Annotated in this window: 58 protein-coding genes and 1 tRNA gene (1 of these 59 only partly in view); 20 read left to right on the plus strand and 39 right to left on the minus strand. The window is 71.3% G+C overall.

Annotated elements, in window-relative coordinates; translation table 11 throughout:
* Both ACI3KY_RS09470 and ACI3KY_RS09475 read right to left on the minus strand, forming a co-directional pair.
* On the minus strand, positions 1-222 hold a 222-nt coding region (locus ACI3KY_RS09470; RefSeq protein WP_404929922.1), incomplete at its 3' end, for a DUF6264 family protein.
* Positions 219-1,259, minus strand: coding sequence for a 4-hydroxy-3-methylbut-2-enyl diphosphate reductase (locus ACI3KY_RS09475; protein ID WP_404929976.1), 1,041 nt, complete (start codon positions 1,257-1,259; stop codon positions 219-221). The genes ACI3KY_RS09475 and ACI3KY_RS09470, both read right to left, overlap by 4 nt.
* 157 nt (positions 1,260-1,416) lie before the next feature.
* On the opposite strand from ACI3KY_RS09475, the gene xseA reads away from it, so the two are divergent.
* From xseA to ACI3KY_RS09510, 7 genes are read left to right on the plus strand one after another with little or no spacing between them, the layout of a single operon-like run.
* Entirely contained in the window at positions 1,417-2,772 is a 1,356-nt protein-coding gene (xseA, locus tag ACI3KY_RS09480; RefSeq protein ID WP_404929923.1) for an exodeoxyribonuclease VII large subunit, read from the plus strand.
* Between the two features lie 10 nt (positions 2,773-2,782).
* Positions 2,783-3,028: an exodeoxyribonuclease VII small subunit gene (locus tag ACI3KY_RS09485; protein WP_404929924.1), complete on the plus strand. Its 246-nt coding sequence runs from the start codon at positions 2,783-2,785 to the stop codon at positions 3,026-3,028.
* Positions 3,025-3,672 (plus strand): DUF4245 family protein, encoded by a 648-nt coding sequence (locus ACI3KY_RS09490; RefSeq protein ID WP_404929925.1) that lies wholly within the window; start codon positions 3,025-3,027, stop codon positions 3,670-3,672. The genes ACI3KY_RS09485 and ACI3KY_RS09490 overlap by 4 nt, the downstream gene beginning before the upstream one ends.
* A 35-nt stretch (positions 3,673-3,707) precedes the next feature.
* Positions 3,708-4,319, plus strand: coding sequence for a carbonic anhydrase (locus ACI3KY_RS09495; RefSeq protein ID WP_404929977.1), 612 nt, complete (start codon positions 3,708-3,710; stop codon positions 4,317-4,319).
* A gap of 43 nt (positions 4,320-4,362) precedes the next feature.
* A complete protein-coding gene (locus ACI3KY_RS09500) occupies positions 4,363-5,757 on the plus strand; it encodes a class II fumarate hydratase (RefSeq protein ID WP_404929926.1) in 1,395 nt (464 codons plus the stop codon).
* 48 nt (positions 5,758-5,805) lie between these two features.
* Positions 5,806-7,311 (plus strand): ATP-binding protein, encoded by a 1,506-nt coding sequence (locus ACI3KY_RS09505; protein ID WP_404929927.1) that lies wholly within the window; start codon positions 5,806-5,808, stop codon positions 7,309-7,311.
* Positions 7,308-7,964, plus strand: a complete 657-nt coding sequence (locus tag ACI3KY_RS09510) for a response regulator transcription factor (RefSeq protein WP_404929929.1) — start codon at positions 7,308-7,310, stop codon at positions 7,962-7,964. The genes ACI3KY_RS09505 and ACI3KY_RS09510 overlap by 4 nt, the downstream gene beginning before the upstream one ends.
* 111 nt (positions 7,965-8,075) lie before the next feature.
* On the opposite strand, the gene ACI3KY_RS09515 is transcribed toward ACI3KY_RS09510, so the two are convergent.
* The 4 genes from ACI3KY_RS09515 to ACI3KY_RS09530 form a co-directional block, all read right to left on the minus strand.
* Entirely contained in the window at positions 8,076-8,807 is a 732-nt protein-coding gene (locus tag ACI3KY_RS09515; protein ID WP_404929930.1) for a hypothetical protein, read from the minus strand.
* Positions 8,808-8,996: 189 nt separating this feature from the next.
* Positions 8,997-10,352, minus strand: coding sequence for a PhoH family protein (locus ACI3KY_RS09520; protein ID WP_404929978.1), 1,356 nt, complete (start codon positions 10,350-10,352; stop codon positions 8,997-8,999).
* Between the two features lie 258 nt (positions 10,353-10,610).
* Entirely contained in the window at positions 10,611-11,741 is a 1,131-nt protein-coding gene (locus ACI3KY_RS09525) for an aminotransferase class V-fold PLP-dependent enzyme (protein WP_404929931.1), read from the minus strand.
* A gap of 36 nt (positions 11,742-11,777) precedes the next feature.
* Entirely contained in the window at positions 11,778-12,563 is a 786-nt protein-coding gene (locus tag ACI3KY_RS09530) for an isoprenyl transferase (protein WP_194413599.1), read from the minus strand.
* A gap of 110 nt (positions 12,564-12,673) precedes the next feature.
* On the opposite strand from ACI3KY_RS09530, the gene ACI3KY_RS09535 reads away from it, so the two are divergent.
* Positions 12,674-13,417 (plus strand): hemolysin III family protein, encoded by a 744-nt coding sequence (locus ACI3KY_RS09535; protein WP_404929932.1) that lies wholly within the window; start codon positions 12,674-12,676, stop codon positions 13,415-13,417.
* Between the two features lie 101 nt (positions 13,418-13,518).
* Here ACI3KY_RS09535 and ACI3KY_RS09540 read toward each other — a convergent pair whose 3' ends face one another.
* The gene (locus tag ACI3KY_RS09540) at positions 13,519-13,827 is read right to left on the minus strand and encodes a hypothetical protein (RefSeq protein WP_404929933.1); all 309 of its coding nucleotides are present in this window, start codon (positions 13,825-13,827) and stop codon (positions 13,519-13,521) included.
* 115 nt (positions 13,828-13,942) lie between these two features.
* On the opposite strand from ACI3KY_RS09540, the gene ACI3KY_RS09545 reads away from it, so the two are divergent.
* Together ACI3KY_RS09545 and greA are read left to right on the plus strand one after the other, a co-directional pair.
* On the plus strand, positions 13,943-14,350 hold the full coding sequence (locus ACI3KY_RS09545; protein ID WP_404929934.1) for a DUF4307 domain-containing protein: 408 nt from the start codon (positions 13,943-13,945) through the stop codon (positions 14,348-14,350).
* A 105-nt stretch (positions 14,351-14,455) separates the two neighbouring features.
* Positions 14,456-14,947 carry a transcription elongation factor GreA gene (gene greA, locus ACI3KY_RS09550; protein WP_404929935.1) on the plus strand — a complete coding sequence of 164 codons (492 nt, stop codon included), beginning with the start codon at positions 14,456-14,458 and terminating at the stop codon, positions 14,945-14,947.
* Positions 14,948-14,977: 30 nt separating this feature from the next.
* On the opposite strand, the gene ilvA is transcribed toward greA, so the two are convergent.
* Both ilvA and ACI3KY_RS09560 read right to left on the minus strand, forming a co-directional pair.
* Positions 14,978-16,261 carry a threonine ammonia-lyase gene (ilvA, locus tag ACI3KY_RS09555; RefSeq protein ID WP_404929979.1) on the minus strand — a complete coding sequence of 428 codons (1,284 nt, stop codon included), beginning with the start codon at positions 16,259-16,261 and terminating at the stop codon, positions 14,978-14,980.
* Positions 16,262-16,269: 8 nt separating this feature from the next.
* On the minus strand, positions 16,270-17,475 hold the full coding sequence (locus tag ACI3KY_RS09560; RefSeq protein ID WP_404929936.1) for an AI-2E family transporter: 1,206 nt from the start codon (positions 17,473-17,475) through the stop codon (positions 16,270-16,272).
* A gap of 122 nt (positions 17,476-17,597) precedes the next feature.
* Between ACI3KY_RS09560 and ACI3KY_RS09565 the strand changes: the two genes are divergently transcribed.
* On the plus strand, positions 17,598-18,896 hold the full coding sequence (locus ACI3KY_RS09565) for a winged helix-turn-helix domain-containing protein (RefSeq protein WP_404929937.1): 1,299 nt from the start codon (positions 17,598-17,600) through the stop codon (positions 18,894-18,896).
* Between the two features lie 44 nt (positions 18,897-18,940).
* On the opposite strand, the gene ACI3KY_RS09570 is transcribed toward ACI3KY_RS09565, so the two are convergent.
* The 14 genes from ACI3KY_RS09570 to ACI3KY_RS09635 form a co-directional block, all read right to left on the minus strand.
* Positions 18,941-20,038, minus strand: coding sequence for a DNA glycosylase AlkZ-like family protein (locus ACI3KY_RS09570; RefSeq protein WP_404929938.1), 1,098 nt, complete (start codon positions 20,036-20,038; stop codon positions 18,941-18,943).
* A 43-nt stretch (positions 20,039-20,081) separates the two neighbouring features.
* Positions 20,082-20,648 (minus strand): LemA family protein, encoded by a 567-nt coding sequence (locus ACI3KY_RS09575; protein WP_404929939.1) that lies wholly within the window; start codon positions 20,646-20,648, stop codon positions 20,082-20,084.
* Between the two features lie 82 nt (positions 20,649-20,730).
* A complete protein-coding gene (locus ACI3KY_RS09580) occupies positions 20,731-22,044 on the minus strand; it encodes a D-arabinono-1,4-lactone oxidase (RefSeq protein ID WP_404929940.1) in 1,314 nt (437 codons plus the stop codon).
* Positions 22,041-23,270: an alanine racemase gene (locus ACI3KY_RS09585; protein WP_404929941.1), complete on the minus strand. Its 1,230-nt coding sequence runs from the start codon at positions 23,268-23,270 to the stop codon at positions 22,041-22,043. The genes ACI3KY_RS09580 and ACI3KY_RS09585 overlap by 4 nt, the downstream gene beginning before the upstream one ends.
* A 109-nt stretch (positions 23,271-23,379) precedes the next feature.
* Entirely contained in the window at positions 23,380-23,574 is a 195-nt protein-coding gene (locus ACI3KY_RS09590) for a hypothetical protein (protein WP_404929942.1), read from the minus strand.
* Between the two features lie 69 nt (positions 23,575-23,643).
* Positions 23,644-23,716: transfer RNA gene (locus ACI3KY_RS09595), tRNA-Leu, on the minus strand.
* Between the two features lie 72 nt (positions 23,717-23,788).
* Complete coding sequence (locus tag ACI3KY_RS09600) at positions 23,789-25,225, minus strand: NAD(P)/FAD-dependent oxidoreductase (RefSeq protein WP_404929980.1); 1,437 nt, start codon at positions 25,223-25,225, stop codon at positions 23,789-23,791.
* A 34-nt stretch (positions 25,226-25,259) separates the two neighbouring features.
* Positions 25,260-26,537, minus strand: coding sequence for a S8 family serine peptidase (locus ACI3KY_RS09605; RefSeq protein WP_404929943.1), 1,278 nt, complete (start codon positions 26,535-26,537; stop codon positions 25,260-25,262).
* A complete protein-coding gene (locus ACI3KY_RS09610) occupies positions 26,534-27,052 on the minus strand; it encodes a DUF501 domain-containing protein (protein ID WP_404929944.1) in 519 nt (172 codons plus the stop codon). Before ACI3KY_RS09610 ends, ACI3KY_RS09605 begins: the two co-directional genes overlap by 4 nt.
* 94 nt (positions 27,053-27,146) lie before the next feature.
* Positions 27,147-27,641 (minus strand): septum formation initiator family protein, encoded by a 495-nt coding sequence (locus ACI3KY_RS09615; protein WP_404929945.1) that lies wholly within the window; start codon positions 27,639-27,641, stop codon positions 27,147-27,149.
* Between the two features lie 141 nt (positions 27,642-27,782).
* Positions 27,783-29,063: a phosphopyruvate hydratase gene (eno, locus tag ACI3KY_RS09620; RefSeq protein WP_404929946.1), complete on the minus strand. Its 1,281-nt coding sequence runs from the start codon at positions 29,061-29,063 to the stop codon at positions 27,783-27,785.
* Between the two features lie 86 nt (positions 29,064-29,149).
* Positions 29,150-29,836: an O-methyltransferase gene (locus tag ACI3KY_RS09625; protein ID WP_404929947.1), complete on the minus strand. Its 687-nt coding sequence runs from the start codon at positions 29,834-29,836 to the stop codon at positions 29,150-29,152.
* A 31-nt stretch (positions 29,837-29,867) separates the two neighbouring features.
* Complete coding sequence (locus ACI3KY_RS09630) at positions 29,868-30,902, minus strand: DUF1648 domain-containing protein (protein WP_404929948.1); 1,035 nt, start codon at positions 30,900-30,902, stop codon at positions 29,868-29,870.
* Positions 30,880-31,251, minus strand: coding sequence for a GntR family transcriptional regulator (locus tag ACI3KY_RS09635; RefSeq protein WP_404929949.1), 372 nt, complete (start codon positions 31,249-31,251; stop codon positions 30,880-30,882). Before ACI3KY_RS09635 ends, ACI3KY_RS09630 begins: the two co-directional genes overlap by 23 nt.
* Before the next feature lie 86 nt (positions 31,252-31,337).
* Here ACI3KY_RS09635 and ACI3KY_RS09640 point away from each other — a divergent pair, with 86 nt between their 5' ends.
* Complete coding sequence (locus ACI3KY_RS09640; RefSeq protein WP_404929950.1) at positions 31,338-31,850, plus strand: PaaI family thioesterase; 513 nt, start codon at positions 31,338-31,340, stop codon at positions 31,848-31,850.
* Here ACI3KY_RS09640 and ACI3KY_RS09645 read toward each other — a convergent pair.
* The gene (locus ACI3KY_RS09645) at positions 31,835-32,593 is read right to left on the minus strand and encodes a helix-turn-helix domain-containing protein (RefSeq protein WP_404929951.1); all 759 of its coding nucleotides are present in this window, start codon (positions 32,591-32,593) and stop codon (positions 31,835-31,837) included. The two genes, ACI3KY_RS09640 and ACI3KY_RS09645, sit on opposite strands and share 16 nt — an antisense overlap.
* A 93-nt stretch (positions 32,594-32,686) precedes the next feature.
* Here ACI3KY_RS09645 and ACI3KY_RS09650 point away from each other — a divergent pair, with 93 nt between their 5' ends.
* Positions 32,687-33,190: a VOC family protein gene (locus ACI3KY_RS09650; RefSeq protein WP_404929952.1), complete on the plus strand. Its 504-nt coding sequence runs from the start codon at positions 32,687-32,689 to the stop codon at positions 33,188-33,190.
* A 12-nt stretch (positions 33,191-33,202) separates the two neighbouring features.
* Here ACI3KY_RS09650 and ACI3KY_RS09655 read toward each other — a convergent pair whose 3' ends face one another.
* Positions 33,203-33,643, minus strand: coding sequence for a YdeI/OmpD-associated family protein (locus tag ACI3KY_RS09655; protein ID WP_404929953.1), 441 nt, complete (start codon positions 33,641-33,643; stop codon positions 33,203-33,205).
* Positions 33,644-33,720: 77 nt separating this feature from the next.
* Between ACI3KY_RS09655 and ACI3KY_RS09660 the strand changes: the two genes are divergently transcribed.
* Positions 33,721-34,968 (plus strand): APC family permease, encoded by a 1,248-nt coding sequence (locus ACI3KY_RS09660; RefSeq protein WP_404929954.1) that lies wholly within the window; start codon positions 33,721-33,723, stop codon positions 34,966-34,968.
* 1 nt (position 34,969) lies between these two features.
* On the opposite strand, the gene ACI3KY_RS09665 is transcribed toward ACI3KY_RS09660, so the two are convergent.
* From ACI3KY_RS09665 to nhaA, 5 genes are all read right to left on the minus strand, one after another.
* Positions 34,970-35,500 (minus strand): hypothetical protein, encoded by a 531-nt coding sequence (locus ACI3KY_RS09665; protein WP_404929955.1) that lies wholly within the window; start codon positions 35,498-35,500, stop codon positions 34,970-34,972.
* Positions 35,497-35,757, minus strand: coding sequence for a hypothetical protein (locus tag ACI3KY_RS09670; protein WP_404929956.1), 261 nt, complete (start codon positions 35,755-35,757; stop codon positions 35,497-35,499). The genes ACI3KY_RS09665 and ACI3KY_RS09670 overlap by 4 nt, the downstream gene beginning before the upstream one ends.
* A gap of 104 nt (positions 35,758-35,861) precedes the next feature.
* A complete protein-coding gene (hisS, locus tag ACI3KY_RS09675) occupies positions 35,862-37,151 on the minus strand; it encodes a histidine--tRNA ligase (protein ID WP_404929981.1) in 1,290 nt (429 codons plus the stop codon).
* A 113-nt stretch (positions 37,152-37,264) separates the two neighbouring features.
* Positions 37,265-38,005, minus strand: coding sequence for a MazG family protein (locus ACI3KY_RS09680; protein WP_404929957.1), 741 nt, complete (start codon positions 38,003-38,005; stop codon positions 37,265-37,267).
* Entirely contained in the window at positions 37,960-39,120 is a 1,161-nt protein-coding gene (gene nhaA, locus ACI3KY_RS09685; RefSeq protein WP_404929958.1) for a Na+/H+ antiporter NhaA, read from the minus strand. Before nhaA ends, ACI3KY_RS09680 begins: the two co-directional genes overlap by 46 nt.
* 188 nt (positions 39,121-39,308) lie before the next feature.
* Here nhaA and ACI3KY_RS09690 point away from each other — a divergent pair, with 188 nt between their 5' ends.
* Together ACI3KY_RS09690 and ACI3KY_RS09695 are read left to right on the plus strand one after the other, a co-directional pair.
* On the plus strand, positions 39,309-42,023 hold the full coding sequence (locus ACI3KY_RS09690) for a phosphoenolpyruvate carboxylase (RefSeq protein ID WP_404929959.1): 2,715 nt from the start codon (positions 39,309-39,311) through the stop codon (positions 42,021-42,023).
* 70 nt (positions 42,024-42,093) lie between these two features.
* Positions 42,094-42,264, plus strand: coding sequence for a hypothetical protein (locus ACI3KY_RS09695; RefSeq protein ID WP_404929960.1), 171 nt, complete (start codon positions 42,094-42,096; stop codon positions 42,262-42,264).
* A gap of 192 nt (positions 42,265-42,456) precedes the next feature.
* On the opposite strand, the gene ACI3KY_RS09700 is transcribed toward ACI3KY_RS09695, so the two are convergent.
* The 3 genes from ACI3KY_RS09700 to mfd form a co-directional block, all read right to left on the minus strand.
* Positions 42,457-43,056, minus strand: a complete 600-nt coding sequence (locus tag ACI3KY_RS09700) for a gamma carbonic anhydrase family protein (protein ID WP_404929961.1) — start codon at positions 43,054-43,056, stop codon at positions 42,457-42,459.
* Between the two features lie 81 nt (positions 43,057-43,137).
* Positions 43,138-43,509 (minus strand): VOC family protein, encoded by a 372-nt coding sequence (locus tag ACI3KY_RS09705; protein WP_404929962.1) that lies wholly within the window; start codon positions 43,507-43,509, stop codon positions 43,138-43,140.
* A 27-nt stretch (positions 43,510-43,536) separates the two neighbouring features.
* Complete coding sequence (gene mfd / locus ACI3KY_RS09710; protein WP_404929963.1) at positions 43,537-47,169, minus strand: transcription-repair coupling factor; 3,633 nt, start codon at positions 47,167-47,169, stop codon at positions 43,537-43,539.
* A gap of 192 nt (positions 47,170-47,361) precedes the next feature.
* Between mfd and ACI3KY_RS09715 the strand changes: the two genes are divergently transcribed.
* A complete protein-coding gene (locus tag ACI3KY_RS09715; protein ID WP_404929964.1) occupies positions 47,362-48,027 on the plus strand; it encodes a hypothetical protein in 666 nt (221 codons plus the stop codon).
* Positions 48,028-48,312: 285 nt separating this feature from the next.
* Here ACI3KY_RS09715 and pth read toward each other — a convergent pair whose 3' ends face one another.
* Positions 48,313-48,897: an aminoacyl-tRNA hydrolase gene (pth, locus tag ACI3KY_RS09720; RefSeq protein WP_404929965.1), complete on the minus strand. Its 585-nt coding sequence runs from the start codon at positions 48,895-48,897 to the stop codon at positions 48,313-48,315.
* An 88-nt stretch (positions 48,898-48,985) separates the two neighbouring features.
* Positions 48,986-49,621 carry a 50S ribosomal protein L25/general stress protein Ctc gene (locus tag ACI3KY_RS09725; protein ID WP_404929966.1) on the minus strand — a complete coding sequence of 212 codons (636 nt, stop codon included), beginning with the start codon at positions 49,619-49,621 and terminating at the stop codon, positions 48,986-48,988.
* A gap of 282 nt (positions 49,622-49,903) precedes the next feature.
* Here ACI3KY_RS09725 and ACI3KY_RS09730 point away from each other — a divergent pair, with 282 nt between their 5' ends.
* Positions 49,904-50,026, plus strand: a complete 123-nt coding sequence (locus ACI3KY_RS09730) for a hypothetical protein (RefSeq protein ID WP_404929967.1) — start codon at positions 49,904-49,906, stop codon at positions 50,024-50,026.
* On the opposite strand, the gene ACI3KY_RS09735 is transcribed toward ACI3KY_RS09730, so the two are convergent.
* Positions 50,011-50,493, minus strand: coding sequence for a gluconokinase (locus ACI3KY_RS09735; protein WP_404929982.1), 483 nt, complete (start codon positions 50,491-50,493; stop codon positions 50,011-50,013). The genes ACI3KY_RS09730 and ACI3KY_RS09735 overlap by 16 nt on opposite strands.
* A gap of 395 nt (positions 50,494-50,888) precedes the next feature.
* Here ACI3KY_RS09735 and gndA point away from each other — a divergent pair, with 395 nt between their 5' ends.
* Positions 50,889-52,331 carry an NADP-dependent phosphogluconate dehydrogenase gene (gndA, locus tag ACI3KY_RS09740; protein ID WP_404929983.1) on the plus strand — a complete coding sequence of 481 codons (1,443 nt, stop codon included), beginning with the start codon at positions 50,889-50,891 and terminating at the stop codon, positions 52,329-52,331.
* 95 nt (positions 52,332-52,426) lie between these two features.
* On the opposite strand, the gene ACI3KY_RS09745 is transcribed toward gndA, so the two are convergent.
* The gene (locus tag ACI3KY_RS09745) at positions 52,427-53,773 is read right to left on the minus strand and encodes an FAD-binding oxidoreductase (RefSeq protein WP_404929968.1); all 1,347 of its coding nucleotides are present in this window, start codon (positions 53,771-53,773) and stop codon (positions 52,427-52,429) included.
* 104 nt (positions 53,774-53,877) lie between these two features.
* On the opposite strand from ACI3KY_RS09745, the gene ACI3KY_RS09750 reads away from it, so the two are divergent.
* The gene (locus ACI3KY_RS09750; RefSeq protein WP_404929969.1) at positions 53,878-54,867 is read left to right on the plus strand and encodes an SDR family oxidoreductase; all 990 of its coding nucleotides are present in this window, start codon (positions 53,878-53,880) and stop codon (positions 54,865-54,867) included.
* A gap of 45 nt (positions 54,868-54,912) precedes the next feature.
* Here ACI3KY_RS09750 and ACI3KY_RS09755 read toward each other — a convergent pair whose 3' ends face one another.
* Together ACI3KY_RS09755 and ACI3KY_RS09760 are read right to left on the minus strand one after the other, a co-directional pair.
* Positions 54,913-55,638 carry an ABC transporter ATP-binding protein gene (locus ACI3KY_RS09755; RefSeq protein WP_404929970.1) on the minus strand — a complete coding sequence of 242 codons (726 nt, stop codon included), beginning with the start codon at positions 55,636-55,638 and terminating at the stop codon, positions 54,913-54,915.
* Between the two features lie 80 nt (positions 55,639-55,718).
* Positions 55,719-55,845, minus strand: the 3' end of a protein-coding gene (locus tag ACI3KY_RS09760) for an ABC transporter permease (protein WP_404929971.1). The gene runs 1,349 nt beyond the window's last position; only the last 127 of its 1,476 coding nucleotides appear in the window; the start codon falls outside the window, past its right edge — the gene reads right to left on this strand; its stop codon occupies positions 55,719-55,721.

Raw genomic sequence — 55,845 nt, forward strand, 5'->3', positions numbered from 1 at the left:
GGGCGCGTCGGTCATGACGGGGGCAACGGGCGTCTGCTCCAGCTGCCACGGCGCGGGCTCGCGGATCCGCGCGCGCTGCTCCTCCGGCGTGGCGTACTCGCCGAACTGCGGGCGCGGCGGCGACGGTTCAGAGTGCTGCGGCTCGGGCGCCGAGGACCCGTGTCCGGGCGCCTCGGGCGACGCGGCGCCGCCCGGCTGCGGGGGTGACGAGGGGTCGCTCATGGTCGGCTCCGGCCGCCGAGGGCGCGGTCGTCGCGCTTGCCCGCGGCATCCGTCCGAAGCTCCTTGGGAAGGGAGAACTGCAGGTCCTCCTCCGCGGTGCGCACCTCTTCGACGTCGCGGTAGCCCGCGGCGGCGAGGTCGTCGAGCACCTGCTGCACGAGCACCTCCGGCACCGAAGCGCCGCTGGTGACCCCGACGGTCTCCACGCCGTCGAGCCACGCCTGCTCGACCTCGTCGGCGTAGTCGACGCGGTACGCGGCCTTCGCGCCGTACTCGAGCGCGACCTCCACGAGGCGGACGCTGTTGGACGAGTTCGCCGACCCCACGACGATCACGAGATCGGCGTCCTTCGCGACCTTCTTGATCGCCACCTGGCGGTTCTGCGTCGCGTAGCAGATGTCGTCCGACGGCGGATCCTGCAGCTCGGGGAACCGCGCACGCAGACGCCGCACGGTCTCCATGGTCTCGTCGACCGACAGCGTCGTCTGCGAGAGCCACACGACCTTGGACGGGTCGCGCACCTCGATGGTGTCGGCCTCGTCGGGCGAGTTCACGATGGTGACGTGGTCGGGAGCCTCGCCGGCCGTCCCCTCGACCTCTTCGTGGCCGACGTGGCCGATGAGGAGGATCTCGTAGTCGTCGCGCGCGAAGCGCACGGCCTCGCGATGCACCTTCGTGACGAGGGGGCAGGTCGCGTCGATGGCCCGGAGGCCGCGATCGGCCGCCGCGTCGACGACCGCGGGCGACACCCCGTGCGCGCTGAAGACGACGTGGGCACCGGGCGGGACCTCGTCGACCTCCTCGACGAAGACCGCGCCGGCGGCCTCGAGCTCGGTGACGACGTGGATGTTGTGCACGATCTGCTTGCGTACGTACACGGGAGCGCCGAAGCGCTCCAGCGCCTTCTCGACGGCGATGACGGCGCGGTCCACGCCGGCGCAATAGCCGCGGGGCGATGCCAGGAGCACGCGCTTGTGTCCGGACCCGGCGATATCCTGAAGGGGTTCGCGCCGCCGTGGGATGCGCGGGACGGGCATGCTCACAAGGGCCGGACTCGTTCGGGTCTGCCCCACGGTGCTGATGCTCACCCCTCGAGTCTACGGGCGGGCTCCTGAGCGAGGCCTCCGTGGGACAGCCCGCGACCCCTGCACGTGCGCCGCCGGAACGCCGGGCGCCCGAGCACGAAAGGACCGCATGACGACCTTCCAGCCCGCCACCGTTCCCGGCGAGCCGCCGCCCGCGGACTCCGTGCCGCCGCGGGACTCCAGCTCGCAGGCGCCGACATCGGTGGCGCGCCTCAACGACACGATCCGCGGATTCGTCCAGACGTGGGGCTCGGTCTGGGTCGAGGGCGAGATCACGGGGTGGAACCAGCGCGGCGGCAATGTCTTCGGACGCCTGAAAGACCTCGTCACCGATGCGACGATCTCATTCCGCATCTGGTCGTCGACCCGGGATCGACTCCCCGCCGACCTGAAGGTGGGCGACCACGTGATCGCCTGTGTGAAGGCGGACTACTTCGTCAAGAACGGCGACTTCGGCTTCGGCGTCTCGGCCATGCGCCATGTCGGCCTCGGCGATCAGCTCGAACGCCTGGAGCGGCTGCGGGTGCAGCTGCGGTCGGAGGGGCTGTTCGACCCGGCACGCAAGAAGGCGCTGCCCTTCCTCCCCCATCTCATCGGTCTGATCACCGGCGAGAACTCGGATGCCGAGAAGGACGTCCACCGCAACGCGGAGCTGCGCTGGCCCCAGGTGCGCTTCCAGACGAAGTACGCCGCCGTCCAGGGCGACCGCTGCGTCCCCGAGACGATCGCGGCGCTGAAGGCGCTGGATGCCGCCCCCGACGTCGACGTCATCGTCATCGCGCGCGGCGGCGGCGACCCCCAGACGCTCCTCGGATTCAGCGACGAGCGCCTGCTGCGGGCGGTGGCCGCGGCATCCACTCCCGTCGTCAGCGCGATCGGCCACGAGAACGACCACCCGCTGCTCGACGACGTCGCCGACCTCCGGGCCTCGACGCCGACGGATGCCGCCAAACGCATCGTGCCGGATGTCGCGGAGCAGCGTGCGATCGTCGGGCAGCTGCGCTCCCGCATGAACATGCGGCTCTCGCAGCGGATCTCCCACGACATCGCGCAGCTCGAGCAGCTCAGGTCGCGACCGGTGCTGCGCGCGCCCGAGACCCTCCTCACCACGCGGGCGCACGAGGTCGAGGTGCTCGCCGCACGGGGGCGCGATCGGGTGGACCGCTCGCTCCAGCTGCACGACCGCCGCACCGCGGAGCTGCGCGCCACGCTGCGGGCGCTGTCGCCCGCGTCGACCCTCGCCCGCGGCTACGCCATCGCGCATCTGACCGACGGCGTCATCGTGCGGGACGCCGCGCAGGCCCCGGCATCCACCGCCGTCGTCGTCACCGTGGGTCGCGGATCGTTCGCGGCGCACTCGGACGGGGAGATCGCCGAACAGCGGTCGGCCGGGACGCAGCCCGCCGTCGAGGACGTGACGGAGCGCGACCCGGCAGGGCACGGCGCGCGCCCGGCCGCGAACTAAGATGGAGGCCATGACTGAGAAGAGCGGCGCCCCCGAGGACGTCGCGACCCTCTCTTTCGAGCAGGCACGCGATGAACTGGTCCGTGTCGTCGCCGAGCTGGAACAGGGCGCTCCGACTCTCGAGCACTCCCTGGCCCTGTGGGAGCGCGGCGAGGCCCTCGCCGCTCGCTGCGAGGAGTGGCTGCTGGGCGCCAAGCGCCGGCTCGAGGCCGCCCGCGCGACGGTGGAGCGCACCGACGGCGGGGAAGCCCGATGACGCGCGGGCCACGCATCGTCGCCGAGCTCGGCCGCCCGGAGACCCCGGAGGAGACGGCCGACCGCAAGGCGGAGTCGTCGCGGGTCTACCGCTCGAGTCAGAACGTGCGGAACCTCATCGCGGCGCTGCTCGCCACCCTCGCGGTGGTCGTGGTCGTGATCGTCGCCGTTCCGCGCGGCACTCCCCCCGCACGAGAGCCGATCGACGTCGCCGCGGTCGCGGCTGACATCTCGGCGTCGGAGGACCGCACCGTCATCACGCCCGAGCTGTCCGACGGGTGGGTCGTGAACAGCGCCCGCATCGAGGGCAACGGCCCGGTGCGCGCCTTCACGGTCGTCTACGCCCCCGCCGGAGAGGACGAGCGCGGGTTCCTTCGCGTGGCGCAGGGCTTCGACGCCGACGAGTCGTGGGCGGCGCGCGTGCTCTCGGGCTCCGCCCCGCAGGACACCCTGACCGTCGACGGCATCACGTGGGACCGTTACGAGCTCGACCCCCAGCGCACCGGGAACATCTCGGTCGCGCTCGCCACCGACGCCGGCACCGACGCCGTGCTCATCTACGGCGCAGCCGGCGAGAAGGCTCTGGAGGAGACCGCGCGCTCCGTCGCCGATCAGATCACCGCATTGCGCGAGGAGGCCGAGTGACCGACCAGCCCACGCCCGTGAAGGCCTGGCAGGAGATGCAGCGCGGCAACGCGCGCTTCGTCGCCGGGGAGCCGCGACACCCCCGTCAGGACGTCGACACCCGTCATGACCTCGCAGACGGGCAGCGCCCCCGCGCCGCCCTGTTCGGCTGCGCAGATTCGCGCCTGGCCGCGGAGATCATCTTCGACAAGGGCCTCGGCGACCTGTTCGTCGTGCGCAACGCGGGCCAGGTCATCTCCGACTCGGTGGTCGGCAGCCTCGAATACGCCGTCGCCGTACTGGAGGTGCCGCTCATCGTGGTGCTCGGCCACGACGCGTGCGGCGCCGTGCGGGCCGCGATCGACATCACCGATCCCGAGGCCGACCCGCTCCCGCCGCACATCTGGCGCCTGATCTCCCCCATCGTTCCGGCCGTGCGCCGGGTGCAGCGCGCCTCTGCCGTGGACGGCGTCTACCCCGCCGAGATCGACGCCGACGAGGTCGGCCGCGAGCATCTGCGCGACACGGTGGGCGAGCTGCTGCACGCCTCCGAGCTCATCAGCACCGCCGTCGCCGAGGGTCGCCTCGCGATCGTCGGCGCGAACTACCGCCTCGCCGAGGGCACGGCGGTCCCCGACGTGATGGTCGGGATCCCCGACCAGGCCTGAACCGGCTTCCCCCACCCCGTACCGACACGTGAGGAACAACGACGTGACCGACACCGAGTACCGCATCGAGCACGACACCATGGGCGAGGTGCGAGTGCCCAAGAACGCGCTCTACGCCGCCCAGACGCAGCGCGCCGTCGAGAACTTCCCGATCTCGGGCGACCGGCTCGAGCCCGCACAGATCGTCGCGCTGGCACGCATCAAGAAGGCCGCGGCCCTTGCCAACAAGGAGCTCGGCACGCTCGATGGCGCCATCGCCGACGCCATCGCCGGGGCGGCCGACCGCATCATCGCCGGCGAGTTCGCCGACCAGTTCCCGATCGACGTCTACCAGACCGGCAGCGGCACGTCGTCGAACATGAACATGAACGAGGTGCTGGCCACCCTCGCGACGCAGGCGCTCGGCGCCACCGTGCACCCGAACGACCACGTCAACGCGTCGCAGTCCTCGAACGACGTCTTCCCGACCTCCGTGCACATCGCCGTCACACAGGAGCTGATCGACGACCTGATCCCGGCCCTCGACCACCTCGCGGTCGCGCTGGAGACAAAGGCCGACCTGTGGAAGACCGTCGTCAAGTCGGGCCGCACGCACCTCATGGACGCGACGCCCGTCACCCTCGGCCAGGAGTTCGGCGGGTACGCCCGTCAGATCCGCCTCGGCATCGAGCGCGTGCAGGCGGTGCTCCCCCGCGTGGCCGAGGTGCCTCTCGGCGGCACCGCCGTGGGTACCGGCATCAACACGCCCCTCGGATTCCCGCAGCGCGTCATCGAGATCATCGTCGCCGACACCGAGCTGCCGATCACGGAGGCCAAGGACCACTTCGAGGCCCAGGCCAACCGGGACGCGCTGGTCGAGGCGTCCGGCGCCCTGCGCACCATCGCGGTGTCGCTCACGAAGATCAACAACGACCTGCGCTGGATGGGCTCGGGCCCGAACACGGGCCTCGGCGAGCTGCACATCCCCGACCTGCAGCCCGGGTCGTCGATCATGCCGGGCAAGGTCAACCCGGTGATCCCCGAGGCCACGCTCATGGTGTGCGCCCGGGTGATCGGCAACGACGCGACGGTCGCGTGGGCCGGAGCATCCGGCGCCTTCGAGCTCAACGTCGCCATCCCGATCATGGGCAGTGCCGTGCTCGAGTCCATCGAGCTCCTGGCCAACACCTCGCGTGTGCTCGCCGACAAGACCATCGACGGCCTCGAGGCGAACGTCGAGCGCGCCGCCGCCTACGCCGGGATGTCGCCCTCCATCGTCACGCCGCTCAACAAGCTCATCGGGTACGAGGCGGCCGCCAAGATCGCAAAGCACTCCGTCGCGAAGGGCATCACGGTGCGTGAGGCCGTGATCGACCTCGGCTATGTGGAGCGTGGCGAGCTCACCCTCGAGCAGCTGGACGAGAAGCTGGACCTCCTCTCGATGACGCACCCGGGCTGATCCGCCCGCCCCATGCCGCTCCCTCTGCGTCGGCGGGATAATCGGGACATGGCCCGAACTCCCCGCCCGGTCCCCGCGCGCGTCAGGATCCTTGCTGCGATCCTTGCCGTCGCGTGCGTCGGGCTGGCGATCGTGGGAAGCGTGACGTTCCTCGTCCAGCGCGAGCAGGCGCTGAACGGGGTCGACGAGCGGCTGGCGGCGCAGGTCACGTCACTAGAGGCGGTGTCAGCCGACGCGGCTGCGGGCGCGACAGAGGGTGCGCCTCCGGCGACCGACCAGCTCGACAAGGACGAATTCCGCTCCGTCGACGCGTACCTCAACGCGGTGGTCGCGCGCCTCGTGCCGGGCCAGAACGAGGCCTCGCTGGCGCTGGTCGACGGCGCCCCGCGCTGGGTGCCCGCCACACTGTCCGGTTTCGACATCTCGAAGAACCGGGAGCTCATCGACCGCGTCGTCGCCGAGACCGCGGACGGCAGCACGAGAAGAGGAACCGCGGTGACCGACCAGGGGTCGCTGCGCTACATCGCGATCCCCGTGCACATGGAAGGCGATCCGGAGCAGGGACTGTACGTGCGTGCCGTCGACCTCGGCGAGGAGCTGCGGCCGGTCACGTTCGCGATGACGACCTACGTGATCGCCGCATTGGCCGTCCTGGGCGCGATCGGCATCGTCGGCTGGTTCGTGACCGGGCGGCTGCTGTCGCCGATCCGCCACCTGCGCGAGACGGCGGACGCCATCTCGATCAGCGACCTCTCACTGCGCCTGGAACCGCACGGCAACGACGACATCTCGGATCTCTCCCGCACCGTCAACTCGATGCTCGACCGCCTGGAAGACTCCGTCGACGGGCAGCGCCAGCTCTTGGACGACGTGCGCCACGAGCTGAAGACTCCCATCACCATCGTGCGCGGCCATCTCGAGCTGATGGACCCGAAGGATGCCGCGGACGTGGCGTCCGCGCGTGACATCGGCATCGCCGAGCTCGACCGTCTGACCCGGCTCGTCGAAGACATCGATCTTCTCGCCACGGCGGAGGCCGACTCGAGCACCCTGGCCGCCGTCGACCTCGCTCTGCTGACTGCCCGCGTCGGCGAACTCGTCGCCGTGATCCCCGGGCATTCCTGGACGATCGAGGCCGTCGCCGACGGCGAGACCATCGGCGATCAGGACCGTCTGCTGCAGGCATGGCTCCAGCTCGCCGACAACGCCGCGAAGTACACACCGGCGGGAGCTCCCATCGAGATCGGCAGTGCGCGCGACATCGAGGGCGCTCGGCTCTGGGTGCGCGACCACGGGCCCGGTATCCCGCTGGACGAGCGCACCCGGATCTTCCGCCGCTTCGATCGTGCTCACGTCAAGCGCTCGGTGGGCGGGTCCGGACTGGGCCTTGCCATCGTCGACGCCATCGCCAAGGGCCACGGTGGCCACTGCGAGGTCACCGACACTCCCGGCGGCGGCGCCACATTCACCATCCACCTGCCTCCGACCGGGGCCGAGCTGCCCGTGCCGGTGCGAGCCGGGGATGTCGTACTGCAACGGGAGGCCGCCGGATGACCAGGATCCTGATCGTCGAGGATGAGCCTCGGATCGCCGCTTTCGTCAGCCGCGGGCTCGAGTCTGCAGGCTACGAGACCATCCTGGTCGAGGACGGTCCGGAGGGGCTCGAGGCTGCGCTGCGCGGCGACGCCGACCTGGTGCTGCTGGATGTGGGCCTGCCGACGATGGACGGATTCGAACTGCTGCGCCAGCTCCGCGCCCGAGGTTCGGCCGTGCCGGTCATCATGCTGACGGCGCGTTCCAGCACGCGCGATACCGTGACGGGCCTGGATGCCGGCGCGAACGACTACGTGCCGAAGCCGTTCACGTTCGAAGAGCTTCTGGCACGCGTCCGCTCCCGTCTGCGCGAGAGCGTCCCGCAGCCGGGCGTGTCGATCTCGCACGGCGACGTCGTGCTCGACATCCTGGCGCGGCGCGCGAGCGTCGCGGGACGGGAGATCGATCTGTCCGCTCGCGAGTTCGCCCTCGCCGAGCAGTTCCTCCGCAACCCCGGCCGCGTGCTCAGCCGTGAGCAGCTCCTGAGCCGGGTGTGGGGGCTCGACTTCGATCCCGGTTCGAACGTGGTCGACGTGTATGTGCGCTATCTGCGCGGAAAGCTCGGCCCGGATCACATCGTCACGGTCCGCGGCGCCGGCTACCGCTGGGAGTGAGGCCGGCGCGGCTCCACGTCGGCGGGGGCCCGCCCCGCGCGCACGAAGAAGCCCCCGGTGCTGGGGGACACCGGGGGCTGTGAAAGGCCGGACTGGGGAATCCGACCGTTGTCAGTCGCGCTTGTCTGGGGAAACGCGCGACTGGTCTTTCTTCGCGTCGTGACCGGCGCCGTTGCCGTTCCCGACGTTCGATCCCGCATGCGCGGGACGCCTATCGTTGTGCACCGGCTCGGTGTCGGCCGTGCTCTTCTGGTCTTCGGTCCCGCCGGCGACCAGGCGTCGCTGGGCATCGGAATCGGTGCGCGCGGGCGCCTTGGCGACCTCGCTCGCGCCCTCTGCGCCCGGCGCCTGCGCGGCCATCTCGCGGTCGAGTCGTGACACGAGCGCATCGATCCGCGCTGTCGTCCAGCCGTGTGCGAGCGCCCAGGTGCGGAGCCCGTCCCACGATCCGGCCGCCTTCGCAGCGGCGATGGCCGGCTCGAGGTCGGCAGGGGTGGCGGGACCCCCCGCATCGGGAGCAGGTTGTGGCGTCGGGGGCGCCGCCGGCGTCGCCGGGGTCCGTGACTCCTGGGCGCCGCTTGAGCTCTCGACGACGAGTGGAGCGGGCGCCTCAACGACTTCGGCGTCGGCCGGCGGCAGCGCCTCGGTCGTGACGGTCGGGGTCGCGCTGGGGCTGGCGGAAGGGGACGTGGCCGAGGGAACGACGACTCGATCGGACGCCAGGCTGGTGCCCTGCGAATCCGTCAGGGCCAGGGTGTTGGTCATCGCTACGGCGGTCACGACGGCGATGCTCGCGACAACGGCGGTGACGCCGCCGATCACGAGTCCCGTGCGTGCTTCCACGTCTAGCCTGCCTTCCCCGGTGCGCGGGACGTTTCCCCTCTCTCCATGGTGACAGACCGATCGCGCCGAAGGCGCCACCGGCGATGAGACTCTTCTCATGCTGCCGTAGCGCGGCGGGCCAGGATGCGGCATCCCGGCCCGCCGCCCCGCGCCGCGCCGCGCGCGACGACCCTCAGCGGAGCGTGGGACTCAAGCGAGCTCTCCCGCCTCCAGGAGGTCGGTGACGAGGGCCGCGATCGCGGACCGCTCGGAGCGTACGAGCGTGACGTGTCCGAACAGCGAATGCCCCTTCAAGGTCTCGATCACGGACGCGACACCGTCGTGCCGCCCGACGCGGAGATTGTCGCGCTGGCCCACGTCGTGCGTGAGCACGACGCGGGATCCCTGGCCGATCCGGCTCAGCACGGTGAGGAGGACGTTGCGCTCCAGCGACTGCGCCTCGTCGACGATCACGAACGCGTCGTGCAGCGATCGACCGCGGATGTGCGTCAGCGGCAGCACCTCGAGGAGTCCCCGCTCGATGACTTCGTCGAGCACGTTGCTCGACACGACGGAGCCGAGGGTGTCGAACACCGCCTGACCCCACGGGTTCATCTTCTCCTGCTGGTCACCGGGGAGGTATCCGAGCTCCTGTCCGCCGACGGCGAAGAGCGGGCGGAACACGATGATCTTCCGCTGCTGCTGCCGTTCCAGCACGGCTTCCAGCGCGGCGCACAGTGCGAGCGCCGACTTGCCCGTGCCGGCGCGGCCGCCGAGCGAGACGATGCCCACCTCGGGGTCGAGGAGGAGATCGATGGCGATGCGCTGTTCCGCGGAGCGCCCGTGCAGCCCGAAGACCTCCCGGTCGCCGCGCACCAGGCGGAACTCGCCGTCTCCGATGACCCGCCCGAGGGCGGAGCCGCGTTCGGAGTGGACGATCAGCCCGGTGTTCACCGGCAGCCCGCGTACGTCCTCGCTGACGGCGACTTCGCTCTCGTAGAGATCGCTGATGTCGTCGCCCGACACGTCGATCTCGGAGATGCCCGTCCAGCCGGAGTCGACCGCCTGCTCGGCGAGGTACTCCTCGGCGGTGATGCCGAGCGATGCGGCCTTGACGCGCATGGGGAGGTCTTTCGAGACCACCGTGACCTCCTGCCCGTCCTGGGCGAGGTGCATCGCGATGGCGAGGATGCGGCTGTCGTTGTCGCCCAGCCGCATGCCCGAGGGCAGCACCGTCGAATCGGTGTTGTTGAGCTCGACCCGCAGCGTGCCCCCCTCACCGACCGGGACCGGGAAGTCGAGCCGGCCGTGTTCGACGCGGAGCTCGTCGAGGTGGCGCAGCGCCTGACGGGCGAAATAGCCGATCTCCGGGTCGTGCCGCTTGCCTTCGAGCTCCGTGATCACCACGACGGGGATCACGACGCTGTGCTCGGCGAAACGGAAGAACGCCCGTGGATCGCTCAGCAGCACCGATGTGTCGAGGACATAGGTGCGCAGGTCCTGATCGGACGCGGCGATCTGCTCGAGATCCTGACTGCGCTGCTCGTGTGGTGCTCGTGTGGTCACAACCCACTCCCGCCCCGGGTGGTTCACCCGGCAGTCACGAGTCGACCAGGGTACCGAGTCGTAGATCGTGAAGTCGCGATCCGTGAGGCCGACTCGACCGGGCTCCTTGCCCGATGCGCTCACGCTACGTCCGCCCGCCGACATCGCGCACGCCCGACACGCGGGAATCATGTGACGATTCGATGAACGGATGCTGCGAACCGCCGCCGAGTCCTCGCCGACCTGCGCCGGCGGGCCGGCGTCATCCCGAGCGGTCGGTCACCAGACGCGTGTCGACGAGAACGCGGCGAGCGCGTCGCCGAACAGCCGCAGCGTGTCGGCACCGGTGCCGACGTGCGGCGCCACGCGGATGCGGCCGGCCCGCGTGGTGACCGTGAGGCCGTGGTTGGCGAGCGACGCGGCCAGCGGCGCGGCGTCCTGCGCCGCGGGCTCGAGCGTGACGATGCCGGCGCGACGCTCGGTCTCGCGCGGCGTGACCACCGGCACCTCGTAGCGATCGGCGTAGAACATCACGTCGGTCGCGCGTGCGGTGAGCACTGATTCGATCTGCGCCACCCCGGCGTCGACGACCTCGCGCAGGGCTGTCGCGAGCCGCGCGGCGGCGAGCGTGTCGGCGCCGGAGATCGAGAACGCCTGAGCGGAGGCGGACGGAGCCGGCACGGCGTCGACGGGCAGATCGCCGTCGACCCCCCGGAATCCTGAGAGCACCGGCGCGATGCGCTCGAGCGCGCGATCGCCGAACCAGGAGAATCCGGTGCCCCGGCCCGCGCGCAGCCACTTGTACCCGTGGCCGCACACGACATCGGCCGCGAGATAGTCGGCCTCCACCATGCCGAAGCCCTGGATGGCGTCGACGATGAGGAGGCGGTCGCCGATGACCTCGCGCAGTGCCGACAGATCGGTGCGATAGCCGGTGCGGAAGTCGACGAGGCTCACCGCGACCGCCCTGGTCTCGTCGGAGAGAGCGGACCGCACCGCGTCGGGGGTCATGAACCCGTCGGCCGGCTCCACCCACTGCAGCTGCAGCGATCCGAACGCCTCCGATGCCCGGGTCGCCGCCACCGTGAGGCTCGGGAACTCGCCCCGACCCAGCATGAGTCCGCCGGCGAGGCCGTAGATGGCGTGCATGAGCCCGTAGGTGGTGGATGGCTGCAGCACGACGTGCTCGGCATCCGATCCGATCAGCTCGGCGACGAGCTCGCGAGCCTCGCGCACGTGGTCGGCGACCAGGTCGATGCTCGTGGGCCGGCCGGAGCCCAGCAGCTCGGTGTCGCCCTGCGCCTCGCTGCGGACCGCCGGAGAGAGCGGGCCGAACGCGGCCCAATCCAGATACCCCGGTTCCCCATCGAACGACGCCAGATAAGAATCCAGATCGGTCACGCCGATCATTCTGGCAGAGCCGCGGGGCTGGGTGTGACGGACGGCTCAGCCACCGAAACGGCGCTCCCGCGACGTGAAGTCGCGGATGGCCCGCAGGAAGTCCACCTCGCGCAGATCCGGCCCGAGCGCCTCCACGAAATAGAACTCGGAGTGCGCCGACTGCCAGAGCAGGAAGTCGCTCAGCCGCTGCTCGCCGGACGTGCGGATCACGAGGTCGGGGTCCGGCTGACCGCCGGTGTAGAGGTGCTCGCCGATCTGCTCCGGGGTGAGGCTCGCGGCGAGCTCCTCCAGCGATCCGCCCTGCTCGTCGTGCTGCGCGATGATGCTGCGCACGGCGTCGACGATCTCGCCGCGCCCGCCATAACCCACCGCCAGATTCACGTGCATGCCGGTGTTGCCCTTGGTGCGGGCCTCGACATCGGCGAGCACCCTCGCGAGATCCCCGGGCAGCGCGTCGGCACGGCCGACGTGCTTCACGCGCCAGTCGCGCTCATGCGAGAGCTCATCGGCGAGCTCGGCGATGATCTCGATCAGATCCGACAGCTCTCGGGAATCGCGCTTGCGCAGGTTGTCGTTGGAGAGGAGATACAGCGACACGACGCGGATGCCGACGTCGTCGCACCAGCGCAGGAACTCCTTCATCTTGGCGGCGCCGGCGCGATGGCCGTGCGCGGCCGAGTCGTAGCCGAGCTGCTTGGCCCAACGGCGATTGCCGTCGATCATCATCGCCAGGTGCCGCGGCACCGCGGCGGGATCGAGCCGACGGCGCAGGCGGTTGATGTAGAGCCGGTAGAGGGGTCCCCTGCCCTCGTTCGTCTCGCCGCGCGCCACACGCCTACGCTACCCCGCGTGCGTCACCCTCCCTAGCGTGCGCCGGGTCCGGCATCCGCACGGCCGGCTATGTTCCCCGGCCGGCATGTCGCGCCCTCTACGCTGAGGGGATGAGCCGTCGTCGCAGTGCCCCCCGGGCCCCCGAGGTCCCCGTGCTGCCCCTGATGGACGCCGCGGCCGTCGATGCCGCGAACCCCGAGATCAAGCCCACGTGGCGCGGGTGGATCCACGCGGTCACCTTCCCGGTCGCCATCGTCGCGGGCATCGTGCTGATCGTAGTGGCGCAGGGGGCACCCGCCAAGTGGGCCTGCGCCGTCTTCATGGCGACGTCGCTGCTGCTGTTCGGCAACTCGGCGCTGTACCACCGGTTCAACTGGAAGCCGAAGACCAAGTCGATCCTCAAGCGGATCGACCACGCCAACATCCTGCTGCTGATCGCGGGCACGTACACCCCGATCGCGACTCTGGCGCTGCCGCCCCAGAAGGGCGCGCTGCTGCTGGTGCTGGTGTGGAGCGGGGCCCTGCTGGGCATCCTGTTCCGCGTCTTCTGGATCAACGCTCCGCGCTGGCTGTACGTCGCGCTGTACCTCGCGCTCGGCTGGGCGGCGGTCATGTACCTCGTCGACCTCTTCCAGGCCAACGCCGCCATGATGATCCTGGTGGCCGTCGGCGGCCTCCTCTACACCGGCGGTGCGATCGTCTACGCGCTCAAACGGCCCAATCCGTGGCCCGGCCATTTCGGCTTCCACGAAATCTTCCACGTCTGCACGGTGCTGGCATTCCTCTGCCACTGGACGGCGTGCCTGCTCATCGCGCTCGACCCGCTGTCGCCGTCGCTCGGGCTGCCCGGCTGATAGCGGTCCCCACGCCCCCTCCGGCCAGCGCTGGCGCGCTGCCCTGAGCCTCCGGGCGCGTGGGCCTAGCCGCGGACCGCGGCATCCGCTCGCAGCCGTGGTCAGCGTCCGGGGGCGTCGCCGCGCGTGTCGTCGTCGGCGGGGTCGATGCTCTCGTCGTCGACCTCCGTGGCCTCCATGGCCCGCGCCGCCTGCTCCTCGGCATCCAGCTCCTCCTGGATGTCGGCCCGCACGCGCCCGCGACGGATGCGGCGCATCATGTCCCACACCAGCAGGATCACGGCGATCGCGATCACGGCGGTGACCACGAAGCCCACCACGCCGGGGGTCACGATGTCGGGGTCGACCGTGGACGGCGTCGGCGTCGGCGTCGGCGCGGCGCTGAGGATCACGGCGATCGCGTGCTGCATGGGTTCCTCGCTCTGCCCGCGAGGCGGGCGTGTCGTCGGGGGTGCGCGCGAGCGCATAGCCTGGAGTTCCAGCCTAATCTTTCCCATCCGGGCCGATGAGACGTCAGGGAGCGGCGTGACCACGCAGGACATGCTCGACGAGCGCTACGGTCGAGGCCGATCGCCGGCACGTCGCTGGGCGATCGCGGCGGGTGTGCTCGTCGCGGTGGGCCTCATCGCCCTGTTCGGCTGGTTCACCGTGCGGAATGCGCTCAACGCGGTCGACTCCGACACCACCTCGTTCGACGTGGCGGACGAGCACTCGGTCACGCTCGGATTCCAGATCACCTCTCCCCCGGGTTCGGCCGTGGCGTGCGCGATCGAGGCGCAGGACGAACAGCACGGCGTGGTGGGCTGGCGCGTGGTCGAGCTGCCGGCATCCGAGCTGCACGCCCGCGCGTTCCGCGAGGTCATCCCCACCACCGCGCTCGCGACGACCGGTTTCGTGAACTCGTGCTGGGTTTTGTCTCCCTCCGCGCAGTGACGTAGTCTGTCGGGACATCAGTCGAATCGCGCCCTGGCCGTGAGCCAGGGCGTTCGGTTTATGCCCGTGCCGCATTTCATGCCGGGCCCAACGAAGGAGTCAGCCGTGTCCACCGACGCCCCCGTGACCTTCCTCACCCAGGACGCGTACGACCGCCTGGTCGCCGAGCTCGAGCATCTGTCGACGACCGGCCGCGAGGAGATCGCGAAGCGCATCGAGGCCGCGCGCGAAGAAGGCGACCTCAAGGAGAACGGCGGCTATCACGCCGCCAAGGACGAGCAGGGCAAGCAGGAGGCCCGCATCCGGACCCTCCAGCACCTGCTGAAGACCGCCACGGTGAGCGAGGCGCCGCAGAGCACCGGCGTGGTCGAGCCCGGCACCGTCATCACGGCGATCATCGCCGGCGGCGAAGAGGTGTTCCTGCTCGGCAACCGCGAGATCGCCGTCGGCTCCGAGCTCGACGTGTACAGCGAGGCCTCGCCGCTGGGCACGGCGATCCTCGGCCGCAAGGAGGGCGAGAAGACCTCGTACACCGCTCCGAACGGTCGCGAGATCTCCGTCGAGATCGTCAAGGTCGAGACCTACAACGGTCAGTGACGCCGGCTCTGCGGCGCCCTCGCGGACGCTTCAGTCGGCGACGACGGTCGGCGCGTAGCCCGCGCCCTCCAGCACCGAGATGACGTGTGCGCGGTGCTCCTCGCCGCGCGTCTCGACACTCAGCTGCAGGATCACCTCGCTGATCTGCAGCCCCTGACCGTGGCGAGTGTGCAGCACCTCGATGACGTTCGCCCCGGCGATGGCCAGCAGCTCCGACACCTGCGCGAGCTGACCGGGACGGTCGGGCAGCGGGATGCGCAGCGTCATGTACCGGCCGGATGCCGACAGCCCATGTGCGACGACGCGCTGCAGCAGCAGCGGGTCGATGTTGCCGCCCGACAGCACGGTCACGGTCGGCCCTGCCGCGACGATCTTGCCGGCGAGGATCGCCGCGACCCCCACCGCGCCCGCCGGCTCGACGACCTGCTTTGCCCGCTCCAGCAGCACGAGCAGGGCGCGGGCGATGTCGTCCTCGGTGACGGTGACGACCTCGTCCACCAGATCCCGGATGATCTCGAACGGCAGATCGCCCGGCCGAGCCACGGCGATGCCGTCGGCGATCGTGGGCAGGGTTGCGACCTCGAGCGGGTGCCCCGCCTCGAGCGACGCCGGATAGGCGGCGGAGTTCGCCGCCTGGACCCCGATCACCCGCACCGTGCGGCCCTCGGCGGCGGCACGGGCCTTCACGGCCGCGGCGACCCCGGCGATGAGTCCCCCCCCGCCGATCCCGAGCACGATCGTGTCCAGGTCGGGCAGCTCGTCCATGAGCTCCAGGCCCAGCGTGCCCTGCCCGGTGATGATGTCGTGGTGGTCGAACGGGTGGATGAAGACGGCGCCCGTCCGTTCGGCGAACTCGGCGGCCAGCCGCAGCGGAGTCTCGACCGTCGCTCCCTCCAGCACGACGTCGGCGCCATAGCCGCGTGTGGCGAGCAGCTTGGGCACGGGCACGCCGAGCGGCATGAAGATGGTGGCGCGGATGCCGAGGGCCTTGGCAGCGAGGGCCACGCCCTGCGCGTGATTGCCGGCCGACGCGGCGACGACACCGCGCGCACGCTCCTCGGCGGTCAGCCTCGACAGGCGGTACGTCGCGCCGCGGATCTTGAAGGAGCCGGTGCGCTGCAGGTTCTCGAGCTTGAGATGCACCGGAACGCCGAGGACGTCCGACAGATGCTGCGATTCATCGAGCGGCGTGCGGGTGATGACGCCCTCGAGGGTGGCCGCGGCATCCGCGAAGTCAGCGAGCGTCGGCACCGCCGAGGCGGGCGGCACCGCATCGTCGGCGGGGGCGGGCCGAGCGGGACCTGCGGAGGACATGGCGGTGGTCACGGACGGACTCTCCTCTGCCGCGGAACGGTGCTCCAGATGAGATCGCCGGACGGTTTCCTTCCGGTCTCCCACGCGCGTTCGGCGAGATAGACGGCGACGACGTTGACGAACGCCGCGAGCGGGACGGCGAAGAGCGCGCCGGGGATGCCGGCGATCATGGCGCCGCCGGCCACGACGAGCACCACCGCGAGCGGGTGCACCTTGACGGCGGACCCCATCAGCAGCGGCTGGAGCACGTGGCCCTCGAGCTGCTGGACTCCCAGGACGACGACGAGCATCCACAGGGCGATCCAGGGCCCGTTGTAGACGAGCGCCAGGAACACCGCCACGGCGCCGGTCACGACGGCACCGACGATCGGGACGAACGCGCCGAGGAAGACCAGGACCGCGACGGGGATCGCCAGCGGGACGCCCAGGAGGGCCGCGCCGGCGCCGATGCCGATCGCGTCGATCGTCGCGACGAGCAGCTGGGTGCGCGCGTAGTTGACGACGGTGATCCAGCCCGCGCGACCGGCGCCGTCGGCGGCGGGACGCGCCTTCTTCGGGAACAGTCGCAGCGTCCAGCGCCAGATGCCCGCGCCGTCGGCGAGCAGGCACAGCAGGATGAAGAAGGCGAGCACCGCACCGGTCACGACGTGGCCGATGGTGGAGCCGATCGCCAGCGCCCCCGACCACAGCAGCTCGGCCTGCTCCTGGATGAAGGCCCAGCCCTGATCCAGCAGATCGTCGATCTGCTCCGAGCTGAGGTGCAGCGGCCCGTCGATGAGGTACTGCCGGAACTGGTCGATGGCGGCCACCGTGCTGGCCTGAACGGAGTCCCACTGCTGCATGATCTGCCAGACCACGAGCCAGAGGAGCCCCGTCACGATCGCCAGCGTGCCGACGACGGAGATCACGATGGCGAGCCAGCGGGGAACCCGGCGGCGCAGCATCCACGCGAACGCGGGCCACAGCAGGGCGGTGATGAGGATCGCGATCAGGAGCGGGATCACCAGGAGCTTGAGCTGGATGACCAGCCACACCAGGATGCCGATCGCCGCGGCGACCACGATCACCCGCCACGAGTAGGCGGTGGCGATGCGGAGGCCGCGCGGGACGGCGGCCGACGTCTCGGTCGAGACCACCCGGCTGCGGTCGCGGACCGCATCGAAGAGCGAGCCGCGGGGCCGGTCGTCGGAGCCGCTCGTACGCCCAGTGCTCATTCGCCCAGTCTAGGCGCGTCGCATTCCGGACCGGTCATGAAGACCCGCCGTGCCGCGTGCGGCGCAGGATGCGGCATCCGGTGCCGGACGGGATGTCGGAGCCGCTGGCTAGGCTGACGCGCGTGAAGTCCTCGCTCAGCGCCGCCGAAGCGCGCCGCATCGCGCTCGCCGCCCAGGGATTCGCCCGCCCGCGGCCGGAGAACGCCGGGACACGCCAGCTCAACAGCGCGCTGGGGCGCATGGCGACGCTGCAGATCGACTCGGTCAACGTCTTCGCCCGATCGCATTACATGCCGCTGTTCTCGAGGGTCGGCGCCTACGACACCGCCGCCCTCGATCGTCTGCTGTTCTCGGGGCGCCCGCCCTACGTGGAGTACTGGGCGCACGTCGCCGCCTTCATCCCCGCCGCCGACTGGGCGCTGTTCGACTTCCGGATGCGCGCGATGCGGGCGAAGTACGGGGGCACCGCGCCCGGCGGGTGGTACGACGCCCACCGCGACACCGTGGACTGGGTGCGGGCGGAACTGGCCGAACGAGGGCCGCTGCGCCCTGCGCAGATCGAGCGCGATGCCCAGAAGAGGACGCGCGGGCCGTGGTGGGACTGGGACGTCGTCAAGCAGGCGCTCGAGCGACTGTGGCTGTTCGGCGAGGTCGCGATCGCCGGACGTCGCGGCTTCGAGCGTCGCTACGGGCTCGCCGAGCACGTCATCCCGCGCGACGTGCTGGATGCGCCGGTGCCCCGGGAGGAGGCCGTGCGGGAGCTGGTGCGGCGCGCGACGCGCGCATACGGGGTGGCCACGGCGGCCGACATCGCGGACTACTGGCGGATCGCCGACCGCAAGGCCGTCACGGCCGCGCTCGACGACCTCGCAGACGCGGGCGAGCTGCATCCCGTCACCGTGGAGGGCTGGACCAGCGCCGGCCGCCCGGCCAAGGCGTGGCTGCACCGCGACGCTGCCATACCGCGCCGCATCCGGGCCGCGGCGATCCTCACGCCCTTCGACCCGGTCGTGTGGTTCCGTGACCGCGCCGAGCGCCTCTTCGACTTCGAGTACCGCATCGAGATCTACACCCCCGCCCCGCGGCGACGGTTCGGCTACTACTCCCTGCCCGTCCTCATCGATGACGACGTGGTCGGCCGCGTCGATCTCAAGGCCGATCGCGCCGCCTCGACGCTGCGGGTGCAGTCCGCCTGGTGGGAGCCGGGCTCTCCGGCGGATGCCGCGCCCCGGCTCGCCGACGAACTGCGCCTCGCCGCGACCTGGCAGGGACTCGAGTCGGTGTCGATCTCGTCCTGGGGCGACGCCGTCGACGATCTCGCGTTCGCGATGCCGGAAGCCGCCCGCCACGACGCCGGCCCTGCCGAACCCATCGGCCTCGCAGCGGAAGAGCCTGGCTCCGTCGAAGAGCTCGCGAGCTGACCAGACTCGGACGACCGAACGCGCAGACACGCCCTCTCTGGGCATCACGGTGCGGGCGCGCCGGCCACCTCGAGGCCCAGCCAGCGAGCGAGCTCCTGGATCTCGGCATCCACCGCCCGGCGCACCTCGTCGCTGAACGGCTCATCCTCGTGGACGGCGTGCACCCGCAGAACACCCGCCTTGCGGTCGCTCTTCGCGTCGAGCTTTCCCACGAAGCGATCGCCGTGCAGGATCGGCAGGGCGAAGTAGCCCCACCGCCGCCGGGCGGCCGGCTTGTACATCTCGAGCAGGTACTCGTACACGAAGATCTCCTCCAGCCGCCGACGGTCGAACACCAGCCGATCGAAGGGCGACAGCAGCGCCGTGCGAGGCCCGACCTCGTCGAGCCGCTCGAGCGCATCGGCGTCGACCCGCCAGAGGCCGTCCGTCCCGTCGACCACCGCTTCCTCGCCGATCTCGCCGACGTCCACCGGCTCCAGCGGCTGTGCGACGCCCTTCGCCCGCGCGATGCCGAGCGACGTGAGTCGTCGCTCCGCCCGCTCCCGTGCGGCCTCCTCATCGCTGAGGATCGTCACATCCGACGGATACACCCGGTCGGCGACGTCGAACAGCCGTCCGCCCGCGTCTCTCGACGAGATGGCCACGTCGCCGCACAGGACGAGCATCTCCAGCAGCTGCATCGAGTTGCGGTTGTTCGTCCACCCCGACGACCGCCACGACACCTGGGCCGCGTCGGGGATGTCGGCGGCCCGCAGAGGCCCCTCGGCGCGCAGGCGTGCCATCACTTCGCGCCGGAACACCTCGTTCGCCGCGAGCCACTCCCGTGCCTGAGCCGACTGCGGTCGCCGACGCATCTCGGGGAGCAGGAGGGGCAGATCGGTCATGGCCCGGTAGAACCCGCCCCACTCGAACACCGCGCGATCCTCTTCGACCAGGCGCACGAGGTCGGCCGGCTGGTAGGGCCAGCCGAGCCGGCTCCACAGGATCAGGTCGGCACTCGGCGCGACCGCCGCCGTGGGCTCGATGTTCACGATCGTCAACGCGTCGATCGTCTCGACGATGCCGGCGGGCCGCTCCCCCGTCAGGAGCTGCGCCCGCACCGCGACGCGACGTGCGTCGTCACGAGTCAGCCGTAGTGCCACGCGTCGACGCTACCGCCGCGCGCCGACACCCGAGCAGCGGGCGTCAGAACTGCACGCGCGGCGGCTCCGAGATGGCGGCGCCGTCGATCACTTCGAAGAACTCGCGCTCGTGGAAGCCCAGGTTCCGCGCGAACATGTTGTTCGGGAAGACCTTGATCTTGGTGTTCAGCTCACGCACACCGCCGTTGTAGAAGCGGCGGGAGGCCTGGATCTTGTCCTCGCTGTCGACGATCGACTGCTGCAGCTGGAGGAAGTTCTGACTGGCCTGCAGCTGCGGGTATGCCTCCGCGACCGCGAACAGCGACTTCAGCGCCTGCTGCATGCGTCCTTCGGCGGCGCCCGCCTCCGCGGGGCCCGTCGCCGACAGCGTGTCGGCGCGGGCCTGTGTCACGCGCTCGAACACCGCCTTCTCATGGGTGGCGTAGCCCTTGACGGCCTCGATGAGGTTCGGCAGCAGGTCGGCTCGACGCTTGAGCTGGACGGTGATGTCGCTCCACGCCTCGTCGACGCGCACGTTCAGCTGGACCAGCGAGTTGTAGGTTGCCCAGAGATAAATGCCGACGATGACGACGAGCGCCACCACGATAAGGACTGGGATCAGCCATTCCATGTGCGGAGGCTCCGTTCGGTAGTGACCTCATCCTACCGACGCGGGCACGCCCGGCATGAGGGCGATCCCGGACTCTCAGCCGTTACCCACCGAGGACGCGATCGAGGTACGGATTGCGGAACAGCCGTTCCGGATCGAGGCGGTCGCGCAGCGCCAGGAAGTCGTCGAAGCGCGGATACCGCTCGCGGAAGGTCGCGGCGCCCAGCGTGTGCATCTTGCCCCAGTGGGGTCGCCCCTCGAGGCCGAGCATGATCTCCTCGACCGCCTCGAAGTACTCCGTCGGGTCTTCGCGCCAGTACCGGTGCACGGCGATGTAGCCCGCGTCGCGACCGTGAGCCGTCGACATCCAGCGGTCGTCGGCGGCGGCGAAGCGCACCTCGACCGGGAACCCGATCCGCCAGCCGCGCTCGTCGATGAGCGCGCGGAGCGCCTCGAACGCGGGACGCACGTTCGCCGCGGGCAGCGCGTACTCCATCTCGCGGAACCGCACGGACCTGCTGGTCGCGAACACGCGGGCCGAGGCATCCGTGAATTCCCGGTCGCCCCACACCTTCGCGGACACGCGGTTGATGGTGGGCACCAGTGCGGGGATCGCCCGTCCGGTCGAGCACGCGATCTGGTGCAGACCGCTCCCGACGAGGGTGTCGTCGATCCATTTGCCCACCGGAGCGAGCGGATGCCGCGGCGCCCCGTCGGGCAGACGCGTGTTGGTCTTCGTCATCGCGCGATCGGTGTGCGGGAACCAGTAGAACTCGAAGTGGTCGGCAGCGGCGACGCGGTCGTCGAGCGCCGCCAGAACGTCGTCGAGCGGCTCCGGCTGCTCCACGGCATGCAGCACGTAGGCGGGGACGCACTGGAGAGTGACATCGACGAGGATGCCGAGCGCACCGAGCCCGAGCGCGACGGCGGGGACCAGCTCGGGGTTCTCGTCCTCGTTCACCGTGAGGAGATCGCCGGATGCCGTGACGAGCGTCGCTCCGACCACCTGAGCCGCGATGCCGCCGAAGCGGGCGCCGGTGCCGTGCGTGCCGGTGGAGATCGCACCGGCGATGGACTGCCGGTCGATGTCGCCGAGGTTCTCCATCGCGAGGCCGAAGGGCGCCAGCAGCGACGGGACACGATGCAGACGCGTGCCGGCGAGCAGCGTCGCGCGCCCGCGATCCACGTCGACCGACACGAGGCCGCTGAGATCACGGAGCTCGAGCAGTGCGCCGGGCGCGACGGCGATGCCCGTGAAGCTGTGCCCGGCGCCCACGGCTTTGACAGGGACGTGCTGGGCTGCCGCGGCGACCACCGCCCGCTGCACGGCCGCGATCGTGGGCGGGTACTCCACGCGCTGCGGCCGCACCGACTCCGTCCGCCCCCAGTTGCGCCAGACGCCGCCGGGGCGGGTCACAGGAACGCCTTCCCCTCGCCGCGGTACGTCGGGAGCTCTCCGAGGCGTTCGTCGCCGTCGACCAGGTGGTACGCGGCGACGCGCTCGGCGAGCTCGCCGCTCTTGGAGTGGCGGAACCAGACGCGGTCGCCGATCCTCAGGTCACGTGCCGCGTCGCCCCGCAGGGGCGTCTGCACCTCGCCGGCTCCTTCGCGGGGCGCCATGCGCAGTCCCGCCGGCGCGACGGCGCGCGGCTGACGCGACTCGAGAGCGGGACCGGACGCGATCCATCCGCCGCCCAGCACCGTGGCGACGTCGGGAGCCGGCTTGCGCACGACCTCGAGGGCGAACGCCGCTGCCGGCGCCGGGTCGAAAGCGCGATACCCGTCGAACAGGTGGCCCGCAAGCAGTCCGCTGCCGGCAGTCACCTCGGTCACGGACTGATCGGATGCCGTCAGCTCGAGCGAACCGGTGCCGCCGCCGTTGACGAACTCGAGGGGGGCGATGTCACGCAGCTCGGAAACGATCGCGGCGCGGCGGTCCAGGAGCTCGGCGGCCGAGCGACGCTGCATCCAGCGGATCACCGCGTCGCCCGATCCCGTCGCGTCGCCCTGACCGGCGATCTGGGCTTCGTACATCATCAAGCCCACGAGCCGGAAGCCCGGGCGCGCGGCGACGGAGCGCGCCAGCGCGGCGACCTCGGCCACCTCGTAGACCGGCGACCGCAGCACGCCGATGTGGCCCAGCGCGGGGGCGCGCCACGAGGCGTCGGCGTCGATCGCGACCCGGATCTCGGGGCGGGCGCCGGGTGCGGCGATCGCGTCGACGAGGTCGAGCTGAGCGAGGTCGTCCACCATCAGGGTGATGCGCGCAGCGGCGCTCTGGTCGGCCGTGAGCGCGGCGAGGGCGGCACGGTCGACCGTCGGGTAGCCCAGGACGATGTCGTCCATCGTCTCGGCGAGCCACAGCGCCTCAGGGAGGGTGAAGGCGAGGACGCCCGCATAGCCCGGCACTGCCAGCACCGCATCGAGGACCTCGCGCACGCGCACCGATTTGCTCGCCACGCGGATGGGGACGCCTCCCGCCCGCACGACGAGATCGAGGGCGTTGTAGCGCAGCGCCTCGGCGTTGATCGCGGCGACGGGGCCGCTGATGTCCGCGAGGGCATGCGTCATGGCGCCCCAGTAGGACGCGGGGTGGGCCCAGGGCTTCGTCGCCGTGGGTGTGGACAGCAGATCGAGACTCATACGGCTCGCTTCGGGTGCGTGCGCATCGCACCAGCCTAAGGCGCCGCGGGCGCCTGCGATGACCGCATCGCGTCGGGGTTCGCGGGCGTGCGGAGGCAGACCGACAGGGTCAGTCCTTCGCCCTCGCGGCGCGCTCCTGTTCGACCTCTTCCTCGGCGCCGTACACCGCGATCGGAGGGGCACCGAGCAGCAGCGCGGTGAGCTTCCACCACCAGCCGCTCTTCGGCGGCTTCTGCTCCTGCGCGCGGGGACCGTCCGCCCTCCGACTGTCCGTGCCCCGACCCGCCGTGCCGTTCTCGTCCATGTCCGGCCCCTTCGCCGCTTTCGCCCAGGCTAACGCGTCTTCTCGTTCACCGCGAGGATGTGGAGCCGGTGCCCCCGGTGGGATTCGAACCCACACTCGAGCGATTTTAAGTCGCCTGCCTCTGCCGTTGGGCTACGGGGGCCCGATCGCGTCCGCCGGGAACGCGAATGCCGCAGGCTCATCTTCTCAGACGAGCCTGCGGCATCCTGCGGACTTACTTCGCTGCGACCTTCTCGGCGTCGGCGGCCTTCGCGGCGGGCTTGCGCGCGGGAGCCTTCTTCGCCGGTGCAGCCGCGGCGGCCGGCTCGGCCGGCGCCTCGACGGGCTGCGGCGGTCGCGGACGCGCCGCGAACTCTTCGAAGACGTAGCGGGGGTTCTGGACGGTCGACAGGTTCACCATGTCGCGGCCCAGCCAGAAGTTGTTCCACCAGCCCCACAGCACGCGCCACTTGCGCTCCCAGGACGGCATCGCCAGGCCGTGGTAGCCGCGGTGGGCGAGCCAGGCGATCGGTCCCTTGAGGGCGAGCTTGCCGGACTGGAACACGCCCACCCAGAGCCCGAGGCCCGCGACGGCGCCGAGGTTCTTGTGGTAGTACTCCCGCGGCAGCTCGCCGCGCAGCACCCCGACGAGGTTCTTGGCGAGGAGCTTCGCCTGACGCACCGCATGCTGGGCGTTGGGGACGCAGTAGCCGCCCACCCCGCCGCCGGTGAGGTCCGGCACGGCCGACACGTCGCCGGCCGCCCAGGCGCCCTCGACGATCTCGTCCTCGCTGCCCACCCGCAGGTCGGCGCGGGTGCGGATGCGACCGCGCTCCTCGATGGGGAGGTCGCCGCCGCGCACCACAGTGGGATTCGCCATCACGCCGGCTGTCCAGATGATGAGGTCGCTGGGGATCGTCTCACCGGTGGAGAGCTCGATGTTGCCGCCCACGGCGCCGGTGACCTGCGTGTCCAGGTGCACCGAGGCGCCCCGCTGGGCCAGATTCTTCAGCACCCACTCGCTCGTCTTCAGCGACACCTCGGGCATGATGCGGCTCATGGCCTCGATGAGGTGGAAGTGCGTGTCGTCGAACGTGATCTGCGGGTAGCTCTTGACCAGGGACGAGGCCAGCGAGCGCAGCTCGGCGAAGACCTCGATGCCGGCGAACCCACCGCCGACCACCACCACGGTCAGCAGCCGGTCGCGGGCGGGCCCCGGAGGAAGCGTGGACGCCTTGTCGAAGTTCGACATCAGCTTGTCGCGGATCGCGACGGCCTCTTCGATGGTCTTCAGGCCGATCGCGTTGTCGGCGATGCCCGGGATCGGGAACGTGCGCGAGACGGCGCCGGCGGTGACCACGATCTGGTCGTACGCGAATTCGTACGGCTCCCCCGCGATCGGGGTGATGGTGGCGACCTTGCCCGCATGGTTGATGCCGGTCACCTTGGCGGCGACCACATGGGTCCGCTTGAGATGACGACGCAGGGCGACGACGGAGTGGCGCGCCTCGATGGAACCGGCCGCGACCTCCGGGAGGAACGGCTGATAGGTCATGTAGGGAAGCGGGTCGACGATCGTCACGTCCGCTTCACCCTTGCGCAGATGCTTCTCGAGCTTCCAGGCCGTGTAGAAGCCTGCGTATCCGCCACCGACGATGAGGATCTTGGGCACGGTGTTGGTCACGGTTTGGAGTACTCCTCCTGTGTCAGCGGCTCGGCGCGCGGGACGCCAATCGGATGCGTCGGACAGCAGCGGTGACGCCGAGCGCCACCAGTATAGCCGTCGCTGTGGCCAGCAGGAGCGGCAGGGTCCCGTACAGCACGGTGTTCCGGTCGGGCAGCAGCGGCGACGTGACGCGGGTGGCCTGGTCGGCGTCCGGCAGCGCCGGAACCTCGACGACCGGGGCCGGCTCCTCGGGCAGCGCCGCGACAGGAGCCCGGCGGTACAGCCGCACCCAGTCCTCGAGACTGCCCATGGGGTTGGCGGTCACACTCGGCACACTCGCCGTGACGGCGGCCGCGGCATCCACCAGTCCGTAGCCGTAGAGCACGTCGGGCACATCCTTCGCACCCGCCGCGGGCCGGGCGGTCTTGATGATCCGGTTGATGACGTTGGCGGCGTCGAGCTCGGGATGCGCAGCGCGCACGAGCGCCGCGATGCCGGCGACGATCGGCGCGGCGCCGCTCGTGCCGTCCCACGAGACGAGGGTAGAGTCGGCTGACACGCCCACGAGCTCCTCGCTGGGCGCCGACACGCCGATGGTGATCCCCTGGGTGGACGCATCGACGCTCGCCTCGCCGGCGCGGTCGACGCCGCCGACGGTGAGCACGCCGGGGATGGTGGCCGGAGCGCCGACGCGGGTCGTGCCGCTGCCCCGGTTGCCGGCCGCGACGACGATGACGACGTCGTGGTCGAAGGCGTACAGGAAGGCGTCGTCCCAGCTCTCGGGCCAGTCCGGCACGTTCGTGGTGAGCGACATGTTGATGACGTCGGCGCCGTTGTCGACCGACCACCGGATCGCCTCGGCGATCTGGTCCGCGAAGGGCCGTTTGGCCGACGATCCGAACGCGACCGATACCGAGAGCAGCTGCGCCTCGGGCGCCACGCCGACCATGCCGGTGGCCGGACCCGTGCCGCGGCCCGCCGCGAGCGACGCCACCCAGCTGCCGTGGTCGGCGTCGACGGCGCCGACCGGCGTGCGGCCGTCGGGCGAACCGGCGCCCGACACGTCGGTGCCCCCGGCGACCGCGCCGTCGAACTCGACGGGGCCACGACCGATGCCGGTGTCGATGACGGCGATCTTCGCCCCCGCACCGCGCGTGGTCTCCCAGGCCTTCTCGACGCCGTAGTCGGTGAGCCAGTACTCCGCCGCGCGCACCGGATCTTCCGGAGCGGTCGCCGCGTCGGCCGCCGCAGGTGCGGCGGCGACCAGCGTCGCGGCGATCGCCGCCGACGTCACCGCCGCGAGGAGGCGGCGGATCATCCGCCCGACCCGGGCTCGGCGCACACGCAGCGCGCGGGCGACCACGACGACAGGGCGAGCGCGCGGTCGCCGATCGGGTTCACGCCCGGGCCGGCGGCGAGCGCGTGCCCGGCGAGCGCGTGCAGGCACTTGACCCGCGTCGGCATGCCTCCGGCCGAGATGCCGGCGATCTCATCCACCTCGCCGAACGCCGAGCGGTCATGCAGGTACGACTCGTGGGCGAGCCGGTAGGCGGCGGCGACGTCTTCGTCGGTGGTCAGCAGGTCGGAGAGCTCGCGCATCACGTGGTCGGCTTCGAGCACCGACATGGCGGCCGTCGCGGCCGGATGCGTCAGGTAGTAGAACGTGGGGAACGGCGTGCCGTCAGGGAGGCGGGGGGATGTCGCCACCACGGTCGGATTGCCGCACACGCAGCGCGCGGCGATCCCGACGACTCCGCGGGCCGGACGACCGAGCTGTTCGCGAAGCACGGCGAGGTCGGCATCGCTGACAGGGGGGTACGGCGGGGTCGTCACAGAGCTGCTCCTTGGTCGGGCCCAGGGTACCGGCGGCACCTGGGACGCTGCTGGACCGCGTGGCCGGCGAGGTGTCTCCGCCGGCAGCCGGCCGTCACGGCGTAGGGGTGGTCGAGGGGTCGGGGTCGGGGTCGGGCACGCCGATCGTCAGCGGCGCCGCTGTCCGCGCGAGGCCGGCCTCGGTCATCGAGCGCACGAGCTTCGACGTCCAGTCCGCGTCGGCGGCCTGGAGCTCGTCGCTCACCGGCTCCTGCTCCTGCGGCGCGAGCTCGGGAGGCAGATCGTCGTCCACCAGGTACACGACCTCCCCCGGCTTGACGTAATACAGCCGCTCGCGCGCCTGCGTGGTGATGTAGGCCGGGTCCTTCCACCGCTCGCGCTGGGAGTCGAGGTCGGCGACCTCCTCGCGGCTGAGCTGCACGGCCGCCTCGAGGGCCGCCACCTGCTGCCGCTGGTCGACGTAGGTGCCGATGGTGGGCACGAGCACGAAGGCGGCGAGCACGACCAGGCCCATCATGATCACCATGAAGCCCGAGAGACGGATGCCGCCGAGCCAGCCCCGCACGTCGACGGGGCGCCGTGCGCTCACCGGGCGTCGACGCGGTGCGACGGGATCAGCGGAACGGGTCGGGCGGCCCGGGGTACGAGAAGGGGGAGCCGTCGTCTTGGCCACGGCTCCCCCTTCCTGCATGCGCCGTCGTGCGGCGCCACTTCTCACGCGGTCAGCGCATCAGCCCTTGAACCGGGGGAAGGCTCCGCGGCCCGCGAACACCGCGGCCTCGCCGAGCTCCTCTTCGATGCGCAGAAGCTGATTGTATTTCGCCACGCGCTCGCTGCGGGCGGGCGCGCCGGTCTTGATCTGACCCGCGTTGACGGCGACGGCCAGGTCGGCGATCGTGGTGTCCTCGGTCTCGCCCGAGCGGTGCGAGAGCATCGACCGGTAGCCGTTCTGGGTGGCCAGCGCGATGGCGTCGAGGGTCTCCGACAGCGTGCCGATCTGGTTGACCTTCACCAGCAGCGCGTTGCCGACGCCGAGGTCGATGCCCTTCTGGAGGCGCGTGGGGTTGGTGACGAACAGGTCGTCGCCGACCAGCTGCACCTGCGAGCCGATCTTGTCGGTGAGCGCCTTCCACGCGTCCCAGTCGTCCTCCGCAAGGGCGTCCTCGATGGTCACGACGGGGTAGTTCGCGACGAGGTCGGCGAAGTAGTCGGTGAGCTTCTCGGCCGACCACGGCTTGCCCTCGACCGTGTAGACGCCGTTGTCGAAGAACTCGGTCGCAGCGACGTCGAGGCCGACACCGATGTCGCGGCCGGGCGTGAAGCCGGCCTTCTCGATCGCGCGCATGAGGAAGTCCAGGCCCTCGCGGTTGCTGGGGAGGTCGGGGGCGAATCCGCCCTCGTCGCCGAGGCCCGTCGCGAAGCCCGCAGCCTTCAGCTCTCCCTTGAGGACGTGGTAGACCTCGGTGCCCCACCGCAGGGACTCGGAGTAGGTCTCGGCGCCGATCGGAGCGAGGAAGAACTCCTGGAAGTCGATGCCGTTGTCGGCGTGCTCGCCACCGTTGATGACGTTGAACAGCGGCACCGGGAGGACGTGGGCGTTGGGTCCGCCCAGGTAGCGGAACAGCGGCAGGTCGGCCGAATCGGCGGCGGCCTTGGCGACGGCGAGCGAGATGCCCAGGATCGCGTTCGCTCCCGTGCGCGACTTGTTCTCGGTGCCGTCCGTGGCGATGAGGATCTCGTCGACGACGCGCTGCTCGCTCGCCTCGATCCCCTCGATCGCGGGGCCGAGCTCGTCGATGACGGCGGCGACGGCCTTCAGCACGCCCTTGCCGCTGTAACGGCTCTTGTCGCCATCACGCAGCTCGTACGCCTCGAAGGCGCCGGTGGATGCGCCGGACGGCACTGCCGCACGCTGGACGATGCCATCGTCCAGCAGGACCTCCACCTCGACGGTCGGGTTTCCACGCGAGTCGAGGATCTCGCGGGCGCCTACAGCCTCGATCTGTGCCACAGGGGTTCTCCTTGCTTAGGGTGATTCGCTGGAGCGTCGTCGGTCCGCCCCTCAGCCTACTGACCCGGTGCCGGCTTGCGAGGACGTCAGACGATCAGCGCGATGGCGATGCCGTCGTAGCCCTTGGCATCGAGCGTCTGGAGGGCCGTCGCGTCGAACCGCGGATCGCGGCCGAGCATCTCGAGGCCGCGCTGCACGCCGATGATCTGCGGATTCTCGGTGGCCGGATTGGCGACCTCGCCGCCGCGGACCGTGTTGTCGACCATCACCACGGTGCCCGGTCGGCCGAGGCGAGCCGCCCAGTCGAGGTAGACCGTGTTGGACTCCTTGTCGGCGTCGATGAAGACCAGGTCGAACGGCTCCTCGCCTTCGAGCGTGGGCAGCACGTCGGCACCCCGGCCGAGCCGGATCTCGACCTTCTCCCCCACGCCCGCGCGGTCGAGATTGGCCCGCGCGAGTTCCGCGTTGCGCGGCTCCGCCTCGATCGTCACGACTCGACCGTCGCCCGGGATACCGCGGGCGAGCCAGATCGTCGAGTACGCGGCGAGCGTGCCGACCTCGAGCACCCGGCGGGCTCCCGAGATGCGCGCCATCAGGTGCAGCAGCTTCCCGTTGACCGGCGCGACTTCGATCGCGGGCAGCCCGGCGCCGTTCTGCGCCTCGACCGCCTTCTCGAGATCCGGGTCGTGCCCGACCAGCAGGTCGGTCAGGTACGCGTCGACACGGGACCACTTCTCGGGAGTGGGCCAGGTGTCGGGAGTCGGTGGGGCCATGCCCTCAGCCAATCCGCCTGCCGACCGGGCGTCAAGACCTGGTCGCGGCCCGGAGGACGAGGGCCTCGAGCAAGGCGGCGGCGGTGGCCGCGTCGTCGACGGTGACCGTGACGCGTCGACCGTTGCGTCGGGTGACCTCCAGCGCCTCGCCCGCGCGAAGCACGATCCCGAAGCGACGCCCCTGCGGTGCGATGCGCACGCCCCAGCCGCCGAAGTCACCCATCGGGACAACCTCGACGCGGGCCGCGGACCGGACGTCGGCGAGCGGAACCGTGAAGCGGGGGATGCCGAGCACCGAGTCGACGTGCAGCCCGGTGTCGTCGACGCGCACGTGGAAGGCGAGGGTGGTCGCGGCGAGCAGGAGCAGCAGGATGGTGACGCCGGTCAGGATCCACGCGAGCGTCGTGTCGGCGCCGGTGGTCCAGGCCAAGACGGCCGACACGGCCACCAGCACGACCGCTGCGATGATCGCGATGGCCGCGCCGGGCGTCATCGACACCGACCGCATCCACAGGACGCGTTCGTGCGGCGCGAGCGTGAGCGGCTCGGCAGGCGGGGCGGAGCCGGCGACCGGGCGTGCCGCGGGCTGGAGGAACCAGGCGCCGACACCGACCACGGCGCCCGCGATCAGCGACGCGATGAGCGCCGCCCACACCGTCGGCGCCTGCGACACGACGTCGAGGCCCACCTGCATCGAGAGCGTCCATGTGAGCGAGACGGTGACGACGGCCGACACGGCTGCCGCGGCCGCCCCCATCAGCCGGTACGTCGGTCCGGTGTCGCCGCGGCGCAGTCCCGGCAGCGACGTCGCCGCCATGAGCAGGGGAAGTCCGAGCCCGAACAGCACCGTGATGACCGGCTGCGTCCACGCGGGGGCGAAGCCGTCCGCCTCGCCGGCGGCGTTCCAATGCACCGCGACGGTGGCAGGCAGCTGCGGCAGGGCGATCAGCTGCTTGACGAGCGCCACGGCGACGAGCGCCACGGGCAGCCACACGGCCACCAGGATGAAGCGGCGCAGCGCGAGCCGCGAGCGGTTCGACGGGTCAGCGGGCGGTGCGGTCGTCATGGGTGGCGATCTCCTTCACGAGGGCGGCGAGGGTGTCGGGCGGGAGCCCCGCGGCCCGCGCGCGGGCGACGAGGCTCTGGATGTCGTGGTGCAGCGACGCGAGGACGGTCGCCTGGGCGGTGATCACGGCGCCGCGGCCCCGCCGCAGCTCGACCAGCCCTTCGCCGCGCAGATCCTGATACGCGTGCAGCACCGTGTGCACGTTGACGCCGAGCGCTGCGGCGATCTCCCGCGCGGCGGGCAGGCGGTCGCCGGCGTGCACACGCCCGGCTGCGGCATCCGCTCGCACCGAGTCCGCGATCTGCGCGAACAGGGGCGCATCGCTCTCGGGATCGATCCTCAAAAGCACGCGATAACTCTATAACAACTAGAACAACTGTCGGAACCTGCCAACCGATGTCGAGTGACAGCGGCTGTTCCGCCAAGCTGGTGGTCATGCGTGTGACTCCCCGACGCCTCGCCCTCGGCATGAGCCTGTGGATCCCGAATCTCTTCAGCGGCATCCGTGTCAAGAAGTTCTCCGACGACTGGACCAGCGCCACCGTCGAACTGCACGTGAACCTGATCACGCGCAACTACGTGAAGACGGCGTTCGGCGGCTCCATGTCGGCCATGACGGACCCCTACTTCTTCATGCTCGTGATGCACCAGCTCGGACGCGACTACGTCGTGTGGGACACGCGCGGCGAGATCGAGTTCCTGAAGCCGGGTCGCGGCGTGCTCACTGCTCGCTTCGACGTCCCGCGCGAGAAGGCCGAGGAGCTGCGCGCACGCGCACACGGCGGTGCCAAGGTGCTCGAATGGTTCGAGACCGACATCACGGATGCCGCGGGCGACGTCGTCGCGAGGGTCCGGCGTGAGGTCTACGTGCGCGAGAAGAAGCGGGTCACCGCGGCGAACGTCCCGCAGCGCGCCACGAGCGACGACGCGCCTCAGCGGGCGCGGTAGTCCGACGCGGTGAACCCCAGCACCGCGCGGAAGTCGTTCGCGAGGTGCGCGTGGTCGGCATAGCCCAGGTCGGCGGCGATGTCGGCGAGAGAGGCATCCGGATCGTCGCGCACGCGCTGGGCCGCCTCCTGCAGCCGCCGGCGCCGGATCATCGCGGCCGGCGACAGCCCGACCATCCGGTGGGCGAGCCGCTGCAGCGTTCGCACCGAGACCCGCAGGCGCTCCGCGGCGTCGTCGACGCGGAGGATCGCCGCATCCGACGTGAGAAGGCCTGCCATCGCGTTCGCGAGTCGCCCCTCGGGCGTCAGCGGTCCGACGCGCTGTATCAGCCATAGCGACACGACCGCCGTCGCCGCGTCGAGATCGGGCATCGCGACCGACACGGTTCGCTCCAGCTCGGGCTCGTCCAGCACGGTGGACGCGTCGACGAGTCGGCTCGGCGCATCGTGCAGCCGCGCGAGGGCGGCGGGCTTCAGCACGGCGCCGACGGCCCAGCCGCTTCCCTCCAGCACGCGCTCGGACGTCCGCGTCGTCGCGCCCCACAGCGTCACGCCGGGCGGCTCGACGACGAGGTTGGCCGCGGGATAGCCGAGGACCGGCTGGCGCGACACCACGCCGTCAGGCAGTTCCCACTGGGGAACCCAGAACCATTCCACGAGATCGGATGCCGCCGCCGGCGGAGCGAGCCGCGTGAAGCTCGGCAGGCGCTCGGGATACAGCACGCCGCGCGTCGGATCCGTCACACCGTCACGGTAGTGCGGCGGGCCGACATGCGTCCGCCGAGGGTGTCGCGAATCTTCAAGCCCGCGGCATCCGGGACGCGTGAGCATGGGGACATGACCACGGAGAACATCACCGGCGTGACCGGCGCCCACACCACCGACGGCCGCCCGCACGGGGCGAGCACGCTCACGCCGTTCCTCGCGATCCGCGGGGCGAAGCAGGCGCTCGAGTTCTATCGCGACGTCTTCGGCGCACGCATCAGCGACGTCACCGAGTTCGACGGGGCCGTCGTGCACGCGGGGCTCGACTTCGGTCTCGGCTATCTGCAGATCGGCGAGCCGAGTCCCGCCTACGGGCTCGTCCCCGCACCCGACGGCGACGGCGACTGCTACTCGATGGGCATCTACGTGCCCGACGTCGATGCGGTGACCGCCCGCGCGGTGGCCGCCGGGGCGACCGTGCGCGAAGAGCCCTCGACGTTCGTGTCGGGCGACCGGTTCGCGAGCGTGCGCGACCCGTTCGGCGTGCGCTGGTCGATCATGACGCGCGTCGAGGATCTGTCCGAAGAGGAGAGCGTCGCGCGTGTCGCCGAGTGGGCCGCGTCGTTCAGCTCATGAACCGGGCAGGGGTCACGCCCCCGTGACCTCCTCCAGCACGCCGGCGATGCGCCGCTCGCGGGTCTCGGGACGCTTGGCCTCCGACACTCCGCGCACGAGCTCCTTGCGTCGGCTGAGGGAGAGCGCGTCGAACGCCGTCCGTGCATCACCGGCGTCGAGCGCGGCGGCCAGGTCTGCGGGCACCTCGACGTCGCGCTCCGCCGTATCGAGAGCCACGGTCGCGTCGACCTCGTCGCCGATGTCGACGCCGAGCCCGGCGCGGACGGCCTTCGACAGTCCGATGACGTTCCGCCCATCCATCACGGCGAGCCGCACGCGAGCGGTGCGCCCGCCGATGCCGACGACGACCGCGGCCCGCTTGCCCCCGCCCAGTTCGGCGACCTGTGCGTCGGTCAGCTCGATCGCGGTCGCCGGCCCGAAGGGCGCCAGCACGGTGTGGATCTGCAGCATCATGCCACCATCCTCGCGGCCCCTGCCCGTCCCGTGAAGCCCGGATCCGCCGTTCGCCCGCGCACGCTAATGTTCGGCCCGTGACGTCTCCTTCCCTGCAGCGCCGGCTCGGCCTCGGCGACGCCGTGTTCATCGGTCTCGGCTCGATGATCGGCGCCGGCGTGTTCGCGGTGTGGGCGCCCGCGGCGGCCGCCGCGGGCACTGGTCTGCTGATCGGGCTGGCGATCGCCGCCATCGTCGCCTTCGGCAACGCGACCTCTTCGGCGCAGCTCGCCGCCGCGCATCCGACCTCGGGCGGCACCTACGCGTACGGGCGCGCGGAGCTCGGCCCGTGGTGGGGGTTCATCGCGGGGTGGGGCTTCGTGGTCGGCAAGACCGCCAGCTGCGCCGCCATGGCACTGACGTTCGCCGCGTATGCCGCGCCGAGCGGGTGGGAGCGTCCGGTGGCCGTCGCGGCGGTCGTGGTGCTCACCGCCGTGAACGGGTTCGGCGTCACGCGGACGGCGGGTGCCGCGCGCGTGATCGTGGTCGTGTCGCTCGGCGCGCTGGCGGCGGCGATCACGGCGGCATTCTCGGCGGGTGCGACCCCCGGGTGGCTGACGGCCGAGACGATGTGGTCGGGCGGCGGCTACGGCATCCTTCAGTCGGCGGGGCTGCTGTTCTTCGCGTTCGCCGGCTACGCGCGCATCGCGACGATGGGCGAGGAGGTGCGCGAGCCCCGTCGGGTGATCCCGCGGGCCATCGTCATCGCGTTCCTCATCGCGCTGGTGGTCTACGCGGTCGTCGCTGTCGGCGTGCTCAGCGCGCTGGGCCCGGCCGCGGTGGCCGCGTCGACCGAGCCGGTGGCCGATGCCGCAGCCGGGTCGGGATGGGCGTGGATCGGCCCGGTCGTGCGGGTCGGCGCCGCGGCCGCCTCGCTCGGAGCCCTTCTGGCGCTCATCGCCGGGGTCAGCCGCACGACGTTCGCCATGTCGCGCGAACGAGATCTCCCCGGCTTCCTCGACCGCGTGCACCCCCGCACGCACGTCCCGCTTCGCGCCGAGATCGTCATCGGCGCGGTCGTCGTGGTGCTGGTGGCGTTCATCGATCTGCGCGGGGCGATCGGGTTCTCGTCGTTCGGCGTGCTGCTGTACTACTTCGTCGCCAACGTGGCGGCCCTGCGCCAGCACCGGGAGGCGCGGCGCTACCCCGTCGCGCTGCAGATCGTGGGGGCGATCGGATGCCTCGTCCTGGCGGTGACGCTCCCCTGGCAGTCCGTCGTGGGCGGCGTGGTGGTCGTCGCGATCGGCGTGGCCTATCGCGTGCTCCGGCTCCGCCGCCGCTCGTGAGCTACGCCGGCGGCGCCTCGGCCGGTATGCCGAGATCGCGGATCAGGTAGATCCACGGGAAGGCGCGGCATCCCACCCGCCAGCCTTCGGCTTCTTCCGCCGCGAGCGAGGGGCGCCACAGGATGCGCCGGTGCGCCCACTGCGTCTCTGTGCGCACCATGCGGTGCGCCAGCATGCCGGCCTCCACGGTGTGCCAGCCCGCACGCCCCGCGATCTCCAGCTCGGCGAGCTCGTCGAACGCCGTGACCGGACCGAGCCAGCGCTCGGATTCGCCGGCGATGCCGGTCGCGGCGCCGAAACGCTGCTGCGCGGCCTGCCTCGACATACCCAGCTCGGCCCCGATGAGCGCCCAGCTGGCGCCGCCGGCGCGCGCGGCCTCGACCGAGCGCTGCAGGATGCTGCGCGCCTCAGCCTCGGCCCGCGCGCTGGCGGCGATCAGGGCCAGGTGATCCGCCACCCCGAGCGCGTCCGCGCCGTCGATGCGCGCCGCGGCGAGCACCGCACGCCCGACGGCGTCTGCAAGCTCTGTCATCCCCGGGGGTCGCGGCTCGGCAGCCATGCGGGGAGGGCTTGCGCGCCGGGTCGCCGCCGTCCGTTCCCGTAGCCCCAGAGATATGCGCCGATCAGCGCGAGGCCGACGCCCCCGCCGAGCGCGAAACCGCCCGCGAGTCCGCTCCATCCGAATCCGACCGCGAGCACCACGACGACCAGCCCGGCGACGATCGCCCCGATCGCGGCGCCGGTGTGGAAGCGATACAGGGGTGAGTTGGTCCGCGTCGAATCAGTCATGGTGTCAACCTAAACTTGACGACCCGGTGTGTCAACCGAAACTTGACACGGATGAAGGCTCCAGGACTCACTCGCGGCCCGGCGGTGATGCCGGACCCGCCGGCTCAGCCGAGCGGCTTCACCTCGAGCGCCGCGGCCGTCGTGCCCGGCGCGACGGTCGCGAACGCGGTGTAGCCGTCGGAAGCCGCGCGCTCGAGCAGCGCCTTCAGGTTCTTCGTCCGCTGTTCGAGCCGCACGCGCGAGCCCTGGCGCACGAGCGCGCCCTTCAGCGCGAGGAGGTCGGCCCCTGCCATGTCGCGGTCGTGGACCAGTACGACGGCCGGGGCTGCGGCATCCGTCTGCTCCGCCACCAGGTCGACGATCCGCTCGAAGCCGATGGAGAAGCCGACGGCCGGCACGTCCTGTCCGAGGAACCGGCCGATCATGCCGTCGTAGCGGCCGCCGCCGCCGAGCGAATAGTCGACCGAGGGGTGGGCCAGCTCGAAGATCGTGCCGGTGTAGTAGCCCATGCCGCGCACCAGGAACGGGTCGAACACGAGCGGGACGTCGCCGTCGATCCCGTCGCCCTCAGGCACCGGGCCGGCCGACGCACGCGCCGCGGCCGCCGCCTCGCCGATGCCGACGAGGTGCGCCACGATGTCGTCGGGCGCATCCGCCGGCAGCGCCTTGCGGATCTGGCGCTCGCCGTACGGGTGATACTCGAGGGTCATCGGACGGCGCAGGAACTCCTCGAACGCGTCGACCGCCGACGCCGTCGCGCCCCGCTCGCGGAGCTCGGCGACGATGCCCTCCGGCCCGATCTTGTCGAGCTTGTCGATCGTGATGAGCACGCCGGGGCGCTCCTCGGCGCCGAACCCGAAGGTGTCGAGCATCCAATCGAGGACGCGCCGGTCGTTGATCCGCACGCTCCCGCCTTCGAGTCCCAGGGCGTCGAGGGTGTCCAGCGTCGCGACGACCAGCTCGGCCTCGGCGCGCGCCGAGCCGTCTCCGATGATGTCGATGTCGCACTGCACGAACTGGCGGTACCGCCCCTTCTGCGGACGCTCGGCCCGCCACACCGGCGCGATCTGGATCGAGCGGAACACCGAGGGCAGCTGCCCGCGATTGGTCGCATAGAAGCGCGCGAGCGGCACGGTCAGGTCGTAGCGCAGCCCCAGGTCGGTGAGGCTCGCGGGGTCGTCCGCCCCGCCGCGGACGGCGTCGGCGTCGAGGCCCCGCTTGAGCACGTTGTAGGCGAGCTTCTCGTTGTCGCCGCCGATGCCGGCGTGGAGCCGCGAATACTCCTCCATGACGGGCGTCTCGATCTCGTCGAACCCGTGCGCACGGTAGCGCTCGCGGATGACGGCGAGCACGCGCTCGCGACGGGCCTTTTCAGCGGGGAGGAAGTCGCGCATGCCGCGCGGGGGATTGACGGATGCCACGGAACCATCCTCCCAGATGGTTGCGCGCCCATTTCCGGGCCGTCGAGCGAAGGACGAAGCGCCGCCAACATCGCCTCAGCGCGTTCTCAGCGCGTTCCGTCTCCCTCGTTGCTCGCTCGCTCGCGACCGATCGACTCGGCGGCGCGGATGTCGCGCTCGAGGTCGCGCAGGCGCTCGCGGAGGGCGCGCTCGGCGTCCCAGCCGTTCCCCCGGGCCGTTGCGACGAGCGCCAGCAGCGCGTCGCCCAGCTCGGCCTCGGTGCCGGCTGTACCGACGTCCGTCCCGCCGGAGTGGACACCCACCTGGGCCGCCTTCGACAGGAGCTTCTGCGCGAGGGCCAGGCTCGGCATCCGTTCGCTCACGCCGTCCAGCACGCTCGTCCGCGCGCTCTTCTCGGCCGCCTTCGCGGCGTTCCAGTGCACGAGGACCTCTTCGGGCGTGTTCGCGACGGCATCGCCGAAGACATGCGGATGCCGCCGCACCATCTTGTCGGTCAGGCCCCGCGCGACGTCGTCGATGTCGAAGGGCGCGTCCTCGTCGCGCGAGGCGATCTCGGCGTGGAACAGCACCTGCCAGAGCAGGTCGCCGAGCTCCTCGCGCAGCTCGTCGCGCGAGCCGTCCTCGACGGCGTCGATGAGTTCGGCGCTCTCTTCCACGAGGTAGGGCACGAGTGCGCGATGGTCGATCTGCTGCGTCCACACACAGCGGTCGCGGACGGCGCGCATGACGTCCGCCGCCTCGCGGAGCGGATCGGATGCGTCGTCGTCCGGCCGCGCGTCGGTCACGTCGTGGGGGATGCGGTCGTCGCCCGCTGCCGGTAATGCCATGCCCGCCACGATACGAGGCCTCCTGCCAGAATCAACGAGATCACCGACCCGGCGAGCACGCCGAGCGTGGCCTGGTCGCGCAGGGGCGGGGCATCCGTGAAGGCGAGCTCGGACAGGAGCAGCGACACGGTGAAGCCGATGCCGCCGAGCGCCCCGGCGGCGACGAGGTCGGCGAACGCGAGGGGCGGGGCACTCCCCCGGTGCGTGACGCGCAGCGAGAGCCAGCCGAACGCCGCGATGCCGACGATCTTGCCGACCGGCAGCGCCACCAGCACGCCCCAGAACGCCGGCGACAGCTGCGAGAGCGGTACCGAGGGGATGACGACGAGTGCGGCGGAGAAGGCGAAGACGGGCAGCACGATCACGTTCACCCAGGGCTCGAGCGCGTGCCGCACCCGCAGCGCCGGCTGCTGCGCCATCGCGAGGCCCAGCACGACACCGGCGATCGTGGCGTGCACGCCCGACAGGTACACCAGCACCCAGGTCGTGATCGCGAGCAGCACGAGGAGGACTGCGATCGGCACCCGGCCGCGCGTGTCGAGCTGCCTGCTCAGGATGCCGAACGCGACGACCGCGACCGCCGCCCCGGCGAGCGCCGCGATGTTGACGCCGTCGGTGAAGAGCACCGCGATGAAGATGATGCCGACGATGTCGTCGAGGATCGCCAGCGCGAGCAAGAACACGCGCAGCGCCGCCGGCAGGCCCTTGCCGAACACCGCCAGCACGCCCAGGGCGAAGGCGATATCGGTCGCGGTCGGAATCGGCCATCCGGCGGTGGCGTCCGATCCCCACGCGAACGCCGCGTAGATCGCGATCGGCACGAGAACACCGCCGGCGGCGGCGATCGCGGGCTGCATCGCCTTGCGGGCCGAGTTCAGCTGTCCGCTGGTGAGCTCGTACTGCAGCTCGACGGCCACGACGAAGAAGAAGACCGCCAGCAGGCCGTCCTTGATCCAGTGCGACAGGCTGAGCTCGAACACGCCTGGGATGCCGAGCTTCGCGTGCATCGCCGCATCCACGGCGGGCCACAGGGCCGAGTTGGCGACGAACAGGCCGAGGCCGGCTGCGACGAGCAGGATGATGGCGGGAAAGCGGGCGGAGCGCAGAAGCGACATGGGGCCTCCGTGAAGGATCGCGGGTCGACCGCGTTTCCGGGTCGACGATGGTGCGCCGACCAGACTTCCCGGCTCTCCACGGGCCAGTGTAGCGATCCGGCGCCCTCGCGCACGGCAGGCCGGCGGAGTCGTCGTCACACAACGTCGGCCGTGACGGCGCGGCGATGGCGCGCCGTTAGCCTGGAGAGATGCGTGAACTCACCCAGACCGAAGCGATCGACCTCGTCGGCCGATACGAGGCGGAGCAGGCCATCCCCGAGCAGATGCGCAGCGACGTGCGCATGCTCGGGACGCTCCTCGGTCAGGTCCTGCGCGAGAGCGGATCGCCCGGACTCTACGAGGACGTCGAGCGCCTGCGCACGGCGACCATCCAGGCGTACACCGACGAGACCCCCGAGGCCTTCGCCCGCGCCGCCGCGATCGCCGACTCCTTCACGATCGCCCGCGCCGACGAGGTCGCCCGGGCGTTCACCGCGTACTTCCACCTCGTCAACCTCGCCGAGGAGCACCAGCGCGTGCGCATCCTCCGCGAGCGCGACGGTCGGCCCGACCGTGAGCAGGCGACCGACTCGGTCGCCGCGGCCTTCGTGCGGCTGGCCGCCGAGGTCGGCGACGACACGGCGCTGCGGCGCCTGCAGAGCATGCGGTTCCACCCCGTCTTCACCGCCCACCCGACCGAGGCGCGGCGCCGCGCGGTGTCGACCAGCATCCGCCGCCTCGCCGTACTGCTCGAGCAGCACGACGCCGCACTGAACGGCGGTGCGAACCAGCAGCGGGCCGATCAGCGACGCGCGCAGCGGCGCATGCTCGAGGAGATCGACACGCTGTGGCGCACCGCGCCACTGCGGGCCGAGAAGCCCGCTCCTACCGACGAGGTGCGCGCGGTGATGGCGGTGTTCGACGACACCCTCTACACCGCCGTGCCGCACGTCTATCGACGCGTGGACGACGCGCTGCAGGGTCCCGCGGCCGGCGCCCGTGCCCCGATCGTGCGCCCGTTCGTGCGCGTCGGCTCGTGGGTGGGCGGCGATCGCGACGGCAACCCGTTCGTGACGGCCTCCGTCACCCGCAAGGCCTCCGCGATCGCCAGCGAGCATGTGCTGCTGGGCCTGGCCCGCACCGCCGGCCGCATCGGCCGCACGCTGACGCTCGACGCGACGACCACTCCCCCGAGCGATGCCCTGCTCGCCCTCTGGCAGCGCCTGAAGGCGGCCGACGAGGACGCCGCGAACGACATCGCGCAGAGGTCGCCCGACGAGCCGCACCGCCGGATCGTGCTGCTGATCGCACGCAAGATCGAGGCGACGCGCGCCCGCGACGCCGACCTCGCGTATGCCGACCCCGAGCATCTGCTCGCCGATCTCCGCGTCGTGCAGGATTCGCTCGTGCAGGCCGGCGCTTCCCGCCAGGCGTACGGGCACCTGCAGCAGCTGCTGTGGCAGGTCGAGACGTACGGGTTCCACCTCACCGAGCTCGAGGTGCGCCAGCACTCGGCCGTGCACGCCAAGGTGCTCGCGGAGCTCGAGTCCGCCGAGAAGGCGGGGGGCGAAGGCGCCGGCGCACCGCGCAGTGAGCTCGCCGAAGAGGTGCTCGACGTCATCCGCACCGTCGGCTTCCTGCAGGAGCGGTACGGCCCGCGCGCGGCCGGGCGCTACATCGTGTCGTTCACCCGATCCGCCGACGACCTGGCCGCCGTGCACAAGCTGGCCGCGTACGCGGTCGGCCCCGACGGCCGGCCGCCGGTGCTCGACGTCATCCCGCTGTTCGAGACGTTCGCCGATCTGCAGGCCGCGCCCCGGATCCTCGCCGAGATCGTCGAGCACCCCGAGTTCGCGGCACGCCTGGAGGCCACCGGTCGCCGCCTCGAGGTGATGCTGGGCTACTCGGACTCGTCGAAGGACGTCGGCCCGGTCGCCGCCAACCTCGCGCTGTACGAGGCGCAGGCCGAGATCGCGGCATGGGCGGACGAGAACGGCATCGAGCTCACGCTGTTCCACGGGCGTGGCGGAGCGCTGGGCCGCGGCGGCGGCCCCGCGAACTCCGCGATCATGGCGCAGCCGCCGCACTCCGTGGACGGGCGCTTCAAGCTCACCGAGCAGGGCGAGGTGATCTTCGCCCGCTACGGCGACCCCGCGATCGCGATGCGGCACATCGACCAGGTCGCGGCGGCCATCCTGCTCGCGTCGTCGCCGTCCAACGAGGAGCGCAACCGCGCCGCCGCGGAGAAGTACGCGGGCATCGCGGCGACGCTGGACGCAGCATCCCGCGAGCGCTTCTTCTCGCTGGTGAAGGCTCCCGGCTTCGCCCCGTGGTTCGCCCGCGTCACCCCCATGGAGGAGATCGGCCTGCTGGCGCTCGGTTCGCGGCCGGCACGCCGGGGACTCTCCGTGGAGTCCCTCGAGGACCTCCGCGCCATCCCCTGGGTGTTCGCGTGGACGCAGGCGCGCATCAACCTCGCCGGATGGTTCGGCCTGGGCACGGCCCTCGAAGCAGTCGGCGACGAGCCGCTGCTGCGGCAGGCGTACCAGGAGTGGCCGCTGTTCCGCACGCTCATCGACAACGTGGCGATGAGCCTCGCCAAGACGGACGACCGCATCGCGCGGCACTATCTGGAACTCGGCGACCGTGACGATCTGGCCGCGCTGGTGCGTGACGAGATGCGGCTGACGCGCGACTGGGTGATCCGCATCACCGACGGGACGGAGCTGCTCGGCAACAAGCCGGTGCTGCAGCGCGCGGTGAAGATGCGCAGCCCCTATGTCGACGCGCTGTCGCTGCTGCAGCTGCGCGCGCTGCGGGCGCTCCGCGAGACTCCCGAGGGCGCGACGGTCGATCCCGAGCTGCAGCGGCTGCTGCTGCTCTCCGTCTCGGGAGTCGCCGCCGGCCTCCAGAACACCGGCTGACCCGCGCCGACTGCGGCGACACGCGCGTCGCACCCGTGATCGACGACGGCCGCGGCGTACCGTAGCGGCCATGGCACGGAACGTCGTCGCCGAAGTCTGCCCCCAGTGCGGGTCGCTCGATGTGCGGGCGAGTGAACCGCGGTGGTTCCGCATCGAATGGGATCGCCGCGACGCCGTCGATGACGGCTCCGTCGATCGCCTCGAATTCGCCTGTCGCGACTGCGGCTCGCTCTGGGAGTGACACGAGCGGATCACGGATGCCGCGGCCCGGCGCCCGCGGCACACCCGCCGTGCGACCGCGGCCGGTCGGCTCAGCGAGCGGTCTGGTGATCGAAGGCCCCGCGGCCTGATCGAGCCTTGAACGGGTCCCCAGACGGCCCATGTCGGCGAGACCATGGCCTCGGCCCCGCGAAGGCCAGCGCCGCGGCGGACGTCAGTCGATGCGACGGTCGTCGGCGTGACGCGCGAGGCTGCGGCCGTAGCGCTCGGTGAGCTGCACCATGAGGTCGGGCGTCTCGCGGTCGAGCCCGAAGACGTACCCGGGAAAGTCGAGTTCGCGCTGCGCGGCCCAGATCTCCTCGTGGCGGTCAGGCGGCAGGACCTGCACAGGATCGCCCACGGCCACCCAGCCGATCGGCACCGTCGAATCGGCAGGCAGCGTCGTGCGCAGGTGCACGACGGCGTTGATCCGCACCTCACTGCGCGCCCCGATTCGGGCGCCGTTGAACACGCGCGTGCCCGTCGCGAGGAACACCTCCTCCTCGACGACGGCTCCCGAGATGCTCGCCATCGGGCCGACCAGCACGTGATCGGCGATGTGCACGGGATTGGTCGCGGTGGCGCGGATGAGCGCGTTCTCCATGACGATGACGTTCTCGCCGAGGGTGATCGCACCGCCTTCGGCGGTGATCACCGCGCCGTGCAGGATCTGGCACTCGGCGCCGATCTCGACGTCGCCGCTGATCACCGCGGTCGCGGCGACGACCGCGTCGGGATGGATGCGGGGCTGCGCCCCGAGGTGCTCGAAACGCATCGTTCTTCCTCCGTCGGTGGTGGATCGATGCCAGCGTAGTGCGGCGCATCCGCATCGCACTCGATCGCCGGCGCGCGTGCGTCAGCGCGGGTGCTCCGTCAGGCGCCAGTAGTAGCCGCTCGGATCGAGCACCCGGAAGTCGCGCAGGCCCCACGGCTGCACCCGCACGTCGTCGTCGACGGGCCAGCCCTCGTCGGCGATCCGCCGGCGGGCGGCATCCAGATCGTCCATCTCGAGCACGAGCTCCACTCCCACCGGCGGGCGGCGCGGCGCGGGATCGACCGACGCGCGCCGGGCCGCCCCGACGCGCACACGACCGAGCTCGAGCGCGACGTACGGCCACTCGACGTGCCGCTCATCGCGCACGAGCGTGAACCCCAGCACGCGGACGTAGAAGTCGACCGCCCGGTCGAGGTCGTCGGGGAAGATCTCGATCCGAAGGTCGGCCGCCATGCCACCACCCTCTCGCACGCGCAGCGCTCAGGCGTTGACGGCCGCGTCGGCCGCGGCATCCGTGTCGGTCTTCTTCGGCGGCCACAGCTGCTCGATCAGCTGTGCGACCCAGGCGATGAGCTCGTCGTCGCGCAGCGGCTCCCCACCGGCTGACGGGAGCGGCACGACCATCGCCTCGCCGCCGGCGACCAGCTTGGCCTTGGGATGCAGCCGCTGCAGGCGCACCCGCATCGAGTCGGGCAGGTCCGCCGGCGCGATGCGCAGGTTCGGGCCCATCGCGACGACGTCGGCCAGCCCCGCCTGGCCCGCGCGCCGGCGCAGCCGCGCGACCGCGAGCAGTCCCTCGACGTCGGCCGGGGGTTCGCCGTAGCGGTCGGTCAGCTCTTCGACGACGAGGTCGATCGCGTCCGGCTGCGCGGTGACGGATGCCGCCGCCGAGAGCTTCTGATACGCCTCGAGCCGCAGCCGCTCGCTGTCGATGTACGACTCCGGGATGCGTGCCTGCACGGGCAGCTCGAGGCGGAGCTCGGCGGGTCCCTCGGTCTCTTCACCGCGGAACGTGGCGACGGCCTCACCGATCATGCGAAGGTACAGGTCGAAGCCGACGCCCGCGATGTGACCGGCCTGCTCGGCGCCCAGGAGATTGCCGGCGCCGCGGAGCTCGAGGTCCTTGAGCGCGACCTGCATGCCGGAGCCGAGGTCGTTGTTGACCGCGATGGTCTCCAGGCGGTCGGCAGCGGTCTCGCTGAGCGGCTTCATGTCGTCGTAGAGGAAGTACGCGTAGGCGCGCTCACGCGCACGACCGACGCGTCCGCGCAGCTGGTGCAGCTGGCTGAGACCGTACTTGTCGGCGCGGTCGATGATGATCGTGTTGGCGTTGGAGATGTCGAGACCCGTCTCGACGATCGTCGTGCAGACGAGGACGTCGGAGCGGCGCTCCCAGAACGCGTCGACGACCTCTTCGAGGGCGTGCTCGCCCATCTGCCCGTGCGCCACCGCGATGCGCGCCTCGGGCACCAGCTCGGCGAGCTCCGCCGCGACGCGCTGGATCGACTGCACCCGGTTGTGCACGTAGAACACCTGTCCCTCGCGCAGCAGCTCACGGCGGATCGCGGCGGTGATCTGCTTGTCGTTGCGCGGGCCGACATACGACAGGATCGGATGCCTGTCCTCGGGCGGCGTCTGCAGCGTCGACATCTCGCGGATGCCCGTCACCGCCATCTCAAGCGTGCGCGGGATGGGCGTCGCGCTCATCGCGAGGATGTCGACGTTGGTCTTGAGCTTCTTGAGCTGATCCTTGTGCTCGACGCCGAAGCGCTGCTCCTCGTCGATGATCATGAGCCCGAGGTCCTTGAAGATCACCTTCTCGGTGAGGATCCGGTGCGTGCCGATGACCATGTCGACGGTGCCGTCGGTGAGCCCGGCGAGCACCTCGCGCGCCTGCTTGTCGGTCTGGAAGCGCGAGAGCGCCTTCACCTTCACCGGGAAGCCGGCGAAGCGCTCGGTGAACGTCTCGAGGTGCTGCTTGACGAGCAGGGTCGTCGGCACGAGCATCGCGACCTGCTTGCCGTCCTGGATGGCCTTGAACGCGGCGCGCACGGCCACCTCGGTCTTGCCGAAGCCCACGTCGCCCGAGAGCAGCCGGTCCATCGGGATCGGCTTCTCCATGTCGGCCTTGATCTCGTCGATGGTCTGCAGCTGGTCGGGCGTCTCGGCGAACGGGAACGCCTCCTCGAGCTCGCGCTGCCAGGGCGTGTCGGGCCCGAACGCGTGACCCTTCGACGCCATCCGCGCCGAGTACAGCTTGACGAGCTCGACCGCGATGTCTCGCACGGCACGGCGGGCCTTGCTCTTGGCCTGCGCCCAGTCACTGCCGCCCATCTTCGACAGCGCCGGCGCCTCCCCGCCGACATAGCGGGAGAGCAGGTCCAGCTGATCCGTGGGCACGAAGAGCTTGTCGCCGGGGTAGCCGCGCTTGGACGGCGCGTACTCCAGCACGAGGTACTCCCGCACGCTCTTGACCGCGTTGCGCCCGCCGCTGGAGACCTCGCGCTGCGTCAGCTCGACGAACTTGCCGATGCCGTGCGTCGCGTGCACGACGTAGTCGCCCGCCTTCAGCTGCAGCGGATCGACGACGGCCTTGCGCCGCGACGCGAGCTTCTTGACGACGCGCGAGTCGCCGCCGATCGTGCGGCCGTAGAACTCGGACTCCGTGAGCACGGCGAGCTTGGCGTCCGCCACCTCGAACCCGCGTTCCAGCACGCTCAGCACGACGTGGACGACGCCGGGCTCCGGCGCCTCGAGCACCTCGTCGACCCGGCGCGCGGCGATGCCGCGCTCGGCGAGCACATCACGCGCACGCTCGACGAGCCCCGTACCGGATGCGGACACCACGACGCGCCAGCCGTCCGCCAGGAGTGTGCCGACATGGGCGGTCGCGCCCTCGACGTTGCCCTGGAAGGACGGCACCGCAGAGCCCGGCACGCGGATCGCGGCAGCCGCCTCGAGCGCGACGTCGATGTCGTCGTCGATGAGACCCTCGGCCGCGGCATCCGCCTGTCCCGAGTCGAAGGCGCTGAGACTCCACCACACACCGCCGCGCGCGCGTGCCGCCGCTCGCAGCGCCGGCAGGGTCAGGAAGTCGCCGGCGCCGAGGTCGACCGGGGTGCTCGCACCTGCGGTCGCGGCGCTCCAGGCCGCCTCGAGGAATTCGCGATTCGTGTCGCCCAGCGTGATGGCGCGCGCCACGGCGCGCTCCGGGTCGACGAGGGCGACGGCGGATCCCTCGGGCAGGTAGTCGACGACAGTCACGAGCCGGTCGACGACGGCGGGGAGCAGCGACTCCATGCCCTCGACGGGGATGCCCTCGGCCATCTTCTCGAGCATGCCCGCGAGGCCCGGGAACTCGCCCTTCATCTCCCGCGCGCGGCCGCGCACCGCCTCGGTGAGCAGCAGTTCGCGACTCGGCAGCAACGTGACCTCGCGCACCTCGCCGGGCAGTGACCGCTGATCGGCGACCGAGAAGGCGCGCATCTCGTCCACCTCGTCGCCGAAGAATTCGACACGGTACGGGTGCGGGGCGGTCGGCGGGAAGACGTCAAGGATGCCGCCGCGCACCGCGAACTCGCCGCGACGCGAGACCATGTCGACTCGATGGTAGGCGAGCTCGACGAGGCGGGCCGAGACATCGCCGAGGTCGTGTCCGCGGGCGCCCACGGCGAGCTCGATGGGCGGCACGTCGGTGAGCCCCGCGGCAAGGGGCTGGATGGCGCCCCGCACGGACGCGGTGATGACGAGCGGCGTCGTGGCATCCCAGCGTGCGATGCGGGTGAGCACCTCGAGACGTGCGCCGACGGTCTCGGCGCTGGGGCTCAGCCGCTCGTGCGGGAGCGTCTCCCACGCCGGGAAGTGCAGCACCTCGGCACCGGGCAGCATCGCGCCCAGTGCGGGGCCGAGGGACTCCGCCCGGCGGCCCGTGGGGGCGACCAGCAGCACGAGCGGTGGCTTGCCGGCCGCGCGGCGGCGTTCGATGAGAGCGGCGAGAAGCGGAGCGTCGAGCCCTTCGACCAGCGAGAAGTCGGCGTCGACGGATGCCGCGGCCACCGCATCCCGAAACGGCTCAGCATGCTCGAGGGCGCGAACGATCCCGGGAACTGTCACCGCACGAGTCTACGGCGCAGGTCCGACACCGAGCTCCGCCGCCGCAGCCCTGATGGCGAGCCCGCCGCGGCTGGCATAGGCGAGCTCTGCCGCAGCCCCGAGAGGCGAGCTCCGCCGCAGCTCGGTCGCGGCAGCGCCGAAACGACGCGCCGCCGCTGACGAGGCGTCGTGCGGCCCTCCTAGGATGAGCCTGTGAGTCAGCCCTCCGCTCCCGACGCGCCCCAGAACCCGCCCGTTCCGCCCGGCGCGTGGGCTCCCCCCGCGTCCCCGCCGTTCGGCGCGCCCGCAGGCTCGGGCGCCGATCAGCCGCCAGGGGCCGCCGGCCCCGGCGTGACGCCCGGGGTTCCGGCCGGATGGGCCGTCCCGCCTGCCGGCGCCTACGCCCCGCCGCCGGGGTACGCACCGCCCGCGGGGTACGCGGTGTCCCCGGTCGCGGCCACCGGGCAATACGGCACAGGCGCACCCGTCCAACGAAGCGGCGTGCTCGGTGTCGTCGCCCTGGCGCTGGCGCTGGTCGCAACCGTCGGCGCCGCCATCGTCGGCGCGATCGCCAGCTACAACATCGGGCTCGGTGCCGGTCGACAGATCTCGGCGCGGGCGTTCGATGGCGACTTCGACTGGTCGGTCCTGTCGCCCGTCCGCGACTGGGTGCTGCTCGGCGAGGTCTCGTTCTGGGTCGGCACAGTGCTCGGCATCTGGGCTCTCGTGCAGGGCATCGTCGCGATCGTCACCGCCCGGGGTCGTGGCGCCGGCATCGCCGCCGTGATCGTCGCCGCTGTGGGGCCGATCGTCTTCGGCGCCGTGGTGCAGGGCTTCCTCACCGCCGGGCTCTCCGCCGGCACCGGCGTCGGCGGCTGATCCGCGAGCGCGTCGGCGCGCGGCATCCGTCTGTCCTGTGCACGTTCTTCAGCTGAGGACGAGAGCCGAGATGAGGAGCCCGCTCGGGCCACCGCCCCGCATCTCGGCACGCTTCCTCAGTGGAGGATGAGGCCCCGACGGGGCGCGACCACCCTGCCTCGCCCATCATCCCTGCGCCCGCTCCTCAACTGAGGACGAGAGCCGAAATGAGGGGCTCCTGGGCGTACCGCCCCGCACCTCGGCACGCTTCCTCAGTTGAGGAAGCGCCGAGGCCCGACGCCTCCCTCAGACGCGCGGGGCGTGGTGCTTCTGCTGTGCGGCGAGCAGCCCCTCGGCCACCAGCTGCTCGACCGCGTCGGCGGCATCGCCGACGAGGATCGGGAGGTTCTTGCGCTCGGTGGCGCCGAACGGGTCGAGCACCCAGTCGGCCGGGTCCTGGCGGCCCGCGGGGCGGCCGATCCCGACGCGGACGCGCGCGAACTCCCCGGTGTCGAGCGCCTTCGCGACGTCGCGCACGCCGTTGTGGCCGCCGTGGCCACCGCCGGTCTTGAGCTTGATCGTGTCGAACGGGATGTCGAGCTCGTCGTGCACCACGACCACATGGTCCGGCTCGATGCCGTAGAACTTCACGAGCCCGGCGACGGGCCCGCCTGACACGTTCATGAACGTATTCGGCTTCGCGAGGATGAGCTTCGGACCGCCCGGGCGCAGCCAGGTCTCGACGACGCGCGCGTTCGCCTTGTGCGCCTTGAAGGACTCGCCACGCCGCCCGGCGAGCTCATCGACGACGAGCTGCCCGACGTTGTGCCGCGTGAGCTCATAGCGCGGACCGGGGTTTCCCAGCCCGACGACCAGCCACGTCTCTGCCATGTCATCCATCCTGCCCGAGCGGCGAGGCGCCCGACGAAAAGAAGCGAGGGGGCGCGGCATCCGCACCCCCTCGCCTTCCTGAAGGCGATTACTCGCCGGCGGACTCTTCGGAAGCCTCGGCCTGCTCGGCAGCGGTCTCGGCGTCGGCCTCGGCGATCTCGTCCTCGGCGGCCAGCGTCGCCGACGGCACCGAGATGGCGACGATGAGCAGCTCGGGGTCGGCCATGAGCACCGAGCCCTTCGGCAGCTTGAGATCGGCGGCCGTGATGTGCGTGCCGTCCTCGAGGCCCTCGACGTCGAGCTCGATGTGCTCGGGGATGTGCGTGGCCTCGGCCTGGATGGTGACCGTCGTGTTCTCGAGGTTCGCGATGGTGCCGGGAGCGGACTCACCCACGACCTGGATCGGCACCTCGATCTCGACCTTCTCGCCCTTCTTCACGACGAGCAGGTCAATGTGCTCGATGACCTGGTGCACCGGGTCCTTCTGCACGTCCTTGACGAGCGTGAGCTGCGACTTGCCGTCGAGGTCGAGCTCGAGCACCGCGTTGGCGCGGCGGATCAGCAGCGAGACCTGGTGGCCGGGCAGCGCGACGTGTACGGGGTCGGTGCCGTGACCGTAGATGACGGCGGGGATCTTGCCGGCGGCGCGGAGGCGGCGGGCGAAGCCCTTGCCGAAGCTCTCGCGGAACTCGGCCTGGACCTTGGTATCGGGCTCGGACGACATTGGGGTTCTCCTTGTGGGCGCAATGGCCCGGTAAGCTGCGGCGCGTGGCCGTTCTGAGTCGGCCTGCGCGGTGGCGGGCCCGGGTATTCGGGGTGTCTTCGACTCGAACGCGCACGCGTGAGGAAAGCCGTTTGGGCCGCCTTCACCGCGTCGATCACGGATGCCGCAGCCCGCCAGAATCGACGGGCGCGAGGCATCCCTCGCCGAAGTTCGAGACGAGTCTACCAGCGCCCCCGCTACGATGAGGAACGCACCTGCTTCCCGCTCCCTACGGAGGACCCCATGGACTACGGCTTCTGGAGCCACGCTCTCTTCTGGCTCATCGGCGCCATGGCCGCGGTCGGGGCCGTCGGCGCGGTGCTGGCGTTCTGGAGCCTCGGACGCCAGGGCTACCGCAAGGACTGATACCGCTCGAGCGCGGCGACCGCCGCATCGACGACGTCGGCCAGCGGCGGATCGCCCGCGACGACGACGCCCGGCTCATCGGGTTCGAGATGCTCCAACGTGCGCAGCTGCGAAGCCAGCAGCGACGACGGCATGAAGTGCTCGCGCGTGCCCATGCGACGCGCCAGCTCGTCACGCGGCACACGCAGCTCGACGAAGACGACGCCCGGGGCACCCGCGCGGATCCGCTCCCGGTAGCGCCGCGCGAGCGCCGAGCACGCCATCACCACTCCCCCGGGCGCATCGTGCAGCGTCGTCGCGACGACATCGAGCCACGGCATCCGATCATCGTCGTCCAGCGGGATGCCCGCGACCATCTTGGCGACGTTGGCGGCGGGATGCAGGTCGTCGGCATCGATGAACGGCAGGCCGAGACGCTGCGCCAGCGCGAGACCGACGACGGATTTGCCGGAACCGCTCGGCCCCATCACGACGACGCGCACCATCGGCCGGGGCCGCGACTCGTCGGTGGCCCGCACCGCCGGTTTCGGCACCGAGTGCGCCGGAAGGGAGGGCTCGCTCACGTCGGCCACGGTAGCCCACCGCCCCACGCCGGTCACAGTCGGCCGCGCGCGGCTGTGAGCGTCCCGCCGCTGCGGTGTAACACGGACGCGCCAGACTCTAGGCTGAAAGAGACGACTTAACCTCAGGAGCGCGTGTGTCTTCGAACGACCCTTCAGCGAGCGGCAACCAGGCCGGGACCAGCATCTCGACGGATCAGGACCAGGCTCCTGACGAGGCGACGACCGCGCACGAGGCGGCGCCGGCGCCGGAGGACGTGCCCCGCCCGACGCCCGAGCCGGAGGGGCCCGCCGCCGATCGCGTGGCGACGGCGAACATCGGCGTCGTGGGTCTGGCTGTGATGGGCTCGAACCTCGCGCGCAACCTCGCCAGCCGCGAGGGCAACACCGTCGCGGTGCACAACCGCAGCCGGTCCAAGACCGACGAGCTGCTCGCCGCCCACCCGGAGGCCGGCTTCGTGCCCGCGTTCTCGTACGAGGAGTTCGCCGCGTCGCTGCAGAAGCCGCGCGCCGCGATCATCATGGTCAAGGCCGGGCGCCCCACCGACGCCGTCATCGACGCGCTGGTCGAGGTGTTCGAGCCGGGCGACATCATCGTCGACGGCGGCAACGCGCTGTTCACCGACACGATCCGCCGCGAGAAGGCCGTGCGCGAGACGGGCATCAACTTCGTCGGCGCCGGTATCTCCGGCGGCGAGGAGGGCGCCCTGAACGGCCCGTCGATCATGCCCGGCGGCTCGGACGAGTCGTGGGTGACCCTCGGCCCGATCCTGAAGTCCATCGCGGCGGTCGCCGAGGGCGAGCCCTGCGTCACGCACATCGGCCACGACGGCGCCGGCCACTTCGTGAAGATGGTGCACAACGGCATCGAGTACGCCGACATGCAGCTCATCGCCGAGGCGTACGACCTCATCCGGCGCGGCACCGGCAAGACGCCGGCCGAGATCGCCGACGTCTTCGCCGAGTGGAACCGCGGCGAGCTGGAGTCGTACCTCATCGAGATCACCGCCGAGGTGCTGCGCCAGGTGGATGCCGAGACCGGCAAGCCGCTCGTCGACGTCATCCTCGACCAGGCCGGCGCCAAGGGCACCGGCGCCTGGACCGTGCAGACGGCACTGTCGCTCGGCGTCCCGGTGTCGGGCATCGCCGAGGCCACGTTCGCCCGGTCGCTGTCGTCGCACCCCGAGCAGCGGGAGGTCTCGCGCGAGCTGCCCGGTGCCGAAGAGGACCTCGAGGTCGAGGACGCCGAGGCGTTCATCGAGGACGTGCGCCTGGCGCTCTACGCGTCGAAGATCGTCGCCTATTCGCAGGGCTTCGACGAGATCCGGGCCGGCGCCGCCGAGTACGACTGGACGATCGACCTCGGCGCCGTCTCGAAGATCTGGCGCGCCGGCTGCATCATCCGCGCCCAGTTCCTGAACCGCATCGCCGACGCGTACGACGAGACGCCCGACCTGGCCGTGCTGCTGACCGCGCCGTACTTCGTCGAGGCACTCGGCCGCGCGCAGGGCGCATGGCGCCGGATCGTGTCGACGGCGGCGGGCGCCGGCATCCCCGCACCCGCCTTCTCGTCGTCGCTCTCGTACTACGACGGCTTGCGCGCGGAGCGACTGCCGGCGGCGCTCATCCAGGGACAGCGCGACTTCTTCGGGGCGCACACCTACAAGCGCATCGACAAGGACGGCACCTTCCACACGCTGTGGTCGGGCGACCGCACCGAGATCGAGGCCGAAGACACCCACTGACGCGGGCGCGTCGAACCGACGCGTTCCCGCAGACGACGAGGGCGGATCTCCATCAGGGGATCCGCCCTCGTCGCGTCTTGTGCCGGTTCCGCGGGTCAGCCGGCGGCCCCGCCGTTCGGCACGGGCTTCACGTTGTGGTTGCGGCAGAACACGTTGCCCGGATCCCACGTGTGCTTGATGGCGGCGAGACGGGCCATCGTCGCCGGCGGGTACATGCGCTGGGCGATCGCCTCGTCCGTCGAGACGCTGAAGTTGCCGTAGACGCCCGATCCCTTGGCCTCGATGGCGTCCCACGCGGCGTTGGCCGCCGCACGCCCCGCGTCGTCGAGCATGCCCGGGATGTCGAAGGCCCCCGCCATCGCGAACCACGTCGCGTCGCGCGCGGGGAAAGCGGTGTCGTCCTGGGCCACATCGGCGTAGGCGCCGCCGAGGGACCGCAGCATCACGACCGAGGCCGGATGCTGCTCCCGGAACGCGACGAGGCGATCGATCGCCTCGTCGTCGAGCACCCCCAACAGGGTGTTGCCGCCGACGAAGCCGGGCATCGGGCGCTCGGGGTCGAACTCGGGAGCCTCCATCAAGACGTCGGGGTAGTCCTGCACGCCGAAGTCCCGCTCGGTGACGCCGGGGGCATCGGCGAGCGGCGCCAGCGCTCGACGCGCGGCGTCCTCGTCGGTGCCGACCCAGACGGCGGTGATCGAAGCGCCTGCCGGCGCATTGGGATCCATGGCCGGCACGTCCATGTAGGTGACCGTGAGGTCGCGCGGCGCGTCGGCCATCACCTCGCGCAGCGCGCGCAGCACGGGGCGGGCATCGCCCTCGAGCCCGTAGACGGCGTGGACGACGCCGTCGAGCGGGTGCGCCTCGAAGTCGAACCGCGTCACGACGCCGAAGTTGCCGCCACCGCCGCGCAGAGCCCACAGGAGCTCGGGGTGGGACGTCTCGCTCACCTCGACCACATCGCCGCGGGCGGTGACGAGCTGCGCGCCCACCAGCTGGTCGGCGGCCAGTCCCCACGCCCGCACCATCCAGCCGATGCCGCCGCCGAGCGTGAGACCGCCCACGCCGACCGATGCCGTGTCGCCGGAGCTGAGCCCCAAGCCGCGTTCGGCGAGGGCGTGGGCGACGCCACCCCAGAGGGCACCGCCGCCGACGCGCACGCGCGTTCCTTCGACGGCGACGGTGTCCAGCGCGGAGATGTCGAGGGTGAGGCCGCCGGGAACCCCGCCCCAGGCGCTGTGGCCGCCGCCCCGGATCATGATCTCGAGACGTTCGGCGGAGGCGTAGCGGACGGCGCCGCGCACATCGTCGACGCTGGCGGCGCGAATGACGGCAGCGGGCTCGCCGATGCCGGAGTGGAAACGACGGGCGGACTCCCATTCGGAGTCGCCCGGGCGGATGACGGTGCTGACGGAGCCGGCACTGAGGTCGTCGTTGCTCATGACCGCAACGCTAGGACCCGCCGCCGACATCGGGGAAGATGTTCGCCGTCAGCGAGCGGGCGTCGTCCGCCGCGACGTCCGCGTCCGGGCGTAGGCTCGCGGGCGTGACGAGCATCCTCTACATCGGCGGCACCGGAACGATCAGCGCGGCGTGCGTACGCCGCTCCGTGGCTCTCGGGCACGACGTCTCAGTGCTCAACCGCGGCAGTGCACGACGTCCGCTGCCGTCCCAGGTCGAACTGATCGAGGCCGACGTGCGCGACGCGGCCGCCGTGCGCAGCGCCCTTGGCGACCGCCGGTTCGATGTCGTGGCCGAGTTCCTGGCCTTCACGCCCGAGCACATCGCGACCGATCTCGAGCTGTTCGAAGGACGCACCGGCCAATACGTGTTCATCAGCTCGGCATCCGCGTACGAGAAGCCGCCTCGCCGGATGCCGGTGACGGAGTCCACGCCGCTGCGCAACCCGTTCTGGCAGTACTCGCGCGACAAGATCGCGTGCGAGGACGTTCTCGTGGCCGCACACCGCGAGCGCGGCCTGCCGGTGACCGTCGTGCGACCGTCGCACACCTACGACGAGCGGCTGCTGCCCACGCTCGGCGGCTGGACCGACATCGCGCGGATGCGTGCGGGGCGCCCCGTCATCGTCCACGGCGACGGCACGACCCAGTGGACCATCACGCATTCCGACGATTTCGCCGTGGCGTTCACCGGACTTCTGGGCAATCCGGCGGCGATCGGCGAGGCGTTCACCATCACGGGGACGCACGCGCCCACCTGGAACCAGATCTACGGCTGGCTGGCCGATGCCGCGGGCGTCGACTCCCCCGACCTCGTGCACGTCGCCTCCGACACGATCGCGGCGTTCGCACCGGACCTCGGGCCGACCCTCATCGGCGACAAGGCCCACTCCATGCTGTTCGACTCGTCGAAGGTGACGCAGCTCGTTCCCGAGTTCCGCACGACGATCACGTTCGACGAGGGCGCGCGCCGCATCCTCGCCTACTACGACGCGCACCCCGACGAGCAGCGGATCGACGAGGGCCGCGATGCGCTCTTCGATCGCATCGCGGCCCATGCCCGCTCGGCCGGCTGACGCCGGCTCGGCCGGCTGATCCGCGGGCCTGTCGCACGAGGCCGATCAGCGCGTGATGTCGCGCACGGTGCCCCTGTCGAGCCGGAGCCGGCGACGTGCGCGGCGTGCGACCGCCGAGTCGTGCGTGACGATGATGAGGGTGAGCCCTTCGTCTTTGAGCGCCTGCAGCACCGACAGGATCTCGTCGCGCATGCTCTCGTCGAGGTTGCCGGTCGGCTCATCGGCGAGGAGCACGCGCGGGCGCTTGACGATCGCCCGCGCGATCGCCACGCGCTGCTGCTGACCGCCCGACAGCTCGCCGGGCCGGTGGTCTGCTCGCTCTGCCAGGTCGACATGCGCCAGCGCCTCAGCGACACGACCGGCGCGCTCGTCCTTCGAGAGGCCGAGCGGTTCCAGCGCCATGTCGACGTTCTCGTGCGCCGTGAGGGTCGGGATGAGGTTGAACCCCTGGAAGACGAAGCCGATCTCGTGGGCGCGGATGCGGCCGAGTTCGCGATTGCCCGCGGTGGCGATGTCGATCTCGCCGAGGTGCACCGAGCCGGCGCTGGGGCGGTCCAGCGCGCCCAGCAGCTGCAGCAGCGTGGACTTGCCGCCGCCGGTGGGTCCCTGGATCGTGACGAAGTCTCCCGTGTCGATCGTGAGGTCGACGCCGGCGAGCGCCTTCACGACACGCCCCTTCTGGGTGTAGGTGCGGGTGACGCCCTCGAGACGGTACTGCGCCGGGGCGGCGGCATCCGGAGCCGAGGCGGCCTCCGTGTCGATCATGGTCATGACGTGCTCTTCCCTTCTTGGAGACGGTGTGGTGGGGATGTGTTCGGCTGCGGGGGGATCGGTGCTCGACACGGGATGCCTCAGCCCACCGATCGGAGGGCTTCGGCGGGGCTCAGCCGCGCGGCCCGCCAGCCGCCGAACGCGCCGGCGACGAGGCCGCCCAGCACCGCGATGCCGACCGCCGCGACGACGACCCACAGCGTGACC

It is taken from the genome of Microbacterium sp. ZW T2_14, from assembly GCF_044987405.1.
Taxonomy (GTDB): Bacteria; Actinomycetota; Actinomycetes; order Actinomycetales; family Microbacteriaceae; genus Microbacterium.

Coding starts and splice junctions, on each gene's coding strand:
- ACI3KY_RS09475 (WP_404929976.1), bottom strand. CDS start 1,259: ATGCCCGTCCCGCGCATCCCACGGCGGCGCGAACCCCTTCAGGATATC.
- xseA (WP_404929923.1), top strand. CDS start 1,417: ATGACGACCTTCCAGCCCGCCACCGTTCCCGGCGAGCCGCCGCCCGCG.
- ACI3KY_RS09485 (WP_404929924.1), top strand. CDS start 2,783: ATGACTGAGAAGAGCGGCGCCCCCGAGGACGTCGCGACCCTCTCTTTC.
- ACI3KY_RS09490 (WP_404929925.1), top strand. CDS start 3,025: ATGACGCGCGGGCCACGCATCGTCGCCGAGCTCGGCCGCCCGGAGACC.
- ACI3KY_RS09495 (WP_404929977.1), top strand. CDS start 3,708: ATGCAGCGCGGCAACGCGCGCTTCGTCGCCGGGGAGCCGCGACACCCC.
- ACI3KY_RS09505 (WP_404929927.1), top strand. CDS start 5,806: ATGGCCCGAACTCCCCGCCCGGTCCCCGCGCGCGTCAGGATCCTTGCT.
- ACI3KY_RS09510 (WP_404929929.1), top strand. CDS start 7,308: ATGACCAGGATCCTGATCGTCGAGGATGAGCCTCGGATCGCCGCTTTC.
- ACI3KY_RS09525 (WP_404929931.1), bottom strand. CDS start 11,741: ATGATCGGCGTGACCGATCTGGATTCTTATCTGGCGTCGTTCGATGGG.
- ACI3KY_RS09535 (WP_404929932.1), top strand. CDS start 12,674: ATGAGCCGTCGTCGCAGTGCCCCCCGGGCCCCCGAGGTCCCCGTGCTG.
- ACI3KY_RS09540 (WP_404929933.1), bottom strand. CDS start 13,827: ATGCAGCACGCGATCGCCGTGATCCTCAGCGCCGCGCCGACGCCGACG.
- ilvA (WP_404929979.1), bottom strand. CDS start 16,261: ATGTCCTCCGCAGGTCCCGCTCGGCCCGCCCCCGCCGACGATGCGGTG.
- ACI3KY_RS09560 (WP_404929936.1), bottom strand. CDS start 17,475: ATGAGCACTGGGCGTACGAGCGGCTCCGACGACCGGCCCCGCGGCTCG.
- ACI3KY_RS09575 (WP_404929939.1), bottom strand. CDS start 20,648: ATGGAATGGCTGATCCCAGTCCTTATCGTGGTGGCGCTCGTCGTCATC.
- ACI3KY_RS09585 (WP_404929941.1), bottom strand. CDS start 23,270: ATGAGTCTCGATCTGCTGTCCACACCCACGGCGACGAAGCCCTGGGCC.
- ACI3KY_RS09590 (WP_404929942.1), bottom strand. CDS start 23,574: ATGGACGAGAACGGCACGGCGGGTCGGGGCACGGACAGTCGGAGGGCG.
- ACI3KY_RS09605 (WP_404929943.1), bottom strand. CDS start 26,537: ATGATCCGCCGCCTCCTCGCGGCGGTGACGTCGGCGGCGATCGCCGCG.
- ACI3KY_RS09625 (WP_404929947.1), bottom strand. CDS start 29,836: ATGGCCCCACCGACTCCCGACACCTGGCCCACTCCCGAGAAGTGGTCC.
- ACI3KY_RS09630 (WP_404929948.1), bottom strand. CDS start 30,902: ATGACGACCGCACCGCCCGCTGACCCGTCGAACCGCTCGCGGCTCGCG.
- ACI3KY_RS09640 (WP_404929950.1), top strand. CDS start 31,338: ATGCGTGTGACTCCCCGACGCCTCGCCCTCGGCATGAGCCTGTGGATC.
- ACI3KY_RS09650 (WP_404929952.1), top strand. CDS start 32,687: ATGACCACGGAGAACATCACCGGCGTGACCGGCGCCCACACCACCGAC.
- ACI3KY_RS09655 (WP_404929953.1), bottom strand. CDS start 33,643: ATGATGCTGCAGATCCACACCGTGCTGGCGCCCTTCGGGCCGGCGACC.
- ACI3KY_RS09665 (WP_404929955.1), bottom strand. CDS start 35,500: ATGACAGAGCTTGCAGACGCCGTCGGGCGTGCGGTGCTCGCCGCGGCG.
- ACI3KY_RS09670 (WP_404929956.1), bottom strand. CDS start 35,757: ATGACTGATTCGACGCGGACCAACTCACCCCTGTATCGCTTCCACACC.
- hisS (WP_404929981.1), bottom strand. CDS start 37,151: ATGCGCGACTTCCTCCCCGCTGAAAAGGCCCGTCGCGAGCGCGTGCTC.
- ACI3KY_RS09680 (WP_404929957.1), bottom strand. CDS start 38,005: ATGGCATTACCGGCAGCGGGCGACGACCGCATCCCCCACGACGTGACC.
- nhaA (WP_404929958.1), bottom strand. CDS start 39,120: ATGTCGCTTCTGCGCTCCGCCCGCTTTCCCGCCATCATCCTGCTCGTC.
- ACI3KY_RS09690 (WP_404929959.1), top strand. CDS start 39,309: ATGCGTGAACTCACCCAGACCGAAGCGATCGACCTCGTCGGCCGATAC.
- ACI3KY_RS09695 (WP_404929960.1), top strand. CDS start 42,094: ATGGCACGGAACGTCGTCGCCGAAGTCTGCCCCCAGTGCGGGTCGCTC.
- ACI3KY_RS09700 (WP_404929961.1), bottom strand. CDS start 43,056: ATGCGTTTCGAGCACCTCGGGGCGCAGCCCCGCATCCATCCCGACGCG.
- ACI3KY_RS09705 (WP_404929962.1), bottom strand. CDS start 43,509: ATGGCGGCCGACCTTCGGATCGAGATCTTCCCCGACGACCTCGACCGG.
- pth (WP_404929965.1), bottom strand. CDS start 48,897: ATGGCAGAGACGTGGCTGGTCGTCGGGCTGGGAAACCCCGGTCCGCGC.
- ACI3KY_RS09725 (WP_404929966.1), bottom strand. CDS start 49,621: ATGTCGTCCGAGCCCGATACCAAGGTCCAGGCCGAGTTCCGCGAGAGC.
- ACI3KY_RS09730 (WP_404929967.1), top strand. CDS start 49,904: ATGGACTACGGCTTCTGGAGCCACGCTCTCTTCTGGCTCATCGGCGCC.
- ACI3KY_RS09735 (WP_404929982.1), bottom strand. CDS start 50,493: ATGGGGCCGAGCGGTTCCGGCAAATCCGTCGTCGGTCTCGCGCTGGCG.
- ACI3KY_RS09745 (WP_404929968.1), bottom strand. CDS start 53,773: ATGAGCAACGACGACCTCAGTGCCGGCTCCGTCAGCACCGTCATCCGC.
- ACI3KY_RS09755 (WP_404929970.1), bottom strand. CDS start 55,638: ATGACCATGATCGACACGGAGGCCGCCTCGGCTCCGGATGCCGCCGCC.